At 49.0% G+C, this 51,118-nt stretch carries 48 protein-coding genes, 1 tRNA gene and 2 rRNA genes (1 of these 51 running past the window's edge); 27 read left to right on the top strand and 24 right to left on the bottom strand.

The window, feature by feature from the left end; genetic code table 11:
• The 3 genes from rrf (EDF88_RS12135) to rrf (EDF88_RS12125) all read left to right on the top strand — a co-directional run.
• Positions 1-88, top strand: a 5S ribosomal RNA gene (rrf, locus tag EDF88_RS12135); the annotation flags it as partial.
• A gap of 15 nt (positions 89-103) precedes the next feature.
• Positions 104-179: transfer RNA gene (locus tag EDF88_RS12130), tRNA-Thr, on the top strand.
• 39 nt (positions 180-218) lie between these two features.
• Positions 219-334: ribosomal RNA gene (gene rrf, locus EDF88_RS12125) — 5S ribosomal RNA — on the top strand.
• Positions 335-431: 97 nt separating this feature from the next.
• On the opposite strand, the gene EDF88_RS12120 is transcribed toward rrf (EDF88_RS12125), so the two are convergent.
• From EDF88_RS12120 to EDF88_RS12105, 4 genes are all read right to left on the bottom strand, one after another.
• Positions 432-1,190: an amino acid ABC transporter ATP-binding protein gene (locus EDF88_RS12120; RefSeq protein ID WP_064514184.1), complete on the bottom strand. Its 759-nt coding sequence runs from the start codon at positions 1,188-1,190 to the stop codon at positions 432-434.
• 10 nt (positions 1,191-1,200) lie between these two features.
• Positions 1,201-2,301, bottom strand: a complete 1,101-nt coding sequence (locus EDF88_RS12115; protein ID WP_064514182.1) for an amino acid ABC transporter permease — start codon at positions 2,299-2,301, stop codon at positions 1,201-1,203.
• A gap of 9 nt (positions 2,302-2,310) precedes the next feature.
• A complete protein-coding gene (locus tag EDF88_RS12110) occupies positions 2,311-3,492 on the bottom strand; it encodes an amino acid ABC transporter permease (protein WP_134184859.1) in 1,182 nt (393 codons plus the stop codon).
• 70 nt (positions 3,493-3,562) lie between these two features.
• Positions 3,563-4,588 (bottom strand): amino acid ABC transporter substrate-binding protein, encoded by a 1,026-nt coding sequence (locus EDF88_RS12105; protein WP_064514179.1) that lies wholly within the window; start codon positions 4,586-4,588, stop codon positions 3,563-3,565.
• A 295-nt stretch (positions 4,589-4,883) separates the two neighbouring features.
• Between EDF88_RS12105 and EDF88_RS24685 the strand changes: the two genes are divergently transcribed.
• Positions 4,884-5,033: a hypothetical protein gene (locus tag EDF88_RS24685; RefSeq protein WP_157092056.1), complete on the top strand. Its 150-nt coding sequence runs from the start codon at positions 4,884-4,886 to the stop codon at positions 5,031-5,033.
• A gap of 79 nt (positions 5,034-5,112) precedes the next feature.
• Here EDF88_RS24685 and EDF88_RS12100 read toward each other — a convergent pair whose 3' ends face one another.
• Positions 5,113-5,334, bottom strand: coding sequence for a hypothetical protein (locus EDF88_RS12100; RefSeq protein WP_034459881.1), 222 nt, complete (start codon positions 5,332-5,334; stop codon positions 5,113-5,115).
• A gap of 356 nt (positions 5,335-5,690) precedes the next feature.
• On the opposite strand from EDF88_RS12100, the gene EDF88_RS12095 reads away from it, so the two are divergent.
• The gene (locus EDF88_RS12095) at positions 5,691-6,014 is read left to right on the top strand and encodes a DUF1889 family protein (RefSeq protein WP_134184857.1); all 324 of its coding nucleotides are present in this window, start codon (positions 5,691-5,693) and stop codon (positions 6,012-6,014) included.
• Positions 6,015-6,142: 128 nt separating this feature from the next.
• Here the strand turns inward: EDF88_RS12095 and fis are convergent, their stop codons facing one another.
• The 10 genes from fis to msrP all read right to left on the bottom strand — a co-directional run bounded on the left by fis (position 6,143) and on the right by msrP (position 14,652).
• Positions 6,143-6,439: a DNA-binding transcriptional regulator Fis gene (gene fis, locus EDF88_RS12090; RefSeq protein ID WP_000462905.1), complete on the bottom strand. Its 297-nt coding sequence runs from the start codon at positions 6,437-6,439 to the stop codon at positions 6,143-6,145.
• Between the two features lie 25 nt (positions 6,440-6,464).
• Positions 6,465-7,430 (bottom strand): tRNA dihydrouridine synthase DusB, encoded by a 966-nt coding sequence (gene dusB / locus EDF88_RS12085; protein ID WP_064514176.1) that lies wholly within the window; start codon positions 7,428-7,430, stop codon positions 6,465-6,467.
• Between the two features lie 401 nt (positions 7,431-7,831).
• Positions 7,832-8,713 (bottom strand): 50S ribosomal protein L11 methyltransferase, encoded by an 882-nt coding sequence (gene prmA / locus EDF88_RS12080; protein WP_064514174.1) that lies wholly within the window; start codon positions 8,711-8,713, stop codon positions 7,832-7,834.
• 11 nt (positions 8,714-8,724) lie between these two features.
• Positions 8,725-10,179 (bottom strand): sodium/pantothenate symporter, encoded by a 1,455-nt coding sequence (panF, locus tag EDF88_RS12075; RefSeq protein ID WP_064514171.1) that lies wholly within the window; start codon positions 10,177-10,179, stop codon positions 8,725-8,727.
• Positions 10,169-10,411 carry a YhdT family protein gene (locus tag EDF88_RS12070; protein ID WP_064514169.1) on the bottom strand — a complete coding sequence of 81 codons (243 nt, stop codon included), beginning with the start codon at positions 10,409-10,411 and terminating at the stop codon, positions 10,169-10,171. The genes panF and EDF88_RS12070 overlap by 11 nt, the downstream gene beginning before the upstream one ends.
• A 99-nt stretch (positions 10,412-10,510) precedes the next feature.
• On the bottom strand, positions 10,511-11,857 hold the full coding sequence (gene accC, locus EDF88_RS12065; RefSeq protein ID WP_064514167.1) for an acetyl-CoA carboxylase biotin carboxylase subunit: 1,347 nt from the start codon (positions 11,855-11,857) through the stop codon (positions 10,511-10,513).
• A gap of 10 nt (positions 11,858-11,867) precedes the next feature.
• Positions 11,868-12,341 (bottom strand): acetyl-CoA carboxylase biotin carboxyl carrier protein, encoded by a 474-nt coding sequence (gene accB, locus EDF88_RS12060; RefSeq protein ID WP_064514164.1) that lies wholly within the window; start codon positions 12,339-12,341, stop codon positions 11,868-11,870.
• Between the two features lie 21 nt (positions 12,342-12,362).
• On the bottom strand, positions 12,363-12,815 hold the full coding sequence (gene aroQ / locus EDF88_RS12055) for a type II 3-dehydroquinate dehydratase (protein WP_034459855.1): 453 nt from the start codon (positions 12,813-12,815) through the stop codon (positions 12,363-12,365).
• A gap of 232 nt (positions 12,816-13,047) precedes the next feature.
• Positions 13,048-13,647: a protein-methionine-sulfoxide reductase heme-binding subunit MsrQ gene (msrQ, locus tag EDF88_RS12050; RefSeq protein ID WP_134184855.1), complete on the bottom strand. Its 600-nt coding sequence runs from the start codon at positions 13,645-13,647 to the stop codon at positions 13,048-13,050.
• A complete protein-coding gene (gene msrP / locus EDF88_RS12045; RefSeq protein ID WP_134184853.1) occupies positions 13,648-14,652 on the bottom strand; it encodes a protein-methionine-sulfoxide reductase catalytic subunit MsrP in 1,005 nt (334 codons plus the stop codon).
• 285 nt (positions 14,653-14,937) lie between these two features.
• Here msrP and csrD point away from each other — a divergent pair, with 285 nt between their 5' ends.
• From csrD to tldD, 8 genes are all read left to right on the top strand, one after another.
• Complete coding sequence (gene csrD / locus EDF88_RS12040) at positions 14,938-16,878, top strand: RNase E specificity factor CsrD (RefSeq protein ID WP_134184851.1); 1,941 nt, start codon at positions 14,938-14,940, stop codon at positions 16,876-16,878.
• A gap of 307 nt (positions 16,879-17,185) precedes the next feature.
• Positions 17,186-18,229: a rod shape-determining protein MreB gene (mreB, locus tag EDF88_RS12035; protein WP_000913396.1), complete on the top strand. Its 1,044-nt coding sequence runs from the start codon at positions 17,186-17,188 to the stop codon at positions 18,227-18,229.
• Between the two features lie 68 nt (positions 18,230-18,297).
• The gene (gene mreC / locus EDF88_RS12030) at positions 18,298-19,323 is read left to right on the top strand and encodes a rod shape-determining protein MreC (protein ID WP_064514156.1); all 1,026 of its coding nucleotides are present in this window, start codon (positions 18,298-18,300) and stop codon (positions 19,321-19,323) included.
• Complete coding sequence (gene mreD / locus EDF88_RS12025; RefSeq protein ID WP_034459838.1) at positions 19,323-19,811, top strand: rod shape-determining protein MreD; 489 nt, start codon at positions 19,323-19,325, stop codon at positions 19,809-19,811. The genes mreC and mreD overlap by 1 nt, the downstream gene beginning before the upstream one ends.
• 8 nt (positions 19,812-19,819) lie before the next feature.
• Positions 19,820-20,413, top strand: coding sequence for a nucleoside triphosphate pyrophosphatase (locus EDF88_RS12020; protein ID WP_134184849.1), 594 nt, complete (start codon positions 19,820-19,822; stop codon positions 20,411-20,413).
• A complete protein-coding gene (rng, locus tag EDF88_RS12015) occupies positions 20,403-21,872 on the top strand; it encodes a ribonuclease G (RefSeq protein ID WP_064514154.1) in 1,470 nt (489 codons plus the stop codon). The genes EDF88_RS12020 and rng overlap by 11 nt, the downstream gene beginning before the upstream one ends.
• A gap of 59 nt (positions 21,873-21,931) precedes the next feature.
• Positions 21,932-25,732, top strand: coding sequence for an AsmA2 domain-containing protein YhdP (gene yhdP, locus EDF88_RS12010; RefSeq protein ID WP_134184847.1), 3,801 nt, complete (start codon positions 21,932-21,934; stop codon positions 25,730-25,732).
• Positions 25,733-25,806: 74 nt separating this feature from the next.
• Positions 25,807-27,252: a metalloprotease TldD gene (gene tldD, locus EDF88_RS12005; RefSeq protein ID WP_064514150.1), complete on the top strand. Its 1,446-nt coding sequence runs from the start codon at positions 25,807-25,809 to the stop codon at positions 27,250-27,252.
• 68 nt (positions 27,253-27,320) lie between these two features.
• Here the strand turns inward: tldD and aaeR are convergent, their stop codons facing one another.
• Positions 27,321-28,262, bottom strand: coding sequence for an HTH-type transcriptional activator AaeR (gene aaeR / locus EDF88_RS12000; protein ID WP_134184845.1), 942 nt, complete (start codon positions 28,260-28,262; stop codon positions 27,321-27,323).
• A gap of 159 nt (positions 28,263-28,421) precedes the next feature.
• Between aaeR and aaeX the strand changes: the two genes are divergently transcribed.
• The 5 genes from aaeX to EDF88_RS11975 all read left to right on the top strand — a co-directional run bounded on the left by aaeX (position 28,422) and on the right by EDF88_RS11975 (position 33,496).
• A complete protein-coding gene (gene aaeX / locus EDF88_RS11995) occupies positions 28,422-28,625 on the top strand; it encodes a p-hydroxybenzoic acid efflux pump operon protein AaeX (protein WP_034459825.1) in 204 nt (67 codons plus the stop codon).
• Between the two features lie 7 nt (positions 28,626-28,632).
• Positions 28,633-29,565 (top strand): p-hydroxybenzoic acid efflux pump subunit AaeA, encoded by a 933-nt coding sequence (gene aaeA, locus EDF88_RS11990; protein ID WP_134184843.1) that lies wholly within the window; start codon positions 28,633-28,635, stop codon positions 29,563-29,565.
• Positions 29,566-29,577: 12 nt separating this feature from the next.
• A complete protein-coding gene (aaeB, locus tag EDF88_RS11985; RefSeq protein WP_134184840.1) occupies positions 29,578-31,539 on the top strand; it encodes a p-hydroxybenzoic acid efflux pump subunit AaeB in 1,962 nt (653 codons plus the stop codon).
• Positions 31,540-31,738: 199 nt separating this feature from the next.
• A complete protein-coding gene (locus EDF88_RS11980; protein ID WP_134184838.1) occupies positions 31,739-33,193 on the top strand; it encodes an NAD-dependent succinate-semialdehyde dehydrogenase in 1,455 nt (484 codons plus the stop codon).
• Positions 33,194-33,223: 30 nt separating this feature from the next.
• On the top strand, positions 33,224-33,496 hold the full coding sequence (locus tag EDF88_RS11975; RefSeq protein WP_134184836.1) for a barstar family protein: 273 nt from the start codon (positions 33,224-33,226) through the stop codon (positions 33,494-33,496).
• Positions 33,497-33,563: 67 nt separating this feature from the next.
• Here EDF88_RS11975 and yhcN (EDF88_RS11970) read toward each other — a convergent pair whose 3' ends face one another.
• The 3 genes from yhcN (EDF88_RS11970) to argR form a co-directional block, all read right to left on the bottom strand.
• The gene (yhcN, locus tag EDF88_RS11970; protein ID WP_134184834.1) at positions 33,564-33,830 is read right to left on the bottom strand and encodes a peroxide/acid stress response protein YhcN; all 267 of its coding nucleotides are present in this window, start codon (positions 33,828-33,830) and stop codon (positions 33,564-33,566) included.
• A gap of 107 nt (positions 33,831-33,937) precedes the next feature.
• The gene (gene yhcN, locus EDF88_RS11965) at positions 33,938-34,201 is read right to left on the bottom strand and encodes a peroxide/acid stress response protein YhcN (RefSeq protein WP_034459813.1); all 264 of its coding nucleotides are present in this window, start codon (positions 34,199-34,201) and stop codon (positions 33,938-33,940) included.
• Positions 34,202-34,588: 387 nt separating this feature from the next.
• Entirely contained in the window at positions 34,589-35,059 is a 471-nt protein-coding gene (gene argR / locus EDF88_RS11960; protein WP_034459812.1) for a transcriptional regulator ArgR, read from the bottom strand.
• Positions 35,060-35,493: 434 nt separating this feature from the next.
• Between argR and mdh the strand changes: the two genes are divergently transcribed.
• Positions 35,494-36,432, top strand: coding sequence for a malate dehydrogenase (gene mdh / locus EDF88_RS11955; protein ID WP_134184832.1), 939 nt, complete (start codon positions 35,494-35,496; stop codon positions 36,430-36,432).
• Positions 36,433-36,502: 70 nt separating this feature from the next.
• On the opposite strand, the gene degS is transcribed toward mdh, so the two are convergent.
• The 3 genes from degS to zapG all read right to left on the bottom strand — a co-directional run bounded on the left by degS (position 36,503) and on the right by zapG (position 39,637).
• Positions 36,503-37,570 carry an outer membrane-stress sensor serine endopeptidase DegS gene (gene degS, locus EDF88_RS11950; protein WP_064514134.1) on the bottom strand — a complete coding sequence of 356 codons (1,068 nt, stop codon included), beginning with the start codon at positions 37,568-37,570 and terminating at the stop codon, positions 36,503-36,505.
• Positions 37,571-37,656: 86 nt separating this feature from the next.
• Positions 37,657-39,027, bottom strand: a complete 1,371-nt coding sequence (gene degQ, locus EDF88_RS11945) for a serine endoprotease DegQ (protein ID WP_134184830.1) — start codon at positions 39,025-39,027, stop codon at positions 37,657-37,659.
• 208 nt (positions 39,028-39,235) lie between these two features.
• Positions 39,236-39,637: a Z-ring associated protein ZapG gene (gene zapG, locus EDF88_RS11940; RefSeq protein ID WP_064514130.1), complete on the bottom strand. Its 402-nt coding sequence runs from the start codon at positions 39,635-39,637 to the stop codon at positions 39,236-39,238.
• Between the two features lie 180 nt (positions 39,638-39,817).
• Between zapG and zapE the strand changes: the two genes are divergently transcribed.
• From zapE to EDF88_RS11900, 8 genes are all read left to right on the top strand, one after another.
• Entirely contained in the window at positions 39,818-40,936 is a 1,119-nt protein-coding gene (gene zapE / locus EDF88_RS11935) for a cell division protein ZapE (protein WP_064514128.1), read from the top strand.
• Between the two features lie 249 nt (positions 40,937-41,185).
• Positions 41,186-41,614 carry a 50S ribosomal protein L13 gene (gene rplM, locus EDF88_RS11930; protein ID WP_064514126.1) on the top strand — a complete coding sequence of 143 codons (429 nt, stop codon included), beginning with the start codon at positions 41,186-41,188 and terminating at the stop codon, positions 41,612-41,614.
• Positions 41,615-41,628: 14 nt separating this feature from the next.
• Positions 41,629-42,021, top strand: a complete 393-nt coding sequence (rpsI, locus tag EDF88_RS11925; protein ID WP_034459799.1) for a 30S ribosomal protein S9 — start codon at positions 41,629-41,631, stop codon at positions 42,019-42,021.
• Positions 42,022-42,339: 318 nt separating this feature from the next.
• Positions 42,340-42,981, top strand: a complete 642-nt coding sequence (sspA, locus tag EDF88_RS11920; RefSeq protein ID WP_034498882.1) for a stringent starvation protein SspA — start codon at positions 42,340-42,342, stop codon at positions 42,979-42,981.
• A gap of 3 nt (positions 42,982-42,984) precedes the next feature.
• Positions 42,985-43,482: a ClpXP protease specificity-enhancing factor gene (gene sspB / locus EDF88_RS11915; RefSeq protein ID WP_064514124.1), complete on the top strand. Its 498-nt coding sequence runs from the start codon at positions 42,985-42,987 to the stop codon at positions 43,480-43,482.
• A gap of 171 nt (positions 43,483-43,653) precedes the next feature.
• Positions 43,654-44,436, top strand: a complete 783-nt coding sequence (locus EDF88_RS11910; protein ID WP_064514123.1) for a transcriptional regulator NanR — start codon at positions 43,654-43,656, stop codon at positions 44,434-44,436.
• 180 nt (positions 44,437-44,616) lie between these two features.
• The gene (gene nanA, locus EDF88_RS11905) at positions 44,617-45,516 is read left to right on the top strand and encodes an N-acetylneuraminate lyase (RefSeq protein ID WP_134184828.1); all 900 of its coding nucleotides are present in this window, start codon (positions 44,617-44,619) and stop codon (positions 45,514-45,516) included.
• A 90-nt stretch (positions 45,517-45,606) separates the two neighbouring features.
• On the top strand, positions 45,607-47,106 hold the full coding sequence (locus tag EDF88_RS11900) for an MFS transporter (RefSeq protein WP_064514119.1): 1,500 nt from the start codon (positions 45,607-45,609) through the stop codon (positions 47,104-47,106).
• Positions 47,107-47,204: 98 nt separating this feature from the next.
• Here EDF88_RS11900 and EDF88_RS11895 read toward each other — a convergent pair whose 3' ends face one another.
• The gene (locus EDF88_RS11895) at positions 47,205-48,623 is read right to left on the bottom strand and encodes a glutamate synthase small subunit (protein WP_064514117.1); all 1,419 of its coding nucleotides are present in this window, start codon (positions 48,621-48,623) and stop codon (positions 47,205-47,207) included.
• Between the two features lie 9 nt (positions 48,624-48,632).
• Positions 48,633-51,118, bottom strand: the 3' portion of a protein-coding gene (gene gltB / locus EDF88_RS11890; protein ID WP_134184826.1) for a glutamate synthase large subunit. Its footprint extends 1,972 nt past the window's final position; 2,486 of the gene's 4,458 nt are visible here — the last part of the coding sequence; its start codon lies off the right edge, out of view — the gene reads right to left on this strand; it ends in the stop codon at positions 48,633-48,635.

Below are 51,118 nucleotides of genomic sequence, written 5' to 3'. Positions count from 1 at the left end.
CTGACCCCATGCCGAACTCAGAAGTGAAACGCCGTAGCGCCGATGGTAGTGTGGGGTCTCCCCATGCGAGAGTAGGGAACTGCCAGGCTCCAAATTAAAGTGTGCTGATATGGCTCAGTTGGTAGAGCGCACCCTTGGTAAGGGTGAGGTCCCCAGTTCGACTCTGGGTATCAGCACCAGTTTTTAGGTTTAAAGTTCGGCGCTGGATAAAGAATTTGCCTGGCGGCAGTAGCGCGGTGGTCCCACCTGACCCCATGCCGAACTCAGAAGTGAAACGCCGTAGCGCCGATGGTAGTGTGGGGTCTCCCCATGCGAGAGTAGGGAACTGCCAGGCTTCAAATAAACAAAAAGGCCATCCGCAAGGATGGCCTTTTTGTTTTGTATTTCCAGCGAAAATAAAAGGCCACTTACGTGGCCTTTCTCTTTAAATATCAATGAATAACCTGAGACAAAAATGCACGAGTACGCTCCGACTTAGGGTGAGCAAAGAACTCATTTGGTGGTGCTTGTTCCACGATCTCACCTCTATCCATAAAGATCACTCTGTCAGCCACCGTCCGCGCAAAGCCCATTTCATGCGTTACACACAACATTGTCATGCCAGACTCAGCCAGCCCAATCATGGTATCCAGCACTTCTTTAACCATTTCCGGATCCAGCGCAGAAGTGGGTTCATCAAACAGCATGATCTTAGGTTTCATACACAGTGAGCGCGCAATCGCCACACGTTGCTGTTGTCCGCCAGATATTTGCCCCGGGAATTTATGCGCATGCTCTGCGATGCGTACCTTTTCCAGATAGTGCATTCCGAGAGCTTCAGCTTCTTTCTTGGGCATCTTGCGCACCCAGATCGGAGCAAGAGTGCAGTTCTGCAAAACGGTCAGGTGTGGGAACAGGTTAAAGTGTTGGAAAACCATCCCGACCTCAGTCCTAACCTTCTCTATATTACGTAAATCATCGTTGAGTTCAGTTCCATCAACGACAATGCGCCCTTGTTGATGCTCTTCCAGGTGATTAATGCAGCGTATAGTTGTTGATTTACCTGAACCGGAAGGTCCACACAGGACAATGCGCTCGCCTTGTTGCACCTTCAAATTGATATCTTTAAGTACGTGAAACTGCCCGTACCATTTATTCACATTCTCCAGCATGATCATCGCATCAGCGGGTTGCATCGTAATCTGGCTCATTTATTCATCCTCAGTGCGGTGTTCGTCCGGTGTTAAAACGTTTTTCAAGATGCTGGCTGTAGCGCGACATGCTGAAACAGAAAATCCAGTAGATGAGTGCTGCGAAGACATAGCCTTCGGTCGACATTCCAAGCCAGGCAGGATCGACAGTGGCTTGCTGTACGCTGCTAAACAGATCAAACAAACCAATAATGATCACCAGACTGGTGTCTTTGAATAGAGCAATAATGGTGTTAACCAGGCCTGGAATGACCATCTTTAATGCCTGCGGGAGGATCACTAATCCCTGGGTTTTCCAGTATCCCAACGCCAGAGATTCTGCGGCTTCGTATTGCCCTTTTGGTAGCGCCTGCAAGCCACCGCGAACCACTTCAGCGACATAAGCCGACTGGAAAAGGATCACTCCAACCAATGCGCGGATAAGTTTGTCTATGCTTGTTCCTTCAGAAAGAAACAGCGGCAGCATGACAGATGACATGAACAACACGGTGATTAGCGGAACGCCTCGCCAGAACTCGATAAATATCACTGACAAGATTCTGACTACCGGCATCGTCGAACGGCGACCTAAGGCCAGTAAGATCCCTAATGGCAACGCCCCGGCGATCCCGACGGATGCAATGATCAACGTTAATGTTAACCCGCCCCACTGGCGTGTCTCGACACGATCCAGCCCTAAAAAGCCACCGTATAATAAACCCCAAACAACCAGCGGATAGATAACGGCCCATGCGGCGATGTAACGGCCACGGCGAGGCATCGCATTCCAGAACATTGGAATGATGGAAGCCAGACCAATTAGCAGTGCAAGGTTAATGCGCCAGCGTTGATCATGCGGGTAGAGCCCATACATAAACTGTCCGAAACGTGCGTGGATAAACACCCAGCATGCCCCTTCTTTTGTGCAGTCCGCACGGGTCTCACCAATCCAGTTAGCCTGGAAAATCGTCCAGTTTAACAAGGGTGGAATCAGCACCCACATCATCCACAAACAGAAAATAGTCAGTAAGCTATTAGACCAGCTGGAAAAAAGATTCTTACGAGCCCATTGCACGGCACTTGAGCGAACAGCTTTTGGGCGCGTGTGATGTGACACTAATGCTTTTGTCATCGTAATTCCTTAGCGCTCAATCAGGGCAATTCGCCGATTATAGATATTCATCAGTAACGAAATAGTCAGACTTATAATCAGGTAGACTGACATCGTTATGGCAATAGTTTCAATGGCTTGACCCGTCTGGTTGAGCACTGTTCCTGCGAACAATGAGACCATGTCCGGGTAACCAATAGCGGCTGCCAGTGATGAGTTTTTGACGATATTGAGGTACTGACTGGTGAGTGGCGGGATGATGACGCGCATTGCCTGAGGAATAATAACCTGCCGTAATGTGACAGGGTTCGGTATGCCCAGGGAACGTGCTGCTTCGTGTTGGCCGTAGGGGACAGACTGAATTCCCGCGCGGATAATTTCGGCAATAAAAGCGGATGTATACACCGACAATGCTAAAGTTAATGCCGCTAGCTCAGGAATGAGAACCATCCCCCCACGGAAGTTAAAGCCCCGTAAAGCGGGAACATCCCAGTGTAATGCTGCGCCAAAAAACCCGTGTGCCAGTAGCGGTAACAAGATCAGTAATCCCAGACCGTAAGGCCAGGTGCGACGCAATTGCCCGGTTTTTATCTGATGCATTTTGTTATAGCGATACAAGCCTGCCGAGATTATCAGTGCTAACAAAATGGCACCGGTGAAAGCCAGTACACCTTCACCAATCTGCGGGGAGGGGATATAGAGCCCGCGGTTACTCAGAAAGAGAAGGTCGAATGCGTTGACTGCCTGACGAGGGCCGGGCAGGTTGCGAAGAACGGCAAAATACCAAAAGAAGATCTGCAATAATGGAGGGATATTGCGGAATGTCTCAATGTAGAAAGTAGAAAGTTTACGTAGCAACCAGTTATCGGATAGCCGGGCAAGCCCCAGAAAGAAGCCGATAAATGAAGCAAACACAATGCACAATGCGGAAACCAACAAAGTGTTCAGCAGACCGACGACAAACACGCGGCCATAAGTATCACCCTGCTCATAATCAACGAGATGCTGAACGATACCGAAGCCAGCGGCTCGGTCGAGGAATGCAAAACCTGAGGTAATGCCACGATTACTAAGGTTGGTGACGGTGTTATGAATCAGATAAATAGCGATGCCTACGACGGCGACGACAGCAATAATCTGGAACAGCCAGGCACGAACCGCTGGGTTAGAAAAGGAAATATCACCTTTTACGATTGGGCGGCGATGGGACATAAGCGAACCTCAGTAACATAAACTCAAACCCTGGGCACTACCGAAGTAGTGCCCATTTCTGACGTCTCGCTTAGCGAACAGGCGGTGCGTACTGAATACCACCTTTGTTCCACAGGTTGTTTTGCCCACGTTTGATTTTCAACGGGCTATCAGAACCGACGTTATGTTCGAAGATTTCAGCGTAGTTACCGACTTGTTTGACGATGTTGTACGCCCATTTATTATCGAGCTTCAGGTCTTTACCGAAATCGCCTTCTTTACCTAACAGGTGAGCCATATCCGGTGTGGTTGGGTTAGCAGCCATCTGATCAACGTTTTTAGAGTCAATCCCCATCTCTTCTGCATTGAGCATGGCGAATAAAGTCCAGCGCACGACGGAGAACCAGTCTTCATCACCACGGCGTACGACTGGGCCTAAAGGCTCTTTTGAAATGACTTCAGGAAGAACCACCCACTCACCTGGTGTGCTCAGTTTGATGCGCAGTGCATAGAGTTGAGACTGGTCGGAAGCCAAAGTATCGCAGCGGCCTGATTCCAGAGCCTTGGCTGACTCATCGGAGCGATCGAATGTTACAGGGGTGTACTTCATATTATTTGCTTTGAAGTAATCGGCGACGTTCAGTTCGGTATCGGTACCTGCCTGAATACAAACGGTCGCGCCATCCAGTTCTTTAGCGCTCTTCAGGCCTGCTTTGTTGTGCGTCAGGAAACCGATGCCATCGTAATAAGTGACGCCGGTAAACATCATTCCCATGCCAGCATCGCGTGATGAAGTCCAGGTGGTATTACGCGACAGAATATCTACTTCGCCTGACTGGAGAGCCGTAAAACGCTCTTTTGCGGTCAGCGGGGTATATTTAACTTTCGAGGCATCCCCAAATACCGCAGCGGCAACGCCACGACAAACGTCCACATCAATGCCGGTAAATTTACCGTTTGCATCAGCGTAAGAAAAACCAGGCAAGCCGTCACTTATCCCGCATTGCACAAAGCCTTTCTTCTTTACCGCATCAAACGTAGTGCCAGCATGAGCCTGATTGACTACCGCGAATAATGCACCGGCAGCGACCAGAGTGGAGATCAGAGTCTTTTTCATAATGCATCCTGTGTGGCGAAATTATCGTTATAAGTGTCGGCATCCGTATGGCGCCGTTTTTCCTGTCTGTGGCATCTGCCAGTCTGGTTAAAGCAAAGGGAGTGCCAAGATTGCGAGAGACGGCATGCGTGTGCCTCCCGTCGCAGTAAGCTGAGTGTAGACAGGAAAAATTACTTACAACGCCCCATAACGGGGCGAAAATGAAACCTACGCCACATTTCAGCGCAAAAAAGTTTCAGATTTTGATCATATGAAAAGAAGTAATTTCAGGCGTTAACATTAGCGTGAATAGCATATGTATTGGTTTGTGGAAGAAGTCACATCTGCTGCTGCAATAAAACAAAATCTGAAAGAAGTGAGTGATTTGTTTCACGCCAAAAAAGGTTGGGGATACAAGCCAGTGAAGCTAAAAAATGAAGTGGTAGGAATGGATGCACTTAAATAATGCAAAGGAAAATGACTGCGGATTTTCTAATAAAAAAGCGCGCCCTGTAGGGACGCGCTTTGCAAATATGGGATGTACTTTATTTAGTTAATGCAACGATACCCAGAGTTAAGCCGGCAATCGCTGCGGCACCACCGGCAATTGCACCCGCGGTTTCCCAGTTATCCTGAGTCGTCCCTTTCATACAGGTGTTGGTGTGCACCAGGCGGCCCTGATCGTCATAGACTGGCACGCAAGGTGAGTTGGTTGCACAACCTGCCAGAAGTGTAGAAAGCAGCGCAGCGGCAATTAGCTTTTTCATATGGAACCTCATTAAACCAAACCCCGTTCAGGGATAACTCGTGCGTTAAGGCGACAATTATCTAATAACCTGAACCGGTGCGAATGTGGTGATTTTATCACCGCAGTGGGCATGGAGAGCAGAGAGGAATAATTGCAATTCATGTGCTGTGTAAACAAAGTGGAGAAAAGCGGGCATAGGCAAGAAAGTGTGGAGAAAAAGTGAAGTTAAACATTTTCAGATAGTCAGTCGTGTCACAACTATTAAAAAGGGTGCCTTACCAAGGGTGGTAACTATTTAAACCTTATGGTTAATTGGTAATGGTCAGTGCGTGCTACAGGCTCGTTTAACACACGGTTAATTTTAAGGATAAGAATATGCCAGCTGTCATTGAAAAAGCATTGGACTACATTGGCGGTATGAATACATCCGCATCAACTCCACATTCTATGGATGAGAGTACAGCTAAGGGGATATTTAAGTATCTGAAAGAGCTGGGAGTGCCGGTTAGTGCAGATGATGTTACGGCAAGAGCTAATCAGGAGGGATGGAACGCTGAATTCACCAAAAAAGTCGCAGGCTGGGCTGATAAAATTGAGTCTGGTAACCGCGTTCTTATTAAAAACCCTGAATACTTTTCTTCATATATGCAAGAGCAACTCCGGGCGCTAGTACAAGCCGAACATTCACCAACCGAGTAGGTTTACAGAACGCATTTGTTCGCTTTTGTTCGGGGATTAGCCTTTCACCAGGCAGATTACAAACGTTAAAAAAGGCGCTTCCCCATGCCGAGTAGCGCCTTTTTAAACAACAACTTAACTGATTAATATCAGTTCATGCCGTATTTTTTCAATTTTTTACGCAGCGTGCCACGGTTGATGCCCATCATCAGGGCAGCGCGGGTTTGGTTGCCACGGGTGTATTGCATCACCATGTCCAACAATGGCTGCTCTACTTCAGCCAATACCAGCTCATACAGATCGTTAACATCTTGACCATTCAGTTGAGCAAAATAGTTCTTCAGTGCTTGTTTCACGGAGTCACGAAGAGGTTTTTGGGTAACCTGATCCTGTGAGTTAACGGTAGAAACGGTTAGTACGTCAGAATTTACGCGTTGTTCGAACATAGTTCTGTCAGCTCTTTATTTCTAATTACGCAAGATTTTCGAAGTATGCCTCCAACGCCTCAAGCTGTTCGCTTGCATCTTCAATGGCGTTGAATGTGCGCCGAAACTGGTCATTTGGAGCGTGTTCCTGTAAGTACCAGGAGACGTGTTTGCGAGCAATTCGGTATCCCTTAGCATGACCATAAAAGTCATGAAGTTCACCAATATGCCCACAAAGTAAGCGCTTTACCTCTGCCAGAGGCAGTGGAGGAAGCAACTCTCCAGTGTCCAGATAATACTGGATTTCCCGAAAGATCCAGGGTCTTCCCTGAGCCGCGCGTCCTATCATAAGAGCATCAGCCCCTGTGTAGTCGAGCACAGCTCTGGCTTTAAGCGGGTCAGTAATGTCACCATTCGCGATTACCGGAATGGAAACTTTCTGCTTAACTGCCCGAATGCTGTCGTATTCAGCATCTCCCTGAAATAAACAGGCGCGTGTGCGTCCATGAATTGTCAGAGCCTGAATGCCACAGTCTTCAGCCAGTTGGGCAATCTCTTCACAGTTACGGTGCGCCGTATCCCAGCCAGTGCGAATCTTCAACGTTACAGGTACGTCAACTGCGTTAATTACCGTTGTCAGGATAGACTTCACCAGATTTGGGTATTGCAGCAATGCAGAGCCTGCGAGTTTACGATTCACTTTCTTAGCAGGGCATCCCATATTGATATCAATAATCTGGGCGCCATTAGCCACGTTAATGCGTGCGGCCTCTGCCATCTCATCAGGATCACTACCGGCAATTTGCACGGTGCGAATACCTGGTTCATTCACGTGCACCATTCGTAAACGTGATTTATCACTCGCCCAAACTTCAGGGTTGGAGGACATCATCTCGGAAACAGTCAGTCCGGCTCCCATCTCATAACACAGCGTCCTGAATGGTCTGTCAGTGATGCCAGCCATAGGTGCTGCTATCAGTCGATTTCTGAGCTGGTGTTGTCCAATGCGCATGAGTTAAGAAATGACCATACTTGCCTGCAAGGCGGCGTATATTACGCATTTTTAGCCTGAGATGAAAGGCCAAACTTTGAACAATCAGCTGTCGTAGATCAATGAATCCTTATCTCGTGAAGTGATAAAAATAAATTAATTATATTTTTCAGTGTGTTATGCATTATTGGTTGATTTGTGCGCTTTTATATTTTCACCACATTCAGGGGTAATTCATTATTTTTTACGTATAAGACACCAGATAAAGTGCTGCTTAAATCACCAAAATTAGTGTTTTTCTGCGATCGGCATCTCATTTTACTGCGAGTTATCACTGGGATGAATTGTTGTAAACGGAGTGTTGCACGAGGAATTCTGAGATCAGTAACGTGGCTTGATACCACGTTACTGAGAGGAAGGTTTTAGAGTTTGATACCGGTAATTCGGCACCATTCTTCTTTTTCTGCGACTGGATCGAGCGTGAATTTATCCTGATATGCTTCGCAAACCCCCTCGGCCTGGCTTGCCAGAACGCCAGAAAGTCCAAGGAAACCGCCCTGAACAGGCAGCACGCTGATTAGCGGGGCTAACTCACGCAAAGGGCCTGCCAGGATGTTAGCAACGACCACATCGGCGCTCATGACTTCTGGCTGGTCTTTAGGCAGATACAGTTCCAGGCGATCAGAAACACCATTGCGTTCTGCGTTATCGCGGCTGGCCTGAATCGCCTGCGGGTCGATATCAATACCAATTGCTTTCACTGCGCCCAATTTCAGTGCGGCAATAGCAAGAATGCCTGAGCCGCAGCCAAAATCGATAACGGTTTTGCCCGCCAGATCTAAGCTATCAAGCCACTCAAGACACAAAGAGGTCGTTGGGTGAGTGCCGGTACCAAACGCAAGGCCTGGATCCAGCATCACGTTCACTGCGCTAGCGTCTGGCACATCGCGCCAGCTTGGGCAAATCCACAGGCGTTTCCCAAAGCGCATTGGGTGGAAGTTATCCATCCATTCACGTTCCCAGTCTTTGTCTTCGATCTGCTCGATTTTATGGTGGAAACCAACGTTCAGCAGTGGGCAGTTTTCGAGGATAGCGACTACATCGTTCATGTCGGCTTCAGCGTCGTACAGACCGATCACATCGGTATCGCCCCATAAACGGGTTTCGCCAGGTAGTGGCTCAAATACCGGTGTGTCATGGGTATCCTGAAAGGTTACGGATACAGCGCCGCTTTCAATCAGTGCGTCGCCGAGTTCTTCAGCGGTTGCGCCAGTAGTATTAATTTTCAGTTGAATCCATGGCATAGCGAAACTCTTTATTTATCAGTAGTTGAAACGAGTGCTGGTACAGGTAAAGGCTGGCCAAAACGGTTGCCTACCAGGAACGCCAGCAAACTTAATAATAAGGATGGCACAATTGGGTGGAAGCCCAGGAACTGGATTTTGAAGCTCGCCAGCGCTGCATACAACCCGCCACCGACAATCATTGCGCTTAACGCGCCTGCGGCATTTGCCCGTTCCCAATAAAGACCGAGCACTAAAGGCCACAGGAACACAGCTTCTAACCCACCGAATGCCAGCAAATTCAGCCAGATGATCATTTCAGGCGGACGCCATGCTGCAAGTAGCAGTAACGCACCTAAAATCAGCGTGATCACCGATGACATTCTTTTCAGACGCTTTTCGTTAGTGATCTGATCCGGTCGCATATTCAGATAAAGATCTTTGACGATCGTAGCTGACGATTGAAGCAGTTGGGCATTAATTGTCGACATGATTGCTGCCATTGGTGCTGCGAGGAAGATCCCCGCCGCGAACGGTGGCAGAACTGTGACCATTAATGTTGGGATAACTAAATCCGGTACTTTCAAATCAGGTATCACTGCGCGGCCTAGTGCACCGGCCAGGTGCATACCAAACATCAAAATCGCTACCACAATCGTGCCGAGGATAATTCCACGGTGTACGGCTTTACTGTCTTTATAAGAGATGCAACGCACCGCTGTGTGAGGCAAGCCAATCACGCCGAAACAGACCAGCACCCAGAATGAGGTCATGAAGGTTGGAGAGAGGATGTCATCGGCACCCTGTGGTGAGACAAGCTTAGGGTCAATGCGTTGAAGCGTATCTACCGCGTTGTGCAAGCCACCCGCAGCGTGAACGATACCCATCAACAGCAGAATCGTTCCAACCAGCATCACCATTCCCTGCATCGCATCGTTGAGAACGCTGGCACGGAAGCCACCGAATGCAGTGTAAAGCGCGATACTGATACCAAAAATCAGCAAACCAGTTTCGTAAGGAATACCCGCAGCGGTTTCCAGCAAGCGGGCCCCGCCAATGAACTGCACGGTCATGGCACCGATAAATGCCACCAACAGGCTAATACTTGCCAGCCACACCAGCAGCCGGCTTTGGTAGCGCGCATACAGCATGTCGTTCAGGGTAACGGCGTTATAGCGACGCGCCAGAATGGCAAACTTTTTACCCAGAATCCCCAGTGATAACCACACCGCGGGAAGCTGAATCATTGCCAGCAAAACCCAGCCCAGGCCATATTTATAAGCAGCTCCAGGACCGCCAATAAACGAGCTGGCGCTGATATAGGTGGCGGTGAGCGTCATCGCTAATACGAAGCCACCCATTGAACGGCTACCGAGGAAATACTCGTTAAGGAAATTTCCTGTCGTGCGACGCCTCATGGCATACATTGAAATGCCAAAGACGACTAACAGATAGGCTACCAGCGGCAGTACGACTTCAAGCTGCATGATCATCCTCCAATGGGATATCGCGGAAGATGAACTTCACCATGGCCCAGCACAGCAAAATAAACAGCAGAGGTACCAGCAGGCACGCCATTTCAAACCAGTGTGGGAGACCTGTTGGGCCGATATCGTTATTAGGTAAGTAAGCAGCCACTAACCATGCTGCAAGATAAAGAAGGGTTAGCCAAAGCGCCCAGCGGGCTTCTTTATGGGCCTGAACAAAACGCGCGTCCATTGTTGTCCCTTGAGTTGGCGGAAAGCGGCGATTGTAACGCATAGCCAAAAAAGAAAAAGGCCGGATAACCGGCCTTTTAGCGATGTTGACTGAGAAAACTTAGTCCTGAAGACCCAGTTTCTTCTCCAGATAGTGGATGTTAGTCCCGCCGTGCTGGAAGTTTTCATCGTTCATGATGCGAGTCTGCAAATCAACGTTGGTTTTGATGCCATCGATGATCAGCTCAGCCAGGGCGTTCTTCATACGCGCAATCGCCACTTCACGGGTTTCACCGTAACAAATAAGTTTTGCGATCATTGAATCGTAGTATGGAGGAACAGTGTAGCCGGAATAGATATGCGATTCCCAACGTACACCAAAACCACCCGGCACATGGCAGCGAGTAATTTTGCCAGGACTTGGCAGGAAGGTATTCGGGTCTTCGGCGTTAATACGGCATTCAACCGCGTGGCCTTTAACCTGAACATCTTCTTGCTTGATAGACAGTGGTTGTCCTGCAGCAATGCGAAGCTGTTCTTTAATCAGATCAACACCGGTGATCATTTCTGTTACCGGGTGTTCAACCTGGATACGGGTGTTCATCTCGATAAAGTAGAACTCACCGTTTTCGAACAGGAACTCGAATGTACCTGCACCGCGATAGTTGATATCGATACACGCTTTAGAACAGCGCTCACCGATGAATTTACGCAGCTCAGGCGTGATGCCTGGTGCTGGCGCTTCTTCCACAACTTTCTGGTGACGACGCTGCATAGAGCAGTCACGTTCAGCCAGATAGATCGCTTTACCCTGGCCATCAGCAAGAACTTGAATCTCGATGTGGCGTGGGTTTTCCAGGTACTTCTCCATATAGACCATATCGTTGTTGAAAGCAGCTTTTGCTTCCGCACGGGTCATATTAATGGATTGTTCCAGATCGGCATCGTTACGTACGACACGCATACCACGACCGCCGCCGCCGCCGGACGCTTTAATAATTACCGGGTAACCGATGCGTTTAGCATGGGCACGGTTTTTATCCATATCGCCGTCAAGAGGGCCGTCAGAGCCTGGTACGCAAGGTACACCAGCTTTCTTCATTGCGTTGATTGCAGAAACTTTATCGCCCATCAGACGGATAGTTTCAGCACGCGGGCCAATGAAGATAAAGCCTGAACGCTCAACCTGCTCAGCGAAGTTGGCATTTTCAGACAGGAAGCCATAACCCGGGTGAATCGCAACGGCGCCAGTAATTTCTGCCGCAGAGATGATAGCCGGGATATTCAGATAGCTTTTTACGGACTGAGCCGGGCCGATACAAACAGTTTCGTCCGCCAGCAATACGTGTTTTAGATCGCGATCGGCAGTGGAGTGTACCGCGACAGTCTTGATGCCAAGTTCTTTACAGGCACGAAGAATACGCAATGCAATCTCACCACGGTTAGCGATGACAATTTTATCCAGCATGTTCGCCTCGTTACTCGATGACGACCAGCGGCTCGTCAAATTCAACCGGTTGACCATTTTCAACCAGAATGGCTTTCACCACACCGGCTTTGTCAGCTTCGATCTGGTTCATCATTTTCATTGCTTCAACGATACACAGAGTGTCGCCAACGTTAACCTTCTGGCCAACTTCAACAAATGATTTAGCATCCGGGCTTGGGGTGCGGTAGAAAGTACCGACCATTGGGGAACGCACGATGTGACCACTGATTTCAGCAGCCGCCGGTGCTTCTGCCGGAGCGGCAGGTGCAACAACGTTAGACAGGCCGGCCTGTGGCTGTGGCTGGTACATTGGCGCAGCATAAGCCTGTTGCATCATCGGGTAGCCGGTGTTTACCGGTGCACGACTGATGCGAACAGATTCTTCGCCCTCAGAAATTTCCAGTTCAGAAATGCCTGATTCTTCAACCAGCTCGATCAGTTTTTTAATCTTACGAATATCCATGAGTGGGTTCCGTACTCTTGTTTAGATGGATTTTGACAAGCGTTTTACCGCCGTCTGTAGTGCATATGAATAGCCGTCAGCGCCTAATCCGCAGATGACACCAACCGCTTTATCAGAAAGATATGAATGATGGCGGAACGGTTCGCGCGCATGCACATTGCTCAGATGGATCTCGATAAACGGAATATCCACCGCTAACAAGGCATCACGCAGCGCAACGCTGGTATGTGTAAACGCGGCCGGATTAATCAGAATAAAATCGACAGTGTCTTTAGCCTGATGAATTCGGTCGATCAACTCATATTCAGCATTAGATTGCAGGTGGCTGAACGAGACATTTAGCGTTTTTGCTTCTTCTTCGAGAGAGTTAACAATTTGCGCTAGCGTCAGCGTGCCGTACTTCTCAGGCTCGCGTGTTCCCAGCATGTTAAGATTCGGACCGTTCAAAAGCAAAATGTGAAAATTAGCCGACATCGTGCTGCCATCTCCTGCAATTTGTAGGTATTTTACAAAATATACCTAAGTTGCTCGGTTGTCACCTTCAGAGCCAGAAAATGGCCTGTCAGAAAAACCAAAGTCGCACATTATAACGATTTCGTAGCATTTGGCAGCTAAATACTGGTCTTATCAGGGAAGATGATCAACTCATATCCTTTTTAGGGGCACAGTTGATCACTTTTCTGCGGAGAAGAACACATATCTGGAGTTAACGCAGCCACATCCGGAATTTCTTATAGCGCAAGGCCAAAAGGATGAATGCGCCAAGAGCATACAGCAACGGTTGCGGGGAAATAACCTTTACTGACCATAAAAAATGTATGGGGGCGAGAATTGCGACCAGATAAACGAAGTTATGCAGTTTTTGCCAGCGTGAACCTAATTTTCGTTGTAAAGATTGGGTCGATGTTGCCGCCAATGATAGCAGCACCAGCCAGCTGATTACTCCTAAAGTCAAATAGGGGCGCGTGACCAACTCCTTGCCGAGCAGTGCCAGATTGCTGATTCCCAGTTCCAGCATGGCGTAGCTAGTTAGATGAAGAGTGCCCCAGGCAAAACACCACAACCCCAGTAGACGACGGGTACGAATCAGCAGTGGTTGTTTACCGTATCGCGCTAAAGGGGTGACCAGGAGAGTCGCCAGCAGTAACTTGAGCGCCATCCTGCCGGTAAAATGCTGGATATCCTTCGCCGGATCGGCGCTCAAAAAACCTTGGTTTGCGGCATAAAATAGCCAGACAAAAGGTAAGAATGCCGCGAGATGTAACCCCACTTTTAGCCACGTGATTTGCTTTGCAGTTAATCTCACTTAGAAATTCTCCTTCAGATTTAAACCTCGGTACAGCGTAGCAACCTGATCGGCATAACCATTAAACAGCAATGTAGGTTGGCGTTTTACATCAAGCACGCCACCTGAACCAATGAATCTTTCACTCGCCTGCGACCAGCGTGGGTGGTCAACATTTGGGTTTACGTTGGCATAAAATCCATATTCATTTGGAGCTGCCATATTCCAGGTGGTGGGCGGTAGTTCACTAACCAGTTTGATACTGATGATCGATTTAATCCCTTTAAAGCCATATTTCCACGGAACGGTCAGGCGGATTGGCGCGCCGTTTTGCGGCGGTAGCGCTTTGCCATAAACACCCACAGTCAGCAAAGTTAGCGGATGCATCGCTTCATCAAGTCGCAGTCCTTCAACGTAGGGATACTTCAAACCGCCGCCAATAAATCGATCTTTCTGTCCAGGCATTTGCTCAGGGTCGTAAATTGTTTCGAAGGCGACATATTTCGCATTGCTGGTGGGTTCAACCAAAGCCAGCAACTTGCTGAGTGGGAAACCAATCCACGGCACAACCATTGACCAGGCTTCAACACAACGCATGCGATAAATTCGCTCTTCAAGCGTGAATTTTTTGTAGAGATCGTCGTAATCCAGTGTCAGTGGTTTTGCTACTTCGCCACTAATGGTGATTTTCCACGGATCGGTTTTCAGACTCCCGGCGTTTGCCGCAGGGTCGGCTTTATCCAGACCAAATTCGTAGAAGTTATTGTAGCCAGTGACTTTATCTTCCGGGGTCATGGCGAGCTTTGCCTGCCATTGTTCCGGTTTACTAAATTGCAAAGGTTTCCCTGAAGGGGCTGGTGGCCGGTCATTACCTTTAAACCAGGAAAGAATATCTGCATTTGCAGTCTGAGGAAGCGAGAGGGCAGCCGCACTGATACCTAGTGCTTTCAGTACCTGGCGGCGTTTCATCATAAAAACGGATTCAGCTGTGACATCAGCTTCTGTGAAGCGGGCGACCTTCTTCATCTTTTACTCCAGCGTGGCTTTATTCCCTAAGCATGACGGAGAACGCTAAACCCTGCGAATTTGTCACAAAAAATTGAAACTTAAACATAGTTCTAGGTTTGTTGAATATTTGTTAATAGGGGCAGGACTGTCAGCAGCTATACTTGAGTTTCAGTGTGCAAAACACTCGCTTTGCAACAAAGGGTGAGAATATGTTCACTGTGTTTGCCAGGGCACCTCTTTTGCTATGTAATGCCGCATCAGGTCAGGCTTGGTATATCTTCACCAAACGGAGTTAACACAAGGATGCGATTAACGACGAAACTCTCTGCTTTTATGACATTGCTGACGGGGCTCGCTATTTTTGTGACGCTCGTTGGTTGTTCATTAAGCTTCTTTAATGCGATGCATTATAAAGTGCATCAGCGTGTGGTTGCTGTTGCCACCATTATTGATAACGATTTAGTTTCCAGTTCACCAGATGCTCTGATCAAGCGCCTCAATGAGGTGATGGTTCCGATTGATATCATCGCGGTCGATTTCAAAATTGGCGATAACACCGTTTATCAGCACCAATTGACCCAAACCTATCGCTTGCTGGGAAACAGCTACAATTTCCGCACCGTGACTGTTGAATTAATGAAGCATCCCGGCATGTTTCTCAGTTTGACCTATCGCGATCCGGTCGCGGATTACTACAAATCTCTTTTCGCGACGGTACCTCTTTCTATCACGATTGGATTCATGCTTATCGTGCTGTTCTTTGCTATCCGCTGGATGAAAAAACAGCTTGCCGGGCAAGAGTTACTGGAAAGCCGTGCGCGACGAATTCTGAATGGCGAAAGAGGTGTTGAAGTACGTGGCTCGGTGCTGGAATGGCCGCCACAAGCCAGTAGTGCGCTTGATGTGTTGCTTTCAGATCTGCAAAACGCCAGCGAACAACGTAGCCGAATGGATACTCTGATTCGTGCTTTCGCCGCACAAGATGCGAAAACGGGTCTGAATAATCGCCTGTTCTTTGATAACCAACTGGCGACTTTACTCGATGAGCAGGAGCAAGTTGGCGCGCATGGTGTGGTGATGATTATTCGTTTACCGGATTTTGAAACACTGCATGAAACTTGGGGGCGAAACGCAGTAGAAGAGTATTTGTTTACGATTATTAATATGTTATCGACATTTGTGATGCGCTATCCGGGGGCTTTGCTGGCACGCTATTTCCGTAGTGATTTTGCCGTTTTGTTGCCGCACCGCACATTGAAAGAAGCCGATAGCATTGCCAACCAATTACTGAAGGCCGTCGATTCGATGCCCCCAACGCGAATGTTGGATCGTAATGACATGATGCATATCGGTATTTGCGCATGGCGTAGCGGGCAAAGCAAAGAGCAAGTTATGGAGAATGCAGAGGTGGCGACGCGTAATGCTTCCCTGCAAGGAACCAACGGCTGGTCGGTTTATGACGATAGTTTGCCGGAAAAAGGGCGTGGTAACGTTAAATGGCGTACGCTCATTGAGCAGGTGTTGCAACGTGGCGGTCCACGCTTCTACCAAAAACCGTCCGTGAAGCGCGATGGCTATGTGCATCATCGGGAAATTATGTGTCGGATTTTCGACGGTGAACAAGAAGTATTGGCGGCAGAGTATTTGCCGATGGTTAAGCAGTTTGGTTTATCGGAGCAATATGACCGACAAATCATCGCCCGGCTATTGCCGTTAGCAGGATTCTGGCCTGAAGAAACGTTAGCCATTCAAGTGTCGGTTGAATCACTGATTCGGGCTCCTTTCCAGCGTTGGTTGCGTGATGCGTTAATGCAATCTGAAAAATCACTTCGACGACGTATTCTTTTTGAACTTGCAGAGGCAGATGTTTGTCAACACATCAGCCGTTTGCAACCTGTGATTCGTTTGATCAAAGCATTGGGCGTACGTATTGCAGTTTCCCAGGCGGGATTGACCGTAGTGAGTGCGTCTTATATTAAAGAGTTGGATGTAGAGTTGATAAAACTGCATCCAGGGCTTGTGCGTAACATTGAGAAACGAACCGAAAATCAGCTGTTTGTACAGAGTCTGGTTGAGGCTTGTAACGGGACTCAGACACAAGTTTTTGCGGTCGGTGTAAGAACGCGAAGTGAATGGCAGACACTGGTAGAGAAAGGCGTGGCGGGTGCTCAGGGGGATTTTTTTGCGGCCTCTGAACCGCTCGATAGCAACGTGAAAAAATATTCGCAAAGATACTCGGTTTAACCTGCCGTTTATAAATATTTCACGTAGAATAACGCGCGCTGCATCTCAAGGGGGTGGATACGCCTGCTGACCAGATTGTTAAAGCACGAATGAACCCAGTTTGCTTCCTTGCACTGTTCGTTTAACCTACAGCGTTTGTTTAATTCCTCTGCGGTTCGAGGATAAACGTGCCGAAAGTGTAACGGTCGTAGTAAACTGCACAAATTTTCACCATTGCAGAACATTTATGCGCCTTGTCGCTGCAATGAGTGGTTGGTAAAGTAAGCGGATTTTGTTTCCGCCCCAGCTTTCAGGATTATCCCTTAGTATGTTGAAAAAATTTCGTGGCATGTTTTCCAATGACCTGTCCATTGACCTGGGTACCGCGAATACCCTGATTTATGTAAAAGGACAAGGCATCGTACTGAATGAGCCATCTGTCGTGGCCATTCGCCAGGATCGTGCCGGTTCACCTAAAAGTGTTGCGGCCGTAGGTCATGATGCTAAACAGATGCTGGGTCGTACCCCTGGCAACATCGCGGCTATCCGTCCGATGAAAGATGGCGTTATCGCTGACTTCTTCGTCACCGAAAAAATGCTGCAGCACTTTATCAAGCAAGTGCATAGCAACAGCTTTATGCGCCCAAGCCCGCGTGTTCTGGTTTGTGTGCCAGTTGGCGCAACTCAGGTTGAACGCCGTGCTATCCGTGAATCTGCGCAAGGTGCAGGTGCTCGTGAAGTATTCCTGATTGAAGAGCCAATGGCTGCGGCTATCGGTGCTGGCTTGCCAGTTTCTGAAGCAACTGGTTCTATGGTTGTGGATATCGGTGGTGGTACTACTGAAGTTGCCGTTATCTCTCTGAACGGTGTGGTTTACTCCTCTTCCGTTCGTATTGGTGGTGACCGCTTTGATGAAGCCATCATTAATTATGTGCGCCGTAACTACGGTTCACTGATTGGTGAAGCAACCGCTGAACGTATCAAACACGAAATCGGTTCTGCTTACCCAGGCGATGAAGTGCGCGAAATCGAAGTTCGTGGTCGTAACCTGGCTGAAGGTGTTCCACGCGGCTTTACTCTGAATTCCAATGAAATCCTCGAAGCCCTGCAAGAGCCTTTGACCGGCATCGTGAGTGCGGTAATGGTTGCGCTGGAGCAGTGCCCACCAGAATTGGCTTCTGACATTTCTGAGCGCGGTATGGTTCTGACTGGTGGTGGCGCATTGCTGCGTAACCTCGACCGTCTGCTGATGGAAGAAACAGGCATTCCGGTAGTAGTTGCAGAAGATCCATTGACTTGCGTAGCCCGTGGTGGTGGCAAGGCACTGGAAATGATCGACATGCACGGCGGCGACTTGTTCAGCGAAGAGTAATCAGCCACACGTAAAAGGCAGTGACCATCACTGCCTTTTCCTTGCTGGCCCTGGAATACGCATAGCCTATGAAGCCAATTTTTAGCCGTGGCCCTTCGTTGCAGTTTCGCCTAATTCTGGCGGTGCTGGTGGCGATTGGTGTCATTATTGCCGATAGCCGTCTGGGTACGTTCAGTCAAATTCGAACGTATATGGATACTGCCGTCAGCCCTTTCTATTTTGTCTCAAATGGTCCCCGTGAATTGCTCGACAGCGTCTCGCAAACACTGGCATCACGCGATCAGCTAGAACTCGAAAATCGTGCACTGCGTCAGGAACTGATCCTGAAAAACAGCGAATTACTGATGATGGGTCAATATCGTCAGGAAAACGCACGTCTGCGCGAATTGCTTGGTTCACCGTTGCGTCAGGACGAGCAAAAAATGGTGACTCAGGTTATCTCTACCGTTAACGATCCTTACAGTGACCAGGTTGTCATTGATAAAGGGAGCGTGAATGGGGTCTATGAAGGTCAGCCAGTCATCAGTGATAAAGGTGTTGTAGGTCAGGTCATTGCGGTGGCTAAACTCACCAGCCGTGTTTTGCTGATCTGTGATGCGACACATGCGCTACCGATTCAGGTACTGCGCAATGACATTCGCGTTATTGCGGCGGGTAACGGCTGTACTGACGATCTGCAACTGGAACATTTACCGGCAAATACCGATATTCGCGTAGGCGATGTATTGGTGACGTCTGGTTTAGGTGGTCGCTTCCCTGAAGGTTATCCGGTGGGTGTCGTTTCCTCTGTGAAACTTGATACTCAACGTGCGTACACAGTTATTCAGGCTCGCCCAACCGCGGGTTTACAACGTCTGCGTTATTTGCTGCTGTTGTGGGGCGCGGATCGTGAAGGCAAAACCCCTATGCCGCCGGAAGAGGTTCATCGCGTAGCTAATGAGCGTCTGATGCAAATGATGCCGCAGGTATTGCCTCCGGCTGATTCTGTTGGCCCGCCAGCCCCAGCTCCGATTCCACCTCCGGCAACCGGAATGACTCAGGCTCCTGCAGGGAAGCCCGCTTCTCCTGCACCTGCTACCCAGGGAGGGCAGTAGTGGGGAGTTACCGTAGTCAGGGTCGTTGGGTAATCTGGCTCTCTTTCCTTGTCGCCTTGCTGTTACAAGTAATGCCCTGGCCTGACGATCTGAAAATCTATCGTCCGGACTGGGTTTTACTTATTCTGCTGTACTGGATTCTGGCGTTGCCCCACCGGGTAAATGTTGGCACTGGTTTTGTGGTGGGTGCCATACTGGATCTGATCAGCGGTTCCACTCTGGGCGTGCGAGCGTTATCTCTGAGTATCGTTGCTTACCTGGTGGCGTTGAAGTACCAGCTATTCCGCAATCTCGCGCTTTGGCAACAGGCTTTAGTGGTTATGCTGTTGTCATTGATGACAGATGTCATTGTTTTCTGGTCTGAATTTTTAGTCATTAACGTATCTTTCCGTCCGGAAATTTTCTGGAGTAGCGTGGTTAACGGCGTGCTGTGGCCATGGATATTTTTGCTGATGCGTAAAATTCGCCAACAATTTGCTGTGCAATAGGATTTAACATGACATCTTTGTATCTGGCATCGGGTTCTCCACGTCGTCAGGAACTTCTGACTCAGTTGGGTGTGTCATTTGAGCGCATCATTACCGATGTAGAAGAACAGCGTCTTAGCGGTGAGAGTGCGCAGCAATATGTTATGCGCCTGGCGCGAGATAAAGCGCGGGCAGGTGTGGCATTAGCGCAACATGACTTACCGGTTTTAGGTGCAGATACTATTGTTATCTACAATGGCAACGTGTTGGAAAAACCTAAAGATGAACAACATGCTGCCGAAATGCTGCGCATGTTGTCCGGGAATCAGCATCAAGTGATGACGGCAGTAGCGTTAGCCGATCGCGAATCGTTACTGGATTGCCTGGTGACGACTGAAGTGACATTTCGCGCATTATCAGAACAGGATATCGCCGGCTACGTGGCCTGCGGTGAACCCATGGATAAAGCAGGTGCATACGGTATTCAAGGGCTTGGTGGTTGTTTTGTCAGGAAGATTAATGGCAGCTACCATGCTGTAGTCGGCTTACCGCTAGTTGAAACCTATGAATTGCTGAGTAATTTTCACGCTTTGCGTGATGGACGAGGAAAACATGACGGCTGAATTATTAGTCAACGTGACCCCATCGGAAACTCGGGTGGCTTACATTGATGGTGGAATACTGCAAGAGATCCATATTGAACGCGAAGCACGTCGCGGGATCGTAGGGAATATCTACAAAGGTCGTGTAAGCCGGGTACTTCCGGGAATGCAGGCGGCATTTGTAGATATTGGCCTTGATAAGGCAGCGTTTCTTCACGCTTCTGACATCATGCCACATACCGAATGTGTGGCTGGTGAAGAGCGAAAAAACTTCACAGTACGCGATATCTCCGAACTGGTGCGCCAGGGGCAAGACCTGATGGTTCAAGTGGTGAAAGATCCGCTGGGTACTAAAGGCGCGCGACTGACCACTGATATCACACTGCCGTCCCGTTACCTGGTCTTTATGCCAGGAGCCTCGCATGTGGGGGTCTCTCAACGCATTGAAAGTGAAGCTGAGCGTGAGCGCCTTAAACGTGTGGTTAACGCATATTGCGACGAGCAAGGCGGATTCATCATCCGTACTGCGGCAGAAGGGGTATGTGAAGACGATTTATCTGCAGATGCAGCTTACCTAAAGCGTGTATGGACAAAAGTCAGCGAACGCAAAAAACGTAATAAAACACGATGCCAGCTGTACGGTGAATTAGCGTTGGCACAACGTGTACTGCGTGATTTCGCAGATGAGGCACTTGACCGAATTCGTGTCGACTCCCGCCTGACTTACGACATGCTGCTGGAATTTACCGCAGAGTACATGCCGGAAATTCACGGCAAAATTGAACACTATAGCGGTCGCCAGCCTATTTTCGACCTGTTTGACGTTGAGAACGAAATTCAGCGCGCGCTGGAACGAAAAGTTGAGCTGAAATCTGGCGGCTATCTGGTTATCGATCAGACTGAAGCCATGACTACCGTGGATATCAATACGGGGGCATTTGTTGGTCATCGCAATCTCGACGATACTATTTTTAATACTAATATCGAAGCGACGCAGGCTATTGCCCGCCAGTTACGTTTGCGTAATCTGGGCGGCATTATCATCATCGACTTCATTGATATGAGTAATGAAGATCATCGCCGTCGCGTGTTGCATTCTCTTGAGCAAGCGTTGAGTAAAGACCGTGTGAAAACCAGTATTAATGGTTTCTCGCAGCTTGGCCTGGTTGAAATGACGCGTAAACGCACGCGCGAAAGCGTTGAACATGTGCTGTGTAATGATTGTCCAACTTGCCACGGTCGCGGTACCGTGAAAACGGTTGAAACGGTCTGTTATGAGATTATGCGTGAAATTGTCCGCGTGCATCATGCTTACGATTCTGACCGCTTCCTGGTTTATGCCTCACCAGCCGTGGGGGAAGCACTGAAAAGTGAAGAGTCCCATTCACTGGCCGAAGTTGAAATTTTTGTCGGCAAGCAAGTCAAAGTACAGATCGAGCCGCTCTATAATCAGGAGCAGTTTGACGTCGTTATGATGTAGCTCTCTGTGCGGTTGGCGCAGGTTCGAGTCCCGCTCCGGCGGCTAACAAGGAGATATACGTGAGGCGACTGCCCGGCATTCTGCTACTCACTGGCGCAACGCTTATCGTTATCATCGCACTGCTGGTGAGTGGTTTGCGTCTGGTTTTGCCGCATCTCGATGCCTGGCGCCCGGCTTTGTTAGATAAAATCGAAGCGATGACTGGCACGCCTGTCGACGCCAGCCAGATAAAGGCAAGCTGGGAGAATTTTGGCCCGACGCTCGATGTGCGTGATATTAAAGCGGGTCTGAAAGACGGCGGTGAGTTGAGCGTTAAGCGTGTGACGCTGGCGCTCGACCTTTGGCAAAGTATTTTGCATGCGCGCTGGCAATTCCGCGATCTCACTTTTTACCAAATGCAGATGCGTACTAATACCCCATTGAGTCAAAACAAAGGGGATAGTAAATTCGAGCCGGGTAAAATCAGCGATCTCTTTTTACGCCAGTTCGATCACTTTGATTTGCGCGACAGCTCCCTTAGTTTCCTGACTCTATCTGGCCAACGAGCCGAACTCACGATCCCACAACTTACCTGGCTTAACACCAAAAACCGTCACCGTGCTGAAGGATTAGTCAGTCTGTCGAGCTTTACCGGACAACACGGTTTGGCAAAAGTACGGATGGATTTACGGGACGAAAATGGCCTGCTGAATATCGGCAAAGTCTGGCTACAGGCTGATAACGTTGACGTAAAACCCTGGCTCGGCCGCTGGATGAAGGACAATGTTAATTTACAGACTGCCAAATTCACCCTCGAAGCATGGATGGATATCAAAGATGGCGATATTGCTGGTGGCAATATCTGGCTGAAGCAAGGCGGTGCAAGTTGGGCAGGTAAAAGCTCTTCTCACCAGCTGTCTGTTGATAATTTAATGGCTCACGTCAATCGTTCTGATGCGAGCTGGGATCTTGCTATTCCTTCAACCAATATCACGCTTGATGGTAAAACCTGGCCGAAAGGTTCGCTATCTTTAGCGTGGATTGCTCCGCAGGATGTGGGTGGAAAAGGGAATACTCGTGGTGACGAATTGCGGGTGCGCGCCACAAATATGGAGCTGGAAAGCTTCACTGGTTTACTGCCGATTGCCGAGAGAATCTCACCCGATTTAGGTGATATTTGGACCTCCTTGCAACCTCGCGGGCACATTGATGTGTTGGCACTGGATATCCCGCTCCAGCAAACGGAAAACACCCGTATGCAAGGGCGCTGGAAAGACGTGAGTTGGAATCAATGGAAAATGCTTCCCGGTGTCGAACACTTCGCAGGTTCAATTACCGGTAGCGTTGCCCACGGGCAGCTTAATGCACAGATCCTCGATGCTAAAATGCCTTATGAAGGTGTATTCCGCGCACCGCTAGAGATTGAACATGGCGCCGCAACGCTTGAGTGGCGGAAAAATGCTTCTGGTTTCCAGCTTGATGGCAAAAATCTTGATGTAAAAGCTCGCTCGGTATGGGCGGCTGGCGACTTCCGTTATTACCAGCCTGAGGGTGGTGACCCATGGTTAGGGATTTTAGCCGGAATCAGTACCAACAACGGTGCTGATGCCTGGCGTTATTTCCCTGAAAACCTGATGGGCAAAGAGCTGGTTGATTACCTCAGTGGTGCTATTCAGGGCGGTGAAGCTGAAAACGCGACGTTGGTCTACGGCGGCAACCCCCATCTTTTCCCTTATCTGCATAACGAAGGACAGTTTGAGGTCTACGTTCCGCTACGCAATGCTAAATTTGCTTTTCAGCCTGACTGGCCTGCATTAGAAAACCTGAATATTACACTTGATTTCATCAATGACGGTTTATGGATGAAGTCTGATGAAGTGAAACTCGGGGGCGTTACTGCGCGCAACCTCACGGCGATTATCCCGGATTACTCGAAAGAAAAACTGTTGATTGATTCTGATATCAACGGCCCTGGAAGTGCAGTTGGCCCGTATTTCAAAGAAACACCTCTAAAAGATTCGCTGTCTGCTGCTCTTGATGAACTCCAGATCGGTGGGGATGTGAATGCTCGCTTACATCTGGATATCCCATTTAATGGCGATATGACCACGGCTTCTGGCGACGTCCAGCTTCACAATAATACGCTGCTGATAAAACCTCTCTCCAGCACGCTGAACAACCTGACGGGTAAATTCAGTTTTGTGAACGGCGATTTGAAAAGTGAACCGTTGAAAGCTTCCTGGTTTAACCAACCAGTAGGTATTGATTTTAATACCAAAACGGGTGAGAAAGATTACAAGATTGGCGTCAATTTGCTGGGCGACTGGCAGCCAACAAAAATGGGTGTTTTGCCTGAGCCGGTTAACAAAGAGTTGAGCGGTAACGTTCCGTGGAAAGGTGATGTGGCGATAACGCTTCCTTATCACGGAGAGGCAAATTATCAGGTCAATGTGGATGCAGACCTAAAAAATGTGAGTAGTCACTTACCTGCTCCTGTGAATAAATCAGCGGGCCAGGCACTGCCATTGAAAATCGCAGTGAAAGGCGACCTGAATAGCTTCAATTTGACAGGTAATGCTGGGCCGACAAACCACTTCTCCAGCCGCTGGCTTCTGAATAAGAAACTAACACTGGATCGCGCTATTTGGGCAACGAACAGTCACACAATTCCACCGTTACCTGACAATCCGGGTGTTGAGCTTGATCTCCCTGCGATGGACGGCGCGCAATGGTTAGCGCTCTTTAGCCAAGGTGCGGCGGAAAGTGTCGGTAACTCTGCATCATTCCCATCAAATATTACGTTACGTACGCCTTCGCTGACTTTCGCTGGGCAGCAGTGGAATAACCTGAGTCTGGTTTCCCACGCGATACCTGGCGGTACGCGTGTTGAAGCACAGGGGCGTGAAGTGAATGGCTCGTTGACGATGCAAGATAATGCACCGTGGCGTGCAGCAATCAAATACCTCTATTTCAACCCTGACTGGGGTAATAGCACAGCCAAAACGACCAGCACTTCTCCACTGGGAGACAATACTTCAATTGATTTCCGCAGCTGGCCTGATCTGCAACTGCGTTGCGCCGAATGTTGGCTGTGGGGGCAAAAATATGGCCGTATTGAAGGTGATCTTGCTGTTAAAGGGAACACGCTGGAATTAGAAAATGGATTAGTCGATTCAGGATTTGCAAGACTAACCGGCAGTGGTCAATGGGTTAACAGTCCAGCAGAAGAGCGCACCTCCATAAAAGGTAAACTTCATGGCAGCAAGCTTGATGCCGCAACCAATTTCTTTGGGGTTAAAACGCCAATTCAGGGTTCATCTTTTGATGCGGATTATGATTTGCACTGGCGTGATAAACCCTGGCAGCCAGACTTTGCTTCACTAAACGGAATCTTACATACCAAATTGGGTAAAGGTCAGATTGCCGATCTGGGCACAGGCCACGCCGGGCAATTGCTGCGTTTGGTGAGTGTCGATGCGCTAATGCGTAAGCTGCGTTTCGATTTCAGCGACACCTTCGGTGATGGTTTCTATTTTGACTCCATCCGCAGTACGGCCTGGATTAAAGATGGTGTGTTGCATAGCGACGATACGTTGGTTGATGGTCTGGAAGCTGATATCGGCATGAAAGGCTCCGTTGATCTGGTTCGACGTCAATTGGACCTTGAAGCTGTTGTCGCACCTGAAATCTCGGCAACCGTTGGTGTGGCGACTGCATTTGTAGTTAACCCAATAATAGGTGCCGCCGTGTTTGCCGCGAGTAAAGTGTTAGGGCCTTTGTGGAGTAAAATCTCCGTGTTGCGCTATCACATCACGGGATCGGTCGATCAACCGCAAATTAATGAAGTGCTCCGTCAGCCAAGAGTTAACGACGCTAAGTGATTTGACGCGAACGGCTAATTGCCGCAAGCTCAATAGATATCTCCAATCGATAGACAAATAAGAGTAGCGAAACGATGAGTCTGAACCTGGTAAGTGAGCAGTTGCTGTCTGCGAATGGCTTAACCCATCAAGATCTTTTTTCCATTTTGGGACAATTGTCCGAGCGCCGACTCGACTATGGCGATCTCTATTTCCAGTCCAGTTATCACGAATCCTGGGTGCTGGAAGACCGCATCATTAAAGACGGCTCTTATAACATCGATCAAGGTGTTGGCGTGCGTGCGGTCAGCGGTGAGAAAACCGGTTTTGCTTATGCCGACCAGGTCAGCTTACTGGCACTAGAACAAAGTGCCCATGCGGCCCGAAGCATCGTGCAGGATAAAGGAAATGGCCGCGTACAGACATTAGGTGCTGTGCAGCATAGCGCGCTTTATACCAGCGCTGACCCGCTGCAAAGCATGACGCGCGAAGAGAAACTCGACATCCTGAAACGTGTTGATAGCGTAGCCCGTGCGGCAGATAAGCGCGTTCAGGAAGTGACAGCCAGCCTGACTGGTGTTTACGAACTGATTCTTGTCGCGGCAACTGACGGTACACTGGCAGCTGACGTACGCCCATTAGTGCGTCTTTCTGTTAGCGTGCAGGTTGAAGACGACGGTAAACGTGAACGCGGCTCAAGCGGTGGCGGTGGTCGCTTCGGTTATGACTATTTCCTCGAAACCGTTGATGGCGAAGTTCGTGCCGACGCGTGGGCGAAAGAAGCTGTGCGTATGGCACTGGTGACCCTTTCTGCTGTAGCAGCACCTGCAGGTACGTTCCCAGTAGTGCTTGGCGCGGGCTGGCCGGGCGTGCTGTTGCATGAAGCGGTTGGTCATGGTCTGGAAGGCGATTTTAATCGTCGCGGTACTTCCGTATTCAGTGGTCAAATGGGCCAACTGGTTGCTTCTGAGCTTTGCACTATTGTTGATGACGGCACCATGGCCAATCGCCGTGGTTCCGTTGCCATTGATGATGAAGGTGTTCCGGGCCAGTACAACGTATTGATTGAGAATGGCATCCTGAAAGGCTATATGCAGGACAAACTGAATGCCCGCTTAATGGGTGTTGCGCCAACAGGTAATGGTCGTCGCGAATCTTATGCACATCTACCAATGCCACGTATGACCAACACTTATATGCTCGCTGGTAAGTCTACTCCGCAAGAGATCATCGAATCCGTTGAGTACGGTATCTATGCTCCTAACTTTGGTGGCGGTCAGGTAGATATCACATCTGGTAAGTTTGTGTTCTCAACTTCCGAAGCCTATCTCATCGAAAACGGCAAAGTGACGACTCCGGTAAAAGGCGCAACGCTGATTGGTTCCGGTATCGAAACGATGCAGCAGATTTCGATGGTAGGTAACGATCTGGCGCTGGATAACGGCGTCGGTGTGTGTGGCAAAGAAGGGCAGAGTCTGCCAGTCGGAGTTGGCCAGCCAACGCTTAAAGTCGATAACTTAACGGTTGGCGGCACAGCGTAATATTCTACTTTCTCTCGTAATAATCAGCCGGGTTAACCCCGGCTTATTTATTTTCAATTTCGCCCATTTTACCCCACCTCTTTCCCGCGTCCTTTGTTGTCGCGTACCCCTTGATAAAGATGCGAAACCTTCACGAAATACTCGGTCAGATAGTTAATACAAACCTGTACTTTCAAAGGCAGCTTATCTTTTTCGGTATACAGCGCGTACACCGGGCGCGGATCGGATTGATAGCTCGGCATTAAGATCTCAAGCGTCCCATCATTGATCTCATCGATCACCCACATCAGTGGAACGTAAGCGATCCCGGCACCTATTTTTAGCCAGCGGCTTAACGTCATGGGATCGTTTGTGACAAAGCGACCTTGCGGGATCATACGTGTGGTGAGGCCTTCCGGGGCGATCAACTCAAACTCATTGTGCGGGCGAATGCTATATTCCAGCCAGGAATGGCTGGCAAGATCGGCAGGTTTTTCTGGTGTACCGTTTTGTTGCAGGTAGCTTTTTGCGGCACAAATTACCATCGGCATCGACCCGAGGCGGGTTGAGAACAGGCTTGAATCCTGCAATGCACCAACACGAATAACCACATCCAGGCCATCGGCAATCAGGTCCGGTGCCGGAATGCCCGTGACAAGATTTACTGTCAACTCAGGGTACTCTTTGAGCATGTCAGCGGTCATGGACGCGAGGACATTTTGTGCCATAGTTGAAGAACTTCCGATGCGCAGCGTGCCAATTGGTGTGTTGTTAAATGCATAAAGTTGTTCATGCACAGCCTGCGCTTCATGTAGCATCTTGCGGCAACCGAGGTAGTAAATTTTACCCGCTTCGGTCAGCCCAATACTGCGTGTGCTGCGGTTTAGCAGCTTGACCTGTAACTCATCTTCTAATTTGGAAACGGTTTGGCTGATGGATGATACGCTCATTTCCAACTGCCTGGCCGCGGCGGTGAAAGAGCCAAGTTCGACAACTTTGGCAAATACCGACATGCGTTTAAGTCTTTCCATTGTTCACTCTGAGTTAAAAGTGATTTAGATCACAGATTATAGATAACGGGCTAACTATTGCGGTAATATATTATTAACAACACGACCCGTATCACTCGTTAGCTCAGTATTCCTGGCCGTCCCAGGGTTTGTGTCTTCCGTATTTTCTGCAAGGTTAACATGAGTCTATTTCCCGTTGTCGTGATATTCGGTCTTTCTTTTCCGCCGATATTCTTCGAGCTAATTCTTTCGCTGGCGTTGTTCTGGTTGGTTCGCCGTCTGCTTACACCGACGGGAATTTATGATTTTGTCTGGCACCCGGCATTATTTAATACAGCGCTTTATTGCTGCCTGTTTTATCTGATCTCTCGTCTGTTTGTTTGAGGTTGATGTGAAAGCACTAACAAGAAAAATAACTCGTACTGCCATCACACTGATTCTGGTGCTGCTGGCTTTCATCGCTATTTTCCGTGCATGGGTGTTCTATACCGAATCCCCATGGACGCGTGACGCTCGCTTTACCGCAGATGTTGTCGCGATTGCGCCAGATGTATCGGGTTTAATCACCGATGTGAAGGTTCGTGACAACCAACTGGTGAAGAAGGACCAGATTCTGTTCACCATCGACCAGCCGCGTTATCAGAAAGCACTGGAGCAAGCGCAGGCCGATGTTGCCTACTACCAGGCTCTGGCCGGGGAAAAACGCCGTGAAGCAGGGCGTCGTAATTCATTAGGGACTCAGGCGATGTCGCGTGAGGAGATTGAGCAATCTAATAATGTGCTGCAGACCGTTTTGCATCAATTAGCGAAAGCTGAAGCGACCCGTGACTTGGCACAGTTGGATATGCAACGCACTATTATTCGTGCGCCAGCCGAAGGTTGGGTAACAAACCTTAATGTTTATACCGGTGAATTTATTACCCGTGGTTCCACTGCAGTTGCGCTGGTTAAACGCGGTACGTTCTACATTCTGGCCTATATGGAAGAAACCAAACTGGATGGTATTCGCCCGGGTTACCGTGTGCAAATCACGCCGCTTGGTAGTAATCGCGTATTGCGCGGAACCGTAGACAGCATTTCTGCCGGGGTAACCAACGCCAGCAGTACTCGAGACACCAAAGGGATGGCGACAGTTGATTCCAACCTTGAATGGGTGCGTCTGGCTCAGCGTGTACCGGTGCGAATTCATCTTGATGAACAACAGGCTAACCTTTATCCCGCCGGAACAACCGCAACTGTCGTGGTGACTGGAGATAAAGACCGCGATACCGACCACGACTCGGTATTCATCAAATTCATGCATCGTCTGCGTGAGTTCGGCTAAGCGTAGGTTGATATGTATTTTATCTCGCGGTTACATCTGCGCTTTGCTATCAAGCTGGCCTTTGCCATCGTATTGGCAATGTTTGTCGGGTTCCAATTCCAGCTCGAAACACCGCGCTGGGCGGTGCTGACAGCAGCTATCGTTGCGGCAGGCCCGGCGTTTGCCGCAGGCGGTGAACCTTATTCTGGTGCCATTCGTTACCGCGGGATGCTGCGTATTGTCGGCACCTTTATCGGTTGTTTTGCTGCCCTGTTTATTATCACCTTACTGATTCGTGCACCGGTAGTGATGCTGCTGGTTTGCTGTATCTGGGCCGGTTTTTGTACCTGGATTTCCTCACTGGTTAAAGTCGAGAATTCTTACGCGTGGGGGCTTTCCGGCTACACGGCGCTGATTATTATCGTCACAATTCAGGCCCACCCCCTTTTGACACCGCAGTTTGCGGTTGAGCGCTGCAGTGAAATCGTGATTGGTATTGTTTGCGCGATTCTTGCTGACTTGCTCTTTTCTCCACGTTCCATCAAACAAGAAATTGATCGCGAGTTAGATAATTTGCTGGTGGACCAATATCGGCTGATGCAGTTGTGTATTGCACATGGTGAAAAAGAAGAAGTCGATAAAGCGTGGGCTGGGCTTGTGCGCCGCACTACAGCTCTTGAAGGGATGCGTACCAATCTCAAAATCGAATCTTCACGTTGGGGGCGAGCAAACCGTCGCCTGAAGGCAATCAATACAATTTCGCTTACGCTCATCACGCAGGCCTGCGAAACCTATCTGATTCAAAACACGCGTCCGGAATTCGTCACTCCAGAGTTCCGCACGCTGTTTGAGACTCCGGTGGAAACCGCTGCTGATGTTCATAAGCAAATGAAGGTTGTCCGCAAAGTCATTTCCTATGCCGGTGAAAAAAATACGCCCGTCACCATCAGTAGTTGGGCTGGTACTGTCACCCGCTACATGTTGCTCAAACGCGGTGTGGCCAGCAATGTTCGTATCAGTGCGCTGGAAGAGGAAGTATTGAACCAGGAAGTGGTGGTCAAAGTGCAGTCTGCCGAAGGCCATCACGCGATGATCAACTTCTGGCGCACGACTGTTTCATGCCTGCTTGGGAGTTTGTTCTGGCTATGGACGGGTTGGACATCAGGAAGCGGCGCTATGGTTATGATCGCCGTCGTGACATCACTGGCGATGCGCTTACCCAATCCGCGTATGGTTGCGATCGACTTCTTATATGGAATGCTGGTGGCGCTACCGCTAGGTGCTTTCTACTTCCTGGTTGTCATTCCTTCTACGCAACAAAGTATTCTACTGCTGTGTATTAGCCTCGGTTTGCTTGGTTTCTTTATCGGGATTGAAGTACAGAAACGACGTCTGGGCTCGATGGGCGCATTGGCTGGGACAATCAACATCATTGTTCTCGATAACCCGATGACGTTCCACCTCAACACTTTCCTGGACGGCGCGTTGGGGCAAATTGTGGGCTGTTTCCTGGCATTGATGGTGATATTGCTGATTCGCGATAACTCGAAAGAACGCACCGGTCGTACATTGTTGAACCAGTTTGTCTCGGCTGCGGTTTCAGCACTCACTACCAATAAAAATCGCCGTAAAGAGAACCATCTTCCTGCGCTGTATCAGCAGCTTTTCTTGCTGCTTAATACCTTCCCGGGGGATATCGACCGCTACCGTTTAGCGCTGATCTTGATTATTGCTCACCAGAGATTGCGCGATGCGCCGATTCCGGTGAATGACGATCTTTCTGCTTTCCATCGCCAACTGCGCAACACGGCAGATCGCGTGATTTCTGCATCCAGCGACGACAAAAGGCGGCGTTACTTCCAGCAACTGCTGGAAGAATTAGATATCTACCAGGAGAAATTGCGGGTCTGGGAGGCACCGATACAGGTTACCGAACCGGTGAAACGCCTGGCGCATGTGCTGCATAAATACCAGCACGCATTCATCGCTGCCTGACCCGAGCCGACGCCATGCGTCGGCTTTTTTGTATCTATACTTATACCCGTCATACTTCAACTTGCAGATGCGTTGGCTGCGTTTGCTCACCCGAATCACTTACCAGAGTAAGCTCATCGGGATTCACTCGCTTGCCGCCTGCCTGCAACTCGAATTATTTTGGGTATATCAGATGCCCAATTCATAACAGGAGAAAACTATGACAAATCAGGCACTCCAGGACAGTGAATTATTCAACACTGGCTATCTCGTAAATGGTGAATGGCGCAAGCTGAGTGAAACTTTCGAGGTTATTAACCCCGCAACGGGCGAGGTTGTCGCCAAAGTCGCAAAGGCTGGTAAAAAAGAGGCTGAAGAAGCTATCACCGCTGCCGCTAAAGCCTTTCCCGCATGGCGTGCAAAAACCGCCAAAGAACGCTCCACCATTCTCTACCGTTGGTTCCAGTTGATAATTGAGAACAAAAGCTGGCTCGGCCGCTTGATGACTACCGAACAAGGCAAACCGTTGAAAGAGGCGGAAGGGGAAGTCGAGTACGCCGCGAGTTTTATTCAGTGGTTTGCGGAGCAGGCTAAACGGGCAAATGGTGAAATTATACCTGCGATCAAACCGGGCTCACGCATTCTCGCCACCCGTGAACCGATTGGCGTTGTAGCCGCCATTACTCCGTGGAATTTCCCGATGGCAATGCTGACCCGCAAACTCGGCCCGGCGCTCGCCGCGGGCTGTACCGGAATCATCAAGCCTGCTAATAACACGCCGCTATCGGCATTTGCTTTACTGGCGCTGGCGAAGAAAGCAGGCGTGCCTGATGGCGTGCTAAATGCTGTAGCCGGTAATACGCAAGAAATCAGCGACGCGATAATGGCGAGCCATGAAGTGCGGAAGATTTCGTTTACTGGATCCACCGCCGTTGGCAAAACGCTGGTGCGCAATGCTGCGGAAACCATGAAAAAAGTCTCCATGGAATTAGGCGGTAACGCGCCGTATATCGTCTTTGATGATGCCGATATTGATGAAGCCGTGAAAGGTGCGATTGCTAACAAATTCCGTAACGCCGGGCAGGTTTGCGTCAGTGTTAACCGTTTCTTTATTCAGGAAAAGGTTTACGACCAGTTCGTCAACAAGCTGGCCGATGCGGTTAAAGCCCTCAAAGTTGGGAATGGCCTGGAAGAGGGCGTCGCCATCGGGCCATTAATTGAGAAATCCGCAGTCGATAAGGTCTGTGAACACGTGGAAGATGCGCAAGCGAAGGGGGGCAAAGTACTGGTGGGTGGCAAGAGCCATGAATTGGGTGGCAATTTCTGGCAACCCACGGTGATTGTCGATGCTAATGACGACATGAAACTGGCGCAGGAAGAAACTTTTGGCCCGGTGGCTGCCTGTTTCCGATTCAAAACGGAAGAGGAAGTGATTGAGCGTGCGAACAATACGCCATTTGGTTTGGCAGCCTACTTCTATACTCAGAATCTGTCGCGCGTATTCCGTGTCTCTCAGGCGCTTGAAAGTGGGATGATAGGGATTAACGAATGCGCAGTTTCGACTGAACTGGGACCATTTGGCGGCGTGAAAGAGTCCGGTCTTGGTCGTGAGGGTTCGGTATTGGGTCTGGATGAGTTTCTGGAAGTCAAAACCTTGCATATTGGTGGGTTGTAGAGCGATTCGTTCTGGTTAAGGTGGCAAGCAATGAAAAAATACACCTTTGATTTTAGTCAGATAGAAGACCAGCCTGGATTCTATCGTCACTTTACCCAGGCATTTCAACTTGAGAAAAAGCAGGTCCACGATCTCGACAGCTTATGGGATGTGGTCGTCGGGGGCACTTTACCCCTCCCGGCGGAAATCGAGTTTGTTCATTTACCAGAGATGCAAAGGCGGCGTTACGGGGCTTTGATTTTGCTTTTTGACGAAGCAGAGGAAGAGCTGGAAGGGCAATTGCGCTTTAACGTGCGCGGCTAACGCTATTTTAGATATAAAAAAGCCCCCGCTAGCGGGGGCAAAGTCGTCAGAATTTGACGACGAGGGTTTATTTATACAGTTCAGCGGTGGCGTGCCAGCTATCGCCAGTACGTGCTTCGGTAATGCGATATGCCGATGCACCTTCTTTAGTCGCCTTCTGTGATAATTCCTGACGCATATCCATTGGCGCACTGCCAGTCTGACTGACAGAAATGCTACCCATAGATTGCATGTTTTGTGCTTGTTCGCTGTTTATCTGATGCGCGGCTGCGTTAGCGCCGAAAGAGATAACAGAGAAAAGGCTCAGTGCTGCGATGGTTAATTTGGTTTTCATGATGTCTACTCCTGAATTATGTTCTCAACGACCGGAAGGGTTTAACTGCGTTTATTGTTCTTGGGGCCGTCGTTTTGATTAATCGGTATTACTTATACCTGCCAGGCTTATTTATACAGCTCAGCAGTGGCGTGCCATGCATCACCAGAACGTGCTTCAACGATGCGATAAGAAGATGCACCTTTCGCTTCAGCTTTTTCATTCAGCATTTGGTGCATATCCATTGGTGCACTGCCTATTTGGCTTACAGAAACTGTGCCCATCGGCTGAAGATTCTGTGCCTGTTCTGCGTTAACAGATGTGGCTGCGAAAGCACCAAATGACAGCATTGAAAGCAGACTGGCGGCTACTACTGTTGATTTCATGTTCATAATTTTTACCTCGTCGTATTCTTTTATTTGGGTCCTCATTCCGTGACCCTCATCACAAAATCAAGTATACACTAATAACGTGGAAAATTAATACCACGCTAATTATTATCTATGAAACTTTACAATAATAGAGGTTTTCTTTATTACGTAAAGTTATTAAAAATGATCTTTTATTGCTTTGTTTATGTTAAATATAAGTAAAAACAATGAGATATCAGACTTTGACTTTTTGTGCGGTTCATCACATAACTTGCTGATGGGTTGGGTTTTTAAAGTAGGAGTAGATGTGAAGAATGAAATTTGCAGGCAGGTATAAGAAAACAGAAGGATGTTATCAAGCAGGTTGCTCCCGCCATTCAATAACAGCGGGAACAGCCGTTTTAAGACTTAAAGCTCTTGTTCGAAGAGCACCAGAATCGCTTCATAAAGCTCTTTAACCGTGAAGTCTTTGGCAGGCGTAGTAAAGATAGTGTCGTCTCCGGCAATCGTGCCCAGGATCCCTTCAGCTTTACCTAAAGAATCCAGTAGGCGTGCAATCAACTGTGCAGCACCCGGGCTTGTGTGGATAACGACAACGGCATCGTTGTAATCAATATCCAGTACCAGATTTTTTAATGGACTGGATGTGGTCGGCACACCCAATTCAGCAGGCAAACAATACACCATTTCCATTTTTGCATTGCGAGTACGCACCGCGCCAAACTTGGTCAGCATGCGGGATACTTTGGACTGGTTAATGTTTTCGAAACCTTCATTTTGCAAGGCATGGACGATCTCGCCTTGAGAACTAAATTTCTCTTCTTTCAATAATGCTTTGAATGCTTTGACTAATTCTTCTTGTTTTGAGGAAATACGCATAGGTCACCCATATTCAGGTCAGCAAAGATAACATTATTATGCATTTAAATGAATTTTTATGCAAATCAATGGCTGGGTGTAAGCTTGAAATAATGTTATGAAAGGGGCTGATTTTATCAAATTTTGTTATCGAGAAACATGCCTTCGTCACGACTCGAAAATAAGTTGTTAGGTAAATTAAATGTTATCAAAATGATGTTGTTTTGCTGCGTAGGGAGGGGTAATGTAACCGCCTGTTGATGTGACAACATCAGGTTGTGACCGGGCGCTAAGGCGTCGTTTCCACCCGGCGAGTAAATGCAGCAGTAACGTTTCAGGATTGCGTAACTTCGCAAACCTTGAGCGGGAATATTGTAATTACCCCTTCTCTGGATTATGGTCGCCACCGCATGGAGTTACGGCACCTATTTGCTAACCATAATAAGGAGTTTAGGATGAAAGTTGCAGTCCTCGGCGCAGCAGGCGGAATTGGCCAAGCGCTTGCCCTTCTACTCAAGACCCAACTGCCTTCAGGTTCAGAACTCTCTCTGTATGATATTGCACCTGTAACCCCAGGTGTTGCAGTCGATCTGAGTCATATCCCGACCGATGTAAAAATCAAAGGTTTCTGTGGTGAAGATGCAACTCCTGCACTGGTTGGTGCGGATGTGGTGCTTATCTCTGCCGGTGTAGCACGTAAACCAGGTATGGACCGTTCTGACCTGTTTAACGTCAATGCGGGAATCGTGAAGAATCTGGTTCAACAGATTGCTAAAACTTGCCCTAAAGCCTGTATCGGTATTATCACAAACCCTGTGAATACCACCGTTGCTATTGCAGCGGAAGTGCTGAAAAAAGCAGGTGTGTACGATAAAAACAAATTATTTGGCGTAACTACGCTGGACATCATCCGCTCCAACACCTTTGTTGCTCAGCTGAAAGGCAAACTGCCGACCGATATCGAAGTCCCTGTTATTGGCGGACACTCTGGCGTGACTATTCTGCCACTGCTGTCTCAGATCCCAGGCGTAAGCTTCACTGAGCAGGAAGTTGCTGATTTAACTAAGCGTATTCAGAATGCAGGTACTGAAGTTGTAGAGGCGAAGGCTGGTGGCGGGTCTGCAACCCTGTCAATGGGTCAGGCTGCTGCACGTTTTGGTCTGTCTCTGGTTCGCGCGCTGCAAGGCGAAAGCAATGTGGTTGAATGTGCGTATGTTGAAGGCAATGGCGAGCACGCTCGTTTCTTCTCTCAGCCGCTGCTGCTGGGTAAAAACGGTATTGCAGAGATCAAATCTTACGGCAAACTGAGTGCGTTTGAGCACCAGGCGCTGGAAGGTATGCTGGATACCCTGAAGAAAGATATTACTCTTGGTGAAGAGTTCGTTAACAAGTAAACACCAGGCTTCAGAGATAAAAAAACCGGAACTGAGTTCCGGTTTTTTATTGCCTGTCATTCAGCATTTATCAGTTAGTGGCTGGATATTCCTGAATCGTCACTTGTAACGTCAGCTTCTTATCATCGCGCATTACTTCAACCGGAATGACTGAGCCTGGGCGAATTTCTGCCACCTGATCCATAGTGCCTAATGCCGAAATCGCTGGTTTATTGTTCACCGAAATAATCACGTCGTTAACCAGAAGGCCTGCTTTCGCCGCTGGACCGCCAGGTGAAACTTCGTTAACGATAATCCCCTGAATCTGATCAATGCCGGTAGCCGGGCCATGCAATGGTGTTATCTCACGCCCGCCAATACCTATGTAGCCACGAATCACGCGGCCATCGCGAATAAGCTTATCCATGATTTTGGTGGAAAGCTGAGTCGGGATTGCAAAGCCAATACCTTCCGGTGTTTCGCCGTCATTACTTTTATCAAACGACAACGTGTTAATACCCATTAACTCACCTAGTGAGTTAACCAGCGCACCGCCTGAGTTACCGTGGTTAATTGAGGCGTCAGTTTGCAGGAATGACTGGCGGCCTGAAGGGCTAAGGCCAATACGACCCGTCGCGCTGATTATCCCCTGCGTAATGGTCTGCCCAAGGTTATACGGGTTGCCAATCGCCATGACGACATCACCGATATGCGGCACCCGCTTATTGTTGATAGGAATAACGGGGAGGCTGGTGGCATTGATCTTCAACACAGCGAGATCGGTAAGGCTGTCGGAGCCAACCAGTAGCGCTTCAAACACACGGCCATCTTGCAGTGCAACGATGATTTGCTCGGCATCATTAATAACGTGTTTATTGGTAATGATGTAACCACGCTCGTCCATGATGACGCCTGAACCGAGAGTTTTAATTTCTAGCTGATTTTGCGAATTGTTACCAATGCTGCGGTTGTATACGTTCACCACAGCAGGCGCAGCGCGTCGCACCGCAGAGTTGTAGCTCACCGGAGTTTCATCAGCACTGTCAAACTTTGAGGGGGCTAAAGGGACGATTTTCTGGCGCAGCGTTGGTAATGCAACCAACAACAATCCAGCCACAATCAGGCCAATTACCACCGAGCGTAATATCTTTAGAAACATGGATTTGAATTAGTTAATAATAAGCCGGAAGCAGAATAGCATGAGTTAATCGGACATCGTACAGAGATGTCCGATTACTGATCAGATTAACGTACTAATAGATATATGCTCTCTTCACCACGCGCCACATGCAACGCAATGACGTCTGGTTTGCTTTCCAGAACCTTACGCATTTCCGCGATACTTGAGACCCGCTCGCGGTTCACGCCAATGATAAAATCATCTTTGTGTAACCCGGCTTGTGCCGCAGGTGTACCTTTTTCAACGCTGTCGAGTTTAATGCCCTTAGTGCCATCTTTTAACTGGCCATCACTCAGGGTTGCGCCTTGTAAGGCTGGCATAATCAGTTCTGCGTTGGCTGATGATGCAGTACTTTTATCCAGCGTCACGCTCACTTCCAACGGTTTCCCATCGCGCAGTAGGCCCAGTTTCACTACAGTTCCGGGTTCAGTTGTGGCGATTTTAGCTCGCAATTCAGCAAAACTACTGATGGCTTTGCCATTCAGGCTAGTAATCACATCACCGGCTTTCACGCCTGCTTTTGCTGAACCTGATTGCGGTAAGACTTCGCTGATGAACGCGCCACGCTGAGTTGTGAGGTTGAAGGCTTTAGCGATATCCGCACTCATCTCAGTACCTTTAATACCGAGCAAGCCGCGTTTGATTTCACCAAATTCCATCAGTTGTTTAGCCAGGGTTTGCGCCATATTACTTGGAATAGCAAAACCGATACCGACACTACCGCCGCTTGGCGCGAGAATCGCGGTATTAATGCCGATAAGCTCGCCGTTCAGGTTCAGCAACGCGCCACCGGAGTTACCACGGTTAATGGAAGCATCTGTCTGAATAAAGTTTTCTAACCCTTCAAGGTTAAGACCACTACGACCGAGTGCTGAAACGATACCTGATGTGGCTGTTTGCCCAAGGCCAAATGGGTTACCTACGGCTACCGCGAAATCACCAACGCGCAACTTGTCTGAATCAGCCACGGCGATTTGCGTCAGGCCACTCGCATTCTGGATTTGAATCAGTGCGATATCACTTTGGTCATCACCGCCAATTAATTTGGCATCAAACTCACGTCCATCATTTAACTGCACGCTGATTTTCTCAGCATGGTTAATGACGTGATTATTTGTTAACACATAGCCTTTCTCTGCATTGATGATGACGCCAGAGCCAAGACCTTCAAATGGCTGAGATTCCGATGGTGGCATGTCATCACCAAAGAACTTTTTAAACTCTTCTGGGACTTTCTGGCTCGGTGCTGCAGCTGTGCCTTCTACCTGCACGCTGACTACCGCGGGTAATACTTTTTCCAGCATTGGTGCAAGGCTTGGTATTGCTGCCTGGCCCGGAACTTGTGCTGGCAACGCCGCATTTACCTGCGATGCAATACCGAAAGTTAGTCCGATACTTATCGCTAATGCACTCAACAACAGTGTTTGTTTCTTCATTGGTGGCTTGCTCTCGTGACCTGGAAAAAGGAAAACCCGACCGACCTGTCATCTATCAAGCTACAGGGGATGACACTCCGATGTTATTGAAATATCAACCGGGTAACAATGTTGTTATAGAGTGATGAGATACTAGTAAATGATAGCTGTGCGTGAGAGAGATTGGGGTACGAAAACCGTACCCCAGGAAAAAAATACAGAATTGTGATTAATCGCGTTTTGCGCGTTCGGTACGCAGCAAACCGGATGCGCCATCGGAATAGTCACGCGGCATTTGAACCGGTGCCTGATCGTTGCTGGCTTCAGACTCAGCGAGGCGGTTACGGAATGGATTCGCTTCTGCTGACATTTCTGGCAACAAGCTGCTGGAGCTTTTTGCCATGTGTTGATAAAGCTGGCGGTAATCATCAGCCATGTTATCGAGCAATTCGGCACTACGTGCAAAATGGCTGACTAACTCTTCACGATACTCTTCAAGTTCCGCTTTGTTTTTCTCAATCTCGTACTGCATAGCTTGCTGCTGACGCAGCTTGCGGTTGCCGAAACGCATAGCAACTGCACCAACGATGATGCCAACAACTAACCCAATTAGCGCATATTCCCAGGTCATGAACTTCTCCCGTTGTATTGTGTTTCCGTAGGGTAATGTAGCCACTATAACCGTTAACCTAAGAGAAGTGGAATCCTGACGCAGCATCGCTTAGGGTAGAACGGCCTTTTTTTCGACAACCGTCCTTTTTTGAGCATTAAGTAAACGGCAATCCGATTTTTAAGGGAATACCATAATACCATGCAAAATCTCTCCCCTGCATCGCGCTACCAACAAGCCCTGACCGAGGGCAGCTATCAACCGGATGATGTGCAACGTGAGGCTGTCGCCAGACTGGACGTCATTTGGCAGGCATTAACCAGTCAAACGCCAACAGTGGCAGCTAGCGGTAATTTCTTTGGCAAACTCTTTGGTAAACGTAGCGCTTCGACAAATCAGGAGCCTGTCCGTGGGCTGTATATGTGGGGTGGAGTGGGGCGAGGGAAAACTTGGTTAATGGATATGTTTTTTCAGAGTTTACCTGGCGAACGCAAGCTACGGTTGCACTTTCATCGATTCATGCTGCGTGTACATGAAGAACTGGCTGAGTTACAGGGGCAAATAGATCCACTGGAAGTCATTGCAGACCGCTTCAAATCCCAGACGGACATTCTTTGTTTTGATGAGTTTTTCGTGTCGGATATCACGGATGCGATGTTGCTCGGCACGCTAATGCAAGCGCTGTTTGCTCGCGGTATTACGCTTGTGGCTACATCCAATATTCCGCCGGATGATCTGTATCGTAACGGTCTACAGAGGCCGCGATTTATCCCTGCGATTGACGCGATAAAGCGCCACTGTGAAATCATGAACGTTGATGCGGGTATCGATTATCGCTTGAGAACGTTGACCCAGGCCCATTTATGGCTTTCCCCACTTAATGACGAAACCGCAGGGCAAATGGAAAAACTCTACACAGCGCTGGCCGGTGCGGCGCGGGAAGGAGAGCCAGTGCTGGAAATTAATCATCGTCCATTAGCCACTTTAGGTCTTGCCAATCAAACGCTTGCTGTTGATTTCAATACGTTGTGTGTCGATGCTCGCAGTCAGCATGACTACATCGCATTGTCGCGTCTGTTCCATACCGTGATGTTGTTTAATGTACCGGTAATGAATACGCGTAATGAAAATGAAGCGCGTCGCTTCATCGCACTGGTAGATGAGTTTTACGAACGTCACGTCAAGCTGGTGGTATCAGCACAAGTTTCGCTGTTTGATATTTACCAGGGGGAAAGGCTGCGCTTTGAGTTCCAGCGCTGCCTGTCGCGCCTGCAGGAAATGCAAAGTGAAGAGTATTTGCGGTTGCCACATATGCCTTAAACGGCAATGTGCAATTGGGGCTGACTATAAAGTGAGACAAAAACGACAAAAAGGTTCGACCTTTAGGGGCGACTTCCCTATAATCTTGCGACCCCACGTTACAACCAAAGTTTTTTTCCCAAAACTTGGTCGTGCTGGCATTGGCTATTCGAAGGGGTAGGTTTGCCGGACTTTGTCGTGTGAACCTTGAACTGATTTTAAACGTTTGGGTGAACACCTACGTGTAACTATATATTGGGTAAGCTTTTAATGAAAACTTTTACAGCTAAACCAGAAACCGTACAGCGCGACTGGTTCGTTGTTGACGCTGACGGTAAGACCTTAGGTCGTCTGGCTACTGAATTGGCTAGCCGTCTGCGCGGTAAGCACAAAGCGGAATACACTCCGCACGTTGATACTGGTGATTACATCATCGTTCTGAACGCAGAAAAAGTTGCTGTAACCGGCAACAAGCGTACTGACAAAGTGTATTACCGCCACACCGGCTACGTCGGTGGTATCAAACAAGCGACCTTTGAAGAGATGATTGCTCGCCATCCTGAGCGTGTGATTGAAATCGCGGTTAAAGGCATGCTGCCAAAGGGCCCGCTGGGCCGTGCTATGTTCCGTAAACTGAAAGTTTACGCGGGCACCGAGCACAACCACGCGGCACAGCAACCGCAAGTTCTGGACATTTAATCGGGATTATGGCAATGGCTGAAAATCAATACTACGGCACTGGTCGCCGCAAAAGTTCTGCAGCTCGCGTTTTTATCAAACCGGGCAGCGGTAAAATCATCATCAACCAACGTTCTCTGGAACAGTACTTCGGTCGTGAAACTGCCCGCATGGTAGTTCGTCAACCGCTGGAATTGGTTGATATGGTTGAGAAATTCGATCTGTACATCACTGTTAAAGGTGGTGGTACTTCTGGTCAGGCTGGTGCGATCCGTCATGGTATCACCCGCGCTCTGATGGAGTACGACGAGTCCCTGCGTGGCGAACTGCGTAAAGCTGGTTTCGTTACTCGTGATGCTCGTGAAGTTGAACGTAAGAAAGTCGGTCTGCGTAAAGCACGTCGTCGTCCTCAGTTCTCCAAACGTTAATTGTCGTCTGCTTTTGCAGAATACAATTTGCGAAAAAACCCGGTCTTGTACCGGGTTTTTTTATGCCTGAAAATTATATTTAGTGTTGCTAACTTCATGATAGCACTAGCTTTTCAGTCAAAATCCAGATCCATCCCCCACAAAACCCGTAAAATCTGGTAAACTATCAACCAATTTTCTGCCCTCATGTCGGCATCAGTTTGTTTTTGCCTCTTTTTTGGCAACTGGTGGTGTTCCGGCGTCTTGGGTATCAAACGGTCAGGTTAGTTGCCGCTTGCGGCTATTAGCAGTAATTTTCTGATAAACTTGGAGGTTTTCATGGCTGTCGCTGCCAACAAACGTTCGGTGATGACGCTGTTTTCCGGTCCTACTGACATCTATAGTCACCAGGTGCGTATCGTACTGGCTGAAAAAGGTGTTAGCGTTGAAATTGAGCATGTGGAAACGGATAACCTGCCTCAGGATCTGATTGACCTCAACCCAAATCACAGCGTACCGACCCTGGTTGACCGCGAACTTACCCTGTGGGAATCCCGCATCATCATGGAATATCTTGATGAGCGTTTCCCGCACCCACCATTAATGCCGGTTTATCCGGTTGCACGTGGTGAAAGTCGCCTGTACATGCATCGTATCCAGAAAGACTGGTATTCACTGATGCACATCGTGATGAACGGTTCTGCTCAAGAAGCTGATGCTGCACGCAAGCAATTACGTGAAGAACTACTGGCCATCGCACCTGTATTTACTCAGAAACCTTTCTTCCTGAGTGATGAATTCAGCCTGGTAGATTGCTACCTGGCGCCGCTGCTGTGGCGTTTGCCGCAGATGGGTATTGAGTTGACAGGCGCGGGTTCTAAAGAGATGAAAGGCTATATGACTCGCGTGTTTGAGCGTGATTCATTCCTCGCTTCTTTGACCGAACCTGAGCGCGAAATGCGTCTTCAGACCCGGGGCTAATTGATGGAAATGTCGCAATTGTCACCACGTCGTCCTTATCTGCTTCGTGCTTTTTACGAGTGGCTACTGGATAACCAGCTCACACCGCACTTGGTTGTGGATGTGACATTGCCAGGCGTGCATGTGCCTATGGAATATGCACGTGACGGGCAAATTGTCCTGAATATCGCGCCGCGAGCGGTAGGAAACCTGGAGCTAGCCAATAGTGATGTGCGTTTTAATGCGCGTTTCGGTGGTGTGCCACGTCAGGTGTTTGTTCCTATGGCTGCGGTTCTGGCTATTTACGCGCGTGAAAATGGTGCTGGCACCATGTTCGAGCCGGAAACCATCTATGACGAAGATGGTGAAAGTCATAACGATATTGAGCAGCAACCATCGGATTCAGAAATGGTGATGCAGGTGATCGATGGCTCACGCCCCGATCACGATGAAGATGACGATGGTCCGGATGATGAGCCCCCACCACGTGGTGGCCGTCCGGCATTACGCGTTGTGAAGTAACTCGCGAAATCATGCCCCTCAAAGTGCAAATCGAAGCCAGTCTTATGACTGGCTTTTTATTGTCTTAAACAAGCTGACAGACTGCATCTTTACGTAAGACATGATTTGCTGTGTTATGATTCGGCTATATTATTTGCGATGCTTCTTCCATAAACGGCCGATTCTGACGCTATGAGTACATTTGACGAGCAACCACCTGAGACGACTGAGACCATCGGTCATACGATGCGCCGTCGCCCGCTTGCGCGTAAAAAGCTCTCGGAAATGGTGGAAGAAGAGCTTGAGCAGATGATTCGCCGACGTGAATTTGCCGAGGGTGAGCAATTGCCTTCCGAACGCGAACTGATGGCATTTTTCAATGTTGGACGCCCGTCGGTACGCGAAGCGCTGGCGGCACTTAAAAGAAAAGGTCTGGTGCAAATTAGTAACGGAGAGCGCGCTCGCGTTTCTCGTCCTTCTGCAGATACCATCATTGGTGAGTTGTCTGGTGTAGCGAAAGATTTCCTTTCGCGTCCTGGCGGAATTGCGCACTTTGAACAATTGCGTATGTTTTTTGAATCTAGCCTGGTTCGCTATGCCGCTGAATTTGCCACAGACGATCAAATAGCTCGTCTTGGAAAAGCGCTGGAGATGAACAACCAGGCCCTGGATGATAACGATCTGTTTATTCGATCCGATATCGAATTCCACCGGGAATTGGCGGAGATCCCTGATAATCCGATCTTTATGGCAGTGCATGTCGCATTGCTAGACTGGTTGATTGCGGCGCGTCCAACGGTTTCTCAGGACGTTCTTCATGCCCACAACAACATTAGCTATCAACAGCATATTGAGATTTATAACGCGATTCAGGCTCGTGATCCTGATGCTGCTGACGCGGCATTAAAAGTTCATTTGAAAAGCGTGTTCGCCTCCTACTATCCCACGCCGCGCAAACGCACTTCCAAGAAGTAGCCAACTTTAATCTGAGATCCCTCGCACGATTTTTTAGTACGTCTCATTAACCATCATAATTTCATATGAGCAAGATCGCATCCTGAGCGCTCAGTGATGTGGTGTTTACTTTTTGATCTGGTATAACAGGTATAAAGGTATATCGTTATGTTAAGAAACCAGACAACAATAGAGGCGTATATGACACAGAATCTTCGCGGTGTGATGCCCGCACTGCTTACTCCGTTCAATCAGCAACAACAGGTAGATACCGACAGCTTGCGCCGTCTGGTTCGTTTCAATATTGAACAGGGTATAGATGGTATCTACGTAGGAGGATCGACAGGAGAGGCCTTTCTACAGAGTGCGCAGGAACGTGAGCAAGTGCTCGAAATCGTTGCTGAAGAAGCCAAAGGGAAAATAACTCTGATTGCGCATGTAGGCAGTATCAGTACTCATGAGAGCCAGGTGCTGGCGAGTGCCGCACGCCGCTACGGTTTTGATGCCGTCTCCGCCGTAACACCATTCTACTATCCATTTAGTTTCAATGAACATTGCGATCACTACCGCGCAGTAATTGATGCATCTGAAGGTTTGCCAATGGTGGTCTACAACATACCAGCATTAAGTGGCGTGAAACTCACTCTCGAGCAAATTGATACCTTAATCAATTTGCCGGGTGTGGGAGCATTAAAACAGACGTCGGGTGATCTCTACCAAATGGAACAGATCCGTCGTGCCCATCCAGATCTGGTGCTCTACAACGGTTATGACGAGATCTTTGCATCTGGTCTGGTTGCAGGAGCAGATGGTGGTATTGGTAGTACTTACAACGTAATGGGATGGCGCTACCAGGCAATCAGGCAAGCAGTTCAGAGCGGCGATATGCAACGTGCCAGTCAGCTTCAAAGTGAATGTAATAAAGTTATTGATGTACTGATTAAAGTGGGTGTTTTCCGTGGACTGAAAACTTTACTGCATTACATGGATGTTGTTGCTGTACCGCTGTGTCGCAAACCATTCTCGCCAGTGGAAGAGCATTATCTACCAGAGCTTAAAGCACTCGCAGCCCAGCTTCAGGAAGAACGTGTAGCGTTCTGAATGAGATAAATAAACCATGGTGTTGTAAACCATACCTAATCAGACCCAACTAAAGGACGAGTTTTTACGAACTCGTACCGGGAGTGCTTTATGAATAACACTGCCCAACGGATCCCGTGGTATCGCCATTTAACTAAGCCGCAATGGAAAGCATTTTCAGCCGCCTGGATTGGCTACTTATTGGATGGTTTTGATTTTGTCTTGATAGCGTTAGTACTAACTGAAATTCAAAGTGAATTTGGCCTTACCACTGTTCAGGCGGCGAGTTTGATCTCTGCGGCCTTTATCTCGCGCTGGTTTGGCGGTCTGGTTCTAGGTGCAATGGGCGATCGTTATGGCCGAAAGCTTGCGATGATAACCAGCATCGTGTTGTTCTCTTTCGGTACGCTGGCATGCGGCTTTGCTCCAGGCTTTACGACGATGTTTCTTGCTCGTCTGCTGATTGGCATGGGGATGGCTGGTGAATATGGGTCTAGTGCCACCTATGTCATCGAAAGCTGGCCTAAACATATGCGTAATAAGGCGAGTGGCTTTCTTATCTCAGGCTTCTCTGTAGGAGCGGTAATTGCAGCTCAAGTATATAGCGTTGTGGTACCGGCATGGGGCTGGCGCGCGCTGTTCTTCATCGGTATTTTGCCTATTATCTTTGCGCTCTGGCTGCGTAAAAATATTCCGGAAGCAGAAGACTGGAAAGAGAAGTTTGCTGATACAAAACCAACCAAAACCATGGTGGATATTTTGTACCGTGGCGAGCATCGGGTTATCAATATTGGCCTGACAGTTGTCGTTGCAACGGCGCTTTATTTCTGCTTTGCCGGTAACCTTGGTAACGCGGTACTTATTGCTGTACTAGGTTTGATATGTGCTGCGGTGTTCATCAGCTTTATGGTGCAAAGCAGCGGTAAGCGCTGGCCAACAGGTGTCACACTGATGGTTGTGGTGTTCTTTGCCTTCCTTTACTCATGGCCTATTCAGGCACTGTTACCAACATATCTGAAAACTGAGCTGGCCTATGACCCAAAAACCGTTGCACATATCCTGTTCTTTAGCGGTTTTGGTGCTGCAGTCGGTTGCTGTGTAGGTGGTTTCCTCGGTGATTGGTTAGGTACTCGCAAAGCTTATGTCTGCAGTCTCCTGGCGTCGCAATTATTGATTATTCCGGTATTTGCCATTGGTGGAGGTAACATTTGGGTGCTGGGTCTGCTGTTGTTCTTACAACAGATGTTGGGGCAAGGAATCGCAGGTATTTTACCAAAACTGATTGGTGGTTATTTCGATACCGAACAGCGTGCTGCGGGTCTGGGCTTTACCTATAACGTTGGTGCGCTGGGTGGTGCACTGGCTCCGATAATTGGCGCCACTATTGCTCAGCGCCTCGATTTAGGCACTGCACTTGCGTCGCTTTCGTTTAGCCTGACCTTTGTAGTCATTCTGCTGATTGGCCTGGATATGCCATCACGGATTCAGCGCTGGATTCATCCTGAAGCAGTACGGACTCACGATGCAATAGATGGGAAGCCGTTTAGTGGGGCTGGTGTTGTTAAAGAAGGGGCGGTTAAGGGACCGATGATGCACAAAGCTGTGAAATAAAGCAGTCTGATAGAACATAAAAAAGCCCGGTGATTTTCATATCACCGGGCTTTTCGTATTGATAAGTCAGGTAAGCGAATCGCTACCTGACAGACAAATTACACTTCAAGGAAGTTCAGTATCCCGTCAGCCGCTTTACGGCCTTCAGCGATTGCAGTTACCACCAGATCGGAACCACGAACAGCGTCACCGCCAGCAAAGATTTTCGGGTTGCTGGTCTGGAATGGATTATCACTACCTTCCGGTGCCAGAATACGGCCCTGGCTATCGAGTTCAACACTATGTTTTTCCAGCCACTGCATGGCATGTGGACGGAAACCAAACGCCATAATCACCGCATCGGCAGGCACAACGTGTTCTGAACCAGCGACAATTTCTGGACGACGGCGGCCATTGGCATCCGGTGCACCCAGCTCAGTTCGAGCCACTTTCACACCCGATACGCGACCGTTGCCATTCACTTCGACACCCAGTGGCTGCACGTTGAACTGGAACTCAACACCTTCTTCACGCGCATTTTTCACTTCGCGTTTAGAGCCCGGCATGTTCTCTTCATCACGGCGGTAAGCACAGATGACGTGCGTTGCACCCTGGCGAATAGAACTACGCACGCAGTCCATCGCGGTATCACCACCGCCAAGTACCACAACGCGTTTGCCTTCCATATTCACATACGGCTCTTCTGGTGAGTCGCCGAAGCCCATGATCTTTTTGGTGTTAGCAATGAGGAACGGTAGGGCGTCAAATACGCCTGTTGCATCTTCATTCTCTAAACCACCGCGCATTGACTGATAAGTGCCAACACCCAGGAACACGGAATCATACTCTTTCAGCAGGTCGTCAATCTGAACGTCACGGCCCACTTCGGTGTTCAACTTGAATTCGATGCCCATGCCACTGAAGATTTCGCGGCGTTTGGTCATCACTTCTTTTTCCAGCTTGAACGCTGGAATACCGAAGGTCAGCAGGCCACCAATTTCTGGGTGACGGTCATAAACCACAGCTTTCACACCGTTACGTGCCAGCACATCAGCACATGCAAGCCCAGCAGGGCCAGCACCGATGATGGCAACACGCTTGCCGGTTTGCTTAACGCCCGTCAGGTCTGGTTTCCAGCCCATCTCAATCGCTTTATCGTTGATATAGCGCTCGATGTTACCGATGGTGACGGCACCAAACTCGTCGTTCAGCGTACAAGAACCTTCGCAAAGACGGTCTTGTGGGCAAACACGTCCACACACTTCCGGCAGGCTGTTTGTCTGGTGAGACAGTTCAGCCGCTTCAATAATGCGCCCTTCGTTGGCAAGCTTCAGCCAGTTTGGAATGTAGTTATGAACCGGGCATTTCCATTCACAGTACGGGTTGCCACAAGACAAACAGCGGTCTGCCTGTGCTTTGGCTTGGCCTTCTGAGAACGGCTCGTAAATTTCCACAAATTCAATTTTACGGATCTTGAGCGGTTTCTTTGGCGGATCAACGCGCTGTAAGTCGATAAATTGATAAACGTTTTGACTCATCGTGACCTCTTACTGCGCCTGCACCCGCAGCTCAGCTGCGGAACGACTGCGGTGACCCAACAATGCTTTAACATCACTGGACTTCGGTTTAACCAACGTGAATTTCGAGGCAAATTCCGGCCAGTTAGCCAGAATTTCTTCGCCGCGCTGGGAACCCGTCAGTTGCACATGCTCGGTAATCATTCCGCGCAGGTGTTCTTCGTGAATAGCCAGCTCATCAACGTTGAGCAGTTCAACCAACTCAGGGTTAACGCGTTTACGGAAATCACCATCTTCATCAAGCACGTAAGCGAAACCACCGGTCATACCTGCACCAAAGTTCACGCCCGTCTTGCCGATGACACAGACAATGCCGCCAGTCATGTATTCACAACCGTTATCGCCAATGCCTTCTACCACGGTAATCGCACCGGAGTTACGCACAGCGAAACGCTCACCCGCACGGCCTGCAGCATAAAGTTTGCCGCCTGTTGCACCGTACAAGCAGGTGTTGCCTATGATTGTTGCTTCGTGGCTGCGGAAGAATGAACCTACCGGAGGACGCAGCGAGATCAAACCGCCAGCCATACCTTTACCGACGTAGTCGTTGGCATCGCCAGTCAGGTGTAACTCAACGCCACCGGCGTTCCATACACCAAAGCTTTGCCCGGCAGTACCGCTGAAATGCGCTTTAATCGGATCGGCTGCAAGCCCCTGGTCGCCATTATGCTGTGCAATATAACCAGACAATGTGGCACCCACTGAACGGTCAGTGTTGCGGATATCAAACCAGAACGTTTTGCTCTGCTTGTCATCAACATACTGCTTCGCCTGAGCGAGCAGTTGAGCGTTCAGGTCGCCTTTATCGAATGGCGGGTTCGTTTCGGTCCAGTAGACTGCTTTGCCCGGCATAGGCTCCGCTGTTTTCAGCAGATTCGACAGATCCAGGTTTTGTTGTTTGGCAGTGAAACCGTCCAGCTCTTTGAGCAGGTCAGTACGGCCAATCAAGTCAACCAGGCGCTTCACGCCTAACTGCGCCATCAACTCACGTGTTTCACGGGCAATGAATTCAAAGTAGTTTGTCACTTTGAATGGCAGGCCGTGATAGTGGTTTTTACGCAGTTTTTCATCCTGAGTTGCAACACCGGTTGCGCAGTTGTTCAGGTGGCAAATACGCAGGTATTTACAACCCAATGCGACCATTGGACCGGTACCGAAACCAAAGCTTTCTGCGCCAAGAATCGCGGCTTTGATGATGTCTAAGCCCGTTTTCAGGCCGCCATCAACTTGCAGGCGAATCTTATGACGCAGGCCGTTCGCAACCAGTGCCTGTTGTGTTTCCACCAGACCCAGTTCCCACGGGCAACCTGCATATTTCACTGACGACAGCGGGCTTGCACCGGTACCACCGTCGTAACCGGCGATAGTAATCAGGTCGGCATAGGCTTTCGCCACACCTGTTGCGATGGTGCCAACGCCTGGTTCGGAAACCAGTTTGACAGAGATCATCGCCTTCGGGTTGACCTGTTTCAGGTCGAAAATCAGCTGCGCCAAATCTTCGATAGAGTAGATATCGTGGTGCGGCGGAGGTGAAATCAGCGTAACGCCAGGTACGGAATAACGCAGTTTTGCGATATACGGCGTAACTTTATCACCCGGCAACTGACCACCTTCGCCAGGCTTAGCACCCTGAGCGACTTTAATCTGGATAACATCGGCGTTCACCAGGTAAGCCGGGGTCACACCGAAGCGGCCAGAAGCGACCTGTTTGATACGGGACACTTTATTGGTGCCGTATCGCGCAGGGTCTTCACCACCTTCACCGGAGTTGGAGTTGCCGCCGATGCTGTTCATCGCTTCTGCCAGCGATTCGTGTGCTTCCGGGCTCAATGCACCGATAGACATCGCAGCAGTATCGAAACGTTTATAAAGCTCAGTGGCAGGCTCAACATCTTCAATCTTGACTGTTTCATCTTGCGGGTTCAGAGCAAGCATATCGCGCAGTGTTGCCACCGGGCGCTCGTTCACAAGTTTCGCGTACTCTTGATAATCTTTGTATTCGCCACTGTTTACTGCTTTTTGCAGCGTCTGAACCACGTCCGGGTTGTAAGCGTGATATTCACCACCGTGAACGTATTTCAGTTGCCCGCCCTGGTCCAGCGGCTTGCGAGCGAGCCATGCGCGCTTAGACAGGTTCAACAAATCTTGTTGGAAGTCGTTAAAGCCTGCACCACCAATACGGCTGACAACGCCCTGGAAACACAGCTCAGAAACTTCTTTATGCAGGCCGACCGCTTCAAACAGCTTCGAGCAACGATAAGAGGCGATAGTCGAGATGCCCATTTTGGACATGATCTTGTACAGACCCTTGTTGATACCGTTGCGGTAGTTCTGCATGACTGCACGGTACGGCTTTTCGATAGCAGTGCTGTCGACTAACTTCGCCAGTGTTTCGTAGGCGAGGTATGGATAGATTGCCGTCGCACCAAAACCGAGCAGAACAGCGAAGTGGTGCG

This window comes from Buttiauxella sp. BIGb0552 (genome assembly GCF_004366275.1).
Classification (GTDB): Bacteria; Pseudomonadota; Gammaproteobacteria; order Enterobacterales; family Enterobacteriaceae; genus Buttiauxella; species Buttiauxella gaviniae.
Note: the sequence above shows the minus strand (reverse complement) of the source record. Positions and strands in the feature narration are given on the sequence as shown.

What these genes read in the sequence shown, in the direction of transcription:
- EDF88_RS12120 (WP_064514184.1), bottom strand. Translation starts at nt 1,190, where the DNA reads ATGAGCCAGATTACGATGCAACCCGCTGATGCGATGATCATGCTGGAG.
- EDF88_RS12115 (WP_064514182.1), bottom strand. Translation starts at nt 2,301, where the DNA reads ATGACAAAAGCATTAGTGTCACATCACACGCGCCCAAAAGCTGTTCGC.
- EDF88_RS12110 (WP_134184859.1), bottom strand. Translation starts at nt 3,492, where the DNA reads ATGTCCCATCGCCGCCCAATCGTAAAAGGTGATATTTCCTTTTCTAAC.
- EDF88_RS12105 (WP_064514179.1), bottom strand. Translation starts at nt 4,588, where the DNA reads ATGAAAAAGACTCTGATCTCCACTCTGGTCGCTGCCGGTGCATTATTC.
- EDF88_RS24685 (WP_157092056.1), top strand. Translation starts at nt 4,884, where the DNA reads ATGTATTGGTTTGTGGAAGAAGTCACATCTGCTGCTGCAATAAAACAA.
- EDF88_RS12100 (WP_034459881.1), bottom strand. Translation starts at nt 5,334, where the DNA reads ATGAAAAAGCTAATTGCCGCTGCGCTGCTTTCTACACTTCTGGCAGGT.
- EDF88_RS12095 (WP_134184857.1), top strand. Translation starts at nt 5,691, where the DNA reads ATGCCAGCTGTCATTGAAAAAGCATTGGACTACATTGGCGGTATGAAT.
- fis (WP_000462905.1), bottom strand. Translation starts at nt 6,439, where the DNA reads ATGTTCGAACAACGCGTAAATTCTGACGTACTAACCGTTTCTACCGTT.
- dusB (WP_064514176.1), bottom strand. Translation starts at nt 7,430, where the DNA reads ATGCGCATTGGACAACACCAGCTCAGAAATCGACTGATAGCAGCACCT.
- prmA (WP_064514174.1), bottom strand. Translation starts at nt 8,713, where the DNA reads ATGCCATGGATTCAACTGAAAATTAATACTACTGGCGCAACCGCTGAA.
- panF (WP_064514171.1), bottom strand. Translation starts at nt 10,179, where the DNA reads ATGCAGCTTGAAGTCGTACTGCCGCTGGTAGCCTATCTGTTAGTCGTC.
- EDF88_RS12070 (WP_064514169.1), bottom strand. Translation starts at nt 10,411, where the DNA reads ATGGACGCGCGTTTTGTTCAGGCCCATAAAGAAGCCCGCTGGGCGCTT.
- accC (WP_064514167.1), bottom strand. Translation starts at nt 11,857, where the DNA reads ATGCTGGATAAAATTGTCATCGCTAACCGTGGTGAGATTGCATTGCGT.
- accB (WP_064514164.1), bottom strand. Translation starts at nt 12,341, where the DNA reads ATGGATATTCGTAAGATTAAAAAACTGATCGAGCTGGTTGAAGAATCA.
- aroQ (WP_034459855.1), bottom strand. Translation starts at nt 12,815, where the DNA reads ATGTCGGCTAATTTTCACATTTTGCTTTTGAACGGTCCGAATCTTAAC.
- msrP (WP_134184853.1), bottom strand. Translation starts at nt 14,652, where the DNA reads ATGAAGAAGGTCGCCCGCTTCACAGAAGCTGATGTCACAGCTGAATCC.
- csrD (WP_134184851.1), top strand. Translation starts at nt 14,938, where the DNA reads ATGCGATTAACGACGAAACTCTCTGCTTTTATGACATTGCTGACGGGG.
- mreB (WP_000913396.1), top strand. Translation starts at nt 17,186, where the DNA reads ATGTTGAAAAAATTTCGTGGCATGTTTTCCAATGACCTGTCCATTGAC.
- mreC (WP_064514156.1), top strand. Translation starts at nt 18,298, where the DNA reads ATGAAGCCAATTTTTAGCCGTGGCCCTTCGTTGCAGTTTCGCCTAATT.
- EDF88_RS12020 (WP_134184849.1), top strand. Translation starts at nt 19,820, where the DNA reads ATGACATCTTTGTATCTGGCATCGGGTTCTCCACGTCGTCAGGAACTT.
- rng (WP_064514154.1), top strand. Translation starts at nt 20,403, where the DNA reads ATGACGGCTGAATTATTAGTCAACGTGACCCCATCGGAAACTCGGGTG.
- tldD (WP_064514150.1), top strand. Translation starts at nt 25,807, where the DNA reads ATGAGTCTGAACCTGGTAAGTGAGCAGTTGCTGTCTGCGAATGGCTTA.
- aaeR (WP_134184845.1), bottom strand. Translation starts at nt 28,262, where the DNA reads ATGGAAAGACTTAAACGCATGTCGGTATTTGCCAAAGTTGTCGAACTT.
- aaeX (WP_034459825.1), top strand. Translation starts at nt 28,422, where the DNA reads ATGAGTCTATTTCCCGTTGTCGTGATATTCGGTCTTTCTTTTCCGCCG.
- aaeB (WP_134184840.1), top strand. Translation starts at nt 29,578, where the DNA reads ATGTATTTTATCTCGCGGTTACATCTGCGCTTTGCTATCAAGCTGGCC.
- EDF88_RS11980 (WP_134184838.1), top strand. Translation starts at nt 31,739, where the DNA reads ATGACAAATCAGGCACTCCAGGACAGTGAATTATTCAACACTGGCTAT.
- EDF88_RS11975 (WP_134184836.1), top strand. Translation starts at nt 33,224, where the DNA reads ATGAAAAAATACACCTTTGATTTTAGTCAGATAGAAGACCAGCCTGGA.
- yhcN (WP_134184834.1), bottom strand. Translation starts at nt 33,830, where the DNA reads ATGAAAACCAAATTAACCATCGCAGCACTGAGCCTTTTCTCTGTTATC.
- yhcN (WP_034459813.1), bottom strand. Translation starts at nt 34,201, where the DNA reads ATGAACATGAAATCAACAGTAGTAGCCGCCAGTCTGCTTTCAATGCTG.
- argR (WP_034459812.1), bottom strand. Translation starts at nt 35,059, where the DNA reads ATGCGTATTTCCTCAAAACAAGAAGAATTAGTCAAAGCATTCAAAGCA.
- mdh (WP_134184832.1), top strand. Translation starts at nt 35,494, where the DNA reads ATGAAAGTTGCAGTCCTCGGCGCAGCAGGCGGAATTGGCCAAGCGCTT.
- degS (WP_064514134.1), bottom strand. Translation starts at nt 37,570, where the DNA reads ATGTTTCTAAAGATATTACGCTCGGTGGTAATTGGCCTGATTGTGGCT.
- degQ (WP_134184830.1), bottom strand. Translation starts at nt 39,027, where the DNA reads ATGAAGAAACAAACACTGTTGTTGAGTGCATTAGCGATAAGTATCGGA.
- zapG (WP_064514130.1), bottom strand. Translation starts at nt 39,637, where the DNA reads ATGACCTGGGAATATGCGCTAATTGGGTTAGTTGTTGGCATCATCGTT.
- zapE (WP_064514128.1), top strand. Translation starts at nt 39,818, where the DNA reads ATGCAAAATCTCTCCCCTGCATCGCGCTACCAACAAGCCCTGACCGAG.
- rplM (WP_064514126.1), top strand. Translation starts at nt 41,186, where the DNA reads ATGAAAACTTTTACAGCTAAACCAGAAACCGTACAGCGCGACTGGTTC.
- rpsI (WP_034459799.1), top strand. Translation starts at nt 41,629, where the DNA reads ATGGCTGAAAATCAATACTACGGCACTGGTCGCCGCAAAAGTTCTGCA.
- sspA (WP_034498882.1), top strand. Translation starts at nt 42,340, where the DNA reads ATGGCTGTCGCTGCCAACAAACGTTCGGTGATGACGCTGTTTTCCGGT.
- sspB (WP_064514124.1), top strand. Translation starts at nt 42,985, where the DNA reads ATGGAAATGTCGCAATTGTCACCACGTCGTCCTTATCTGCTTCGTGCT.
- EDF88_RS11910 (WP_064514123.1), top strand. Translation starts at nt 43,654, where the DNA reads ATGAGTACATTTGACGAGCAACCACCTGAGACGACTGAGACCATCGGT.
- nanA (WP_134184828.1), top strand. Translation starts at nt 44,617, where the DNA reads ATGACACAGAATCTTCGCGGTGTGATGCCCGCACTGCTTACTCCGTTC.
- EDF88_RS11900 (WP_064514119.1), top strand. Translation starts at nt 45,607, where the DNA reads ATGAATAACACTGCCCAACGGATCCCGTGGTATCGCCATTTAACTAAG.
- EDF88_RS11895 (WP_064514117.1), bottom strand. Translation starts at nt 48,623, where the DNA reads ATGAGTCAAAACGTTTATCAATTTATCGACTTACAGCGCGTTGATCCG.